The following is a 57671-nucleotide window of genomic DNA, read 5'->3' as shown; positions in this document are numbered from 1 at the left end:
CTAGTCGCTAGAAGTCGTCCAGACTCGCGGGTTCACCGCCAAAGGCGCTCCACCAACGCTCGAGGATTGGGGGGGGAGGGCAGTCTACGCGCCAGGTGCTGCCCGCGTGTACCACGCTGACCCCCAGCGCATGCAACCCAATACGCTCAAACTCGAACACATTGCCACGCGGTAACGTCACCGCAGCTGCCCCACCATACAAGCCATCTCCAAGCAACGGCGCGCCGGCGTGGGCGCAGTGCACGCGGATCTGATGAGTGCGCCCGGTCTCCAGGCGAAAGCCGAGCCACACAGGTCGTAGCTCCAAGCGCTCGCGCCCGCGCCTCACCTGGAGCGCCGCGGCCGCCTCTGGCAGGCACTGCAACGTGCGATAGTGAGTCACCGCTGGCTTTGCGTCGCGCCCGCCAACGCGGCGCTTGCCGCGCTGGCTTCGCGCATCGGACACCGCACCAATGGCGCCGCGCCAGGTGCCGCTTTCAGGCTCCACGCCGTCGCCAACGATGCCAACGTAGCGGCGCTCGATGGCGCCCGAAGCCATCAGCTCCGCAGCCCGTTTCCGCGCTGTCTCAGTCGTGAGCAGCATCACGCCACTGACTTGAGCATCCAAACGGCTCAGCGCATGCAGGCGCTGCCCAAGCGATCCTTCCAGGCGCTCCAGGACCGAGTCGTTGCTACGTTGATCCGGCTCCGACGCGAGGCCGCTCGGCTTGTACACCGCCAAGAGCCCCCAGCGCTCATCCAGCACGCGCGGCGCCTCGTCCGTGTTCTGCGCGGGCGCACCAAGCTCCAGACGTTGCCCTGGGGTAATAGTGCTCGTAAGCTCCGTTCCCTCAGCCAAGCGGCGTCCTTCAAGAAACACCCGCCCCTCGAGCAGTGCTACCCGGAGCGCGTCGCCGTTGCTGCCCTCGCCTCCGTCAAGCTCCCCAGCCGCTTGCAGCAGCTCTTTCAGTGCGACTTCCAGCTGCACGGCACGCGTCGCCGTGAGTCCGCGGCGCGCCATCAAGCCTCGAGGCGCTCGACGACCCCGCGGGCTCCGTCCACCCGCAAGAGCTCGCCGTCACTGAGCGTCGCAAACGCGTCGCGCACACCGACCACGCAGGGCACATCCAGCTCGCGCGCCGCGAGGGTCAAATGACTGAGCGGTCCACCGATCTCGACGACCAACGCACCCGCCTGGAGCAGATCCGGAACCAACCCCAAGTCGGCAGCGCGCGCGACCAGGATCTCTCCACGCTCGAGCGGGGCTTGAGAAGACAACAGGGAGTGCACTAGCCGCGCCTTGCCCGTCGCAACACCCGCGCCTCCAGGCAAGCCGCGCAGCACCGTACGGGATGCGGGGGGCACGGCCTGGAGCGGGGGACCGCCTACGAAGAGCCTGGGAGGATCTGGCCGTGCCAGCTGGGCAGCGTGCTCAGCCTGACGGAGCGCTGCAACCGGCCCCAGGTCTGCCCGCACGCTGGCCAGCGCCGCCCTCAGCTCGGGATACGTGAGATAGAAAGCTCCATCCGTCGGGAAACGGGGGTCCAAGCGCATCAGGCGGCGCCCCGCATCCTGCACTACGATGCGCAACATGCTCGCGGTGCGCGCCAGCCACACGCGCGCGCGCTCGCGCAGCTTGGCGAAGCGTCGGTAACGAGCGATCAGGCTACGCGCAGCGACGCGCTCGACGTAGGGCAAGCGGTCTTCGACTCGGTCGAGCTCCGCGTCCGCTCGCGCGCGCACCGCCTGCACGCGCTGGTCCACGCTGCGCGCTTGGTCTGGTGGCGGCAACTTGAGGAGCAACTGCACCAGCGCGTCCGACTGTTCCCGCCAGCGGGGAGCAGCAAGCTCCGCCTCGAAGCGACCTCGGTCGCCCAGCTCCGCCAGGAGCTCCTTGAGGCTCGCCGCAAGCGCCGGATCGGTTCCGTCGGGATCCAGCGTATCTTCCCCGGAGCGCAAGCCCTCTCGCGCGCGCAGCACCGCGCTGGCCGGGCCAAGTGTATCTAACCCCCCAACCCCCGAGGTGAGCGCCTGAGCAATCGCCTCTGCTTGCGCCGGCCAGCTACGAGCGAGCACCGTCTTCAAGGCGACGTACGCGATGAGCGTCGCAGAAGCGCAGCTCAAGAGCAGCTCGCTGGTGCGCCGAAAGAACTCGTGGGTCTCCGCGAGGGTCGTCTTCAGCGCGTCGTCGGGCAAGATCGCGAGATCCATCTCAACCAACCAGCGGCGCTGCTGCTCCGCCTGCTCCTCGAAGCGGGTGACGCTCTCCGCCAAGCGGCGCTGCTCGCTCACCAGCTTGGCGAGCACGATCGGTACACGCACGAAGCTCGGTGAACTGCCAGTGTCCGGCGCCAGCACCTCACGCTCTGCGCTCCCCATGATCTCGAGCAGGCTGGGTGTGTGGAGCGCCGGAAGCTGCGTGGCGACCTCGAAGAACACGGAGACGTTGAAGTAGACGCGCCCGTCGATGCGCGTCACCAACCGCTGACCCTTTGGCACCTTCAGGCCCGACTCGCGAAAGGCGTGAGCGAAGCCATCTTGAATCGTGGAGAACGCCACCGACCAGGTGAGTGGTGTCGCCACCCCTGGCAACACTTCGCCCAAGCTCGCGAGGGACCACACGGTGCCTGGTTCGCCACCATCGATCTGGGCGAGCCGGGTAGCCTCCCCTGCGTCCCAGACCAGCGGCCCCTGATCCGTCAGCAAGAAGCCGACGCTCTTCGCCTCGGCATCTCGCGCCACCAGCGTAGCGAGCTCGGCAAGCTGACTCACTGCTTCTTGCGGGAGCTCAGAGTCGCCGTCCCCCGCTGGCGCAGAACGCACCAATACGTTTCCGTATGGATCAAATCGCAGCACCCGTGCCGGGCGCACACCGTCGATAGGCGGCGGCTTCCAACCTGGCCAGTAGCGGACCACGCGAGTATCTGCGTGGGGTACGCCGTCTCCGGGGTCGCCTCCGCTGATCGCTACGCGGCCGCTATCCCGCGTCAGCATCGAGCCAGTGACGCTGGCGTCAGGCAACACTTGGATCACCACCGGCATCCCGAGGTCGCGCACCTTCTGTGAACGCAGGAAGGTCAGCGCAGCCTCGAAGCCGCACATCGCCCACACCCTCCGGATGGCGTCCGCAAGCGCCGTCGGCGAAGCGATGCCAATGCGTGTGTCGAGTAGACCCGCGTGGGCGGCAACCACTCGCGACACCGTTGGACTGCTACTCACGCTGATCCGCTGCGCAGCGTGCTGCCCGAAAGCTTCCCAGAACTCAGCCAGATCTGCGGCAACCTGCAAGGGCATGGGCGCCCTGAGCAAGCGACGGCTCGCGCGTGCCGCACGCTCGAGACCGCGGGGTCGATCGATCAGCCGCAAGAGTGACGCGGGGTCGTGTCCTGAAGGGAGCTCCGCCTCAACGACTTGATGGAAGACATCCGCGGGCAGCACCCACGTCGGCACCAACCCGACGCGACGTTGCTGACAGCGGAGGAGCTCCTCGACGCGCGACCCAACGTCTTCGCGCTTCGCCCCGGTCAGCTCACCAAGCGCGGTCAGCCGCGTCGGACGACGGCTGCGAGAGAGTGAGAGCGCGCGCGCCATGGCTCCCGAGATAGCAGGGAGTCGGCGCGCCCGGAACCTCCGCTGACACTGACATCATCTCGCGCTCCAGGAGCGCGAAGTAAAACCACAAACTCAGCCCGCAGAACCAGGCGATACGCCCGTCGCCCGTCGTACCAACTCAACCAAGACCGGATCGGTTTCCAGCTCTTGACGCAGACTCTGACGGACGAAGTCCAGCTGATCCGCGGGCAGCTTACCCTCGAGGTGGCTCACGGCTTCTTGCACGCGGGTGTCGAGGTACTGATCGATGCTGATCTCACCAGCCTCGAGACGACCAAGAGCTTCGCTCGCTTGGGTGCTGCCCACCTTCGAGGATGCCGCCGAACCGTCGACCTCAAATTCCTTGCCGCCGACGCCCTTCGGGCCTTTCGGCCCGCCAGGTCCCCCGACTCCGCCGGGCGGTAGCCCTCCCCCTCCGATTCCATCGATGCCCATGCTTCGCCCCTTAACGGATGTTCCCGATCGCGTTCTTCACCGTGTCGTGGCGCGCCTTGAGCACGTTGGACATGGCTGAGTAGGCCCGAGACTCGGCGGAGATGCGAGCCTGCAGACCCAAGTAGTACAAGTTTTGTTCGGCCTGGTGGTCAAGCGCGCTCTCGATTTGGGTGTGCTCGTCCTGCGTGACACTCCCACCAGCCGTACCGCTGGAGCCTTCAGCCGAGTTCGCCGCGCCAGCGCTGGGCTGCGCGGGAGTTGCTCGAACGGCGGCTGCTAGGATTGGCCCGCCAGGGAGCTGGCGTAGCGTCCCTTCTGCTCCACTAACGACGGCGCCGGCGCTAGCCTGCATCACCGCTTTGAAGGGACGCGCGGGCGGCGGAGTGGTGCGCGCCGCGGTTTGAGAAGGGGTCACGTTGGGGCGGGGCCCCGAATCGATGCGAGTGGTCATGAGCTTTTTTCGGCCTCCTGTTCAGGCTTGGCTCGGGTTTCGACCGGCTTCCCTCTAAGTTGCGGAAAAGATCGAAAACGGATCACTTTCCCCGCTCCGCCCTGGCTAAGTCTCGGTGGTTCCCAGCAAAACTCGCCAGGTCCCGGGCGGCGAACGGGCGCGTATGCGGGAACCCAAAAAACGGCTGAGCGAGGGCCGTGGCCGCAACCAGGCCCCGCGCAAAGAGTCACGGACCCTACGACCGCACGGTCACGTTCGAGCATCGGGGAAACACGCACGCCGCCCATAAGTTCCTCCCGGAAAGTGACTGACGCGACGTCGGCCTGCCTTGGGGCAACGCGCGTGGAGTCGCAAGAACACCGCTGGTCACCCAGTGCCAGTAGTAGTCATACCAACACCATCGGAAGTGGCTGCTGTGGCGGCGAAGGCGAGATCTGCTGCGGCAACGGTCCCACGTGCTTCGATAGCCTGAGCTGCGTAGACGGTACGTGCCAATAGGCTAGTGCAGCCCTCGTAGCGGAAGCACTCTCGGACGAAGGTACGGATCGAGCTCAGGCTGGAGACAGGGACTGTTTCCGCAGGGCTACATTGCCAATGGCACAACGCACTCGACGGCGAACACGCCGGCTAGAAAGCTGGCGGTTCCGCGCCGAGCGCCAGCAGGTCGTGGAGTTCGTCGGCGTCGTCGAGGATGCCTGGATCGTCGACGTCCAAGGACTCGAGGTGCGCCGCAAAGAATGGACGCGGGTCACTGCCTCTAGGCAGGCGCAAAAACTCAGCGAAGAGCCGCCGGTCAAGCACGTAGGGATGCCCGCCACGGCCAGCGTGGGTTGGTCGCAGCACGCCCGCTCCGCTCTCTCGCCAGTGAGCGATCAACTGGGCAACGGTCTCGCCCGTGACGCGGGGGTGGTCCACCAGCGACACCACGACCGCATCCGCTTCAGCCACCTCGGGAAGCATGAGCGCCGACGCGAGGGAGCTGGACATGCCGAGGTGGGGCGCTGGATTCTCACACAGCCGTGCGCCAGCTGGCATTGCCTCACGGATACTGGCTTCCAGCATCCCGCCGACCACCACGTAGACCGCAGCGCACCCCCCGTTGCGCAGCGCCGCACAGGCGCGTTGCAGGAGCGTTTCGCCGTCCAGCACCGCGAGCGCCTTGGGGAAGCCCGTACGCCGCGAAGCGCCCGCTGCGAGCACGAGACCCAACACGGGTCTTTCAGTCATGGCACTTTCCAAATGGTGCGCGCGAATTCGCCCCACTTGTGACTCGGAATCGATGGCGCCATAGCAGAGCGGTGGTGTAGCGTGGGCGTTCACGAGAGACCACTGCTGACTCAACAGCATCCTGATAGGCCAACGAGACCTGCGTGAGTTCCACTCCCTCGAATCCCCCGTTCCTGCATGTCGACGCGAAATTGCGCCGTCGCTCCTTCCTAGCCGGCGCAGGCGCGCTGCTGTTCGCCATCGCGCTCGAGGACGACGCGCTAGCAGGCGGCAAGTTGCCGGAAGGAAACAAGGACGCCCTGCTGTTCATTGGCGTTCAGCCGAACGGTAGCGTCGTACTGACGTGTCACCGCTCGGAGATGGGTCAACAAACCTGGACTGCGATGGCGCAGATCCTCGCGAACGAGCTCGACGCGGATTGGCAGCGAGTCCAGATCGTCCAGGCCGAAGGGCACCCGAAGTACGGCAACCAAAACACCGACGGCTCGCGCTCGGTGCGCCTCAACTTCGACCGGCTGCGCCTGGCTGGAGCGACGATGCGCACGATGCTGGAGCAGGCGGCCGCACAGCGCTGGAAGGTACCGGTCGGCGGCTGTACGGCGGAGCTTGGCTTCGTCGTGCATCGAGCCACCAAACGTAAGCTCGACTTCGGCGAACTGGTGGCGGCAGCGAACAAGCTTCCTCCGCCCGCTGCGAGTCAGGTCAAGCTGCGCGAGCGCAAAGCGTGGCGCTACCTCAGCAAAGACACCAAGTCCTTGACGATGCCGAGCATCGTCAAGGGTGAAGGCACGTTCGGGCAAGACGTGCAGCGTCCCGGCATGCTCTACGCGGTGATTGCGCGGCCCCCACAGGTGCTGGGGCGTCCGAAGCGAGTCGACGACGCGGCAACGCTAAAGACCGCTGGGGTGAAGCAGCTGGTGGAGCTCCCAAACCTCGAGGCCCCGGTCGGCTTCAAGCCGCTAGGCGGCATCGCGGTGATCGCGAAGGACACCTGGAGCGCGATCCGGGGCCGCGAAGCGCTCAAAGTCGAGTGGGAGGCGGGCCCCAACGCAAGCTACGATTCCAAGGCTTTCGAGGAATCACTGCTCCAAGCCGTGCGGAAACCAGGAAAGCTGGGGCGCAAGCGTGGGGACGTCGCCAAGGCGCTGAGCACGGCAGCGAAGCGCCTGGAGGCAGAGTACTACGTGCCTCACCTAGCCCACTCGGCGATGGAACCACCGGCTGCGGTGGCTGAGTGGGACGGTGACCGAGTCACTTGCTGGGGCTGCGGGCAGACTCCACAAAAGGCGCGGCAGACCGTCGCTCAAGTGTGTGGCGTGCCGGTAGAAAACGTGACCATTCACGTGACCTGGCTGGGCGGCGGTTTTGGCCGTAAGTCGAAGCCCGACTTCTTCGCCGAAGCAGCCTGGCTCGCCCGCAAGGTCAAGGCTCCGGTCAAGGTGGTGTGGACTCGGGAAGACGACTTGCAGCACGCCTATTACCACACGGTTAGTGCGCAGCGCTTGGAGGCCGGGCTCGATGCCTCAGGGAAATGCGTTGCGCTGCTGCATCGCACCGCATTCCCTCCCATCACCTCGACTTTCGTCGCGGGCGCCAAAGACGCGGACCCTGGCGACTTACGCCTGGGCGCTAGCGACACGCCGTTCGACGTACCCAACATCCAGCTCGAGAGCGGCCAGGCGGAGGCCCATATCCGCATCGGCTGGCTGCGCTCCGTGGCGAACATCTATCACGCATTCGCCGTGCAGAGCTTCGCGGCGGAGCTGGCTCATGCTGCTGGGCGAGATCCAAAAGACTACCTGCTCGAATTGATCGGCCCGCCGCGTACCATCGACCCCAATCAAGAGGGCGCGAAGTACGACAACTACGGCAGCCCACTCAAAGACTACCCCATCGATACCGCACGCCTCGCCAGCGTGACGCAAGAGGTCGCCAAGCTCGCCAAGTGGGGCCGCAAGCTGCCACCAGGTCACGGCTTGGGGATCGCCGCCCATCGCTCGTTCGTCAGCTACGTCGCGACGGTGGTCGAAGTCGCCGTCGACGATCAGGGGCGTCTGACCATGCCTGGTGTTTGGTCGGTCATGGACGCCGGAACGGTCGTCAACCCGAATCACTGCGAGTCGCAGCTCGAAGGTGGGACGCTCTTCGGGCTCTCCAACGCGTTGTTCGGCGAAATCACCGCCAAGAGCGGTGCCATCGTGCAAGCAAACTTCCCCAACTGGCGCGTGATGCGCATGAACGAAGCACCTCGTCACATGGAAGTGAAACTGATCGAATCGAGCGCGCCTCCTGGGGGCGTCGGTGAGCCGGCGACTCCGCCGGCGGCCCCGGCCTTGGCCAACGCGATCTTCGCGGCGACCGGCGTTCGCATCCGCCGCCTGCCGATCTTTGGCACCGATCGCGTCGATCGCTTGAACGTCGGGAAGCAGCACTGATGGCGATTCGATTGAAGGTCAATGGGAAGGTCCACGAGCTGGACGTCGCACCCGACACGCCGCTGCTTTGGGTGCTGCGCGACCACCTGGGACTAACGGGCACGAAGTTTGGCTGCGGCGTCGCGCAGTGTGGAGCGTGCACCGTGTACGTGGATGGCTCGCCGCGCCGGGCGTGTGTGGCGCCCGTTAGTTCCGTCGGGAATAAGCCAGTGACGACCATCGAAGGCCTCGAGGGGCCAGAGGCCGACGCCGTACGTGAGGCTTGGTTGTCGCTGCAGGTTCCTCAGTGCGGCTACTGCCAGTCAGGACAAATCATGAGCGCGGTGGCTTTGCTGAAGAAGCGGCCGGCACCAACTGACACTGACATCGACCATGCGATGACCGGCAACATCTGCCGCTGCGCGACCTATATGCGGATCCGCAGGGCAATCCAGGACGCCGCGGGAACCTTGAAGAAATGACGGCGCACAAGCGGATTGGTCCGCACAAGCTCAAGAGCCGACACCGTGCTTTCAGCGCGCTCCATCTTGCAGCGGTACTCAGCACCGCGTCAGTTGCCGCCGTGGCTGTTCAGGGCTGCGGTGAGCCTCCGCCGGTCAAGGAGGCACCTGCTTCCCCTCCCCCCCTACCCTCGGAGAAGGGACTGAAGGGCGTCGGTGAGTTTGCGCAGATTCAAGACCAGAGTCAGCGCTCGCTCGCGCTCTTCCAGGAGCTGGGCAAGGTGATCCTGAGCCCGCGCTGCGTGAACTGTCATTCGGCCAGCGATCGCCCCTTGCAGTCAGAGCAAGGCATCCCCCATCAACCCGCCGTCGTGCGCGGCGACGAAGGCTTCGGCGCGCCTGGGCTGCCCTGCTCGGCTTGCCATGGGGAAACAAACTTCCGCAACATGCCAGGGGCACCCAAGTGGAGCATGCCGCCACTCGAGATGGCCTGGCAAGATCGCACCCTCGGGCAGATCTGTGAGCAGCTGAAGGATCCAGCGAGGAACGGCGGAAAGTCCCACGCGGAACTGATCGAGCACATCAAGCACGACCCGCTGGTCGGCTACGGCTGGAAGCCGCCGGAGCAGCTCACGCCCGCCGCAGGCAGCCAGGCCCTGATGGGAGAGCTGTTCCAGGCCTGGGTCGAGAGCGGCTCGGTGTGTCCGCCCGCCAGCCCGAAGCCCTAATCCGCACGGAACCATGCGAGACCAGCTGGTAACGCTAGCTGGTCGCGAACTCGGGCGCACCGATAGCACGCGCGACCGAGACGTAAGCGCTGTCAACGCAATCCGGAGCCGCTGGCTGGCATACCAAACGGCCACAGCCTTGACAGTTGTGCTCGCTCGCTTGACGACACCCTGCGCGAGCGGTAGCAACAGAGGCTACCGTCTCACGGCGGAAACAACTGAACAGGACCGCGTCACTCCGACGCGAACAAGCCAACAAACACCAAACAATCAAACGCCGAATCCGAACGGTTCTGCGGCCCAAGCTTTGCAAACGCCAGCTCATGATGGCGCTGCTTGGTCGCTGTCCGGGAGGAGCCGGGTCCGGGTGCTGGTCGACGCTCAACGTTTGCCAGCTAGGGGAGAAGGCTCAGCTGAGCCAGGGGCACCTCGCCCCCATTCCGACACCCCGGGGGCGCTGCTCACGCGGCGCTCGACCTCGGTAGGAAGGAGAGGAAATGTCCAGCGAAGCCGCCTCAGCCGAGGCCTCAGATGCGCCAGCGCATCCACAAAGCCGTTTGTTGCCCCTCGCCCTGACTGCTCTGGGCGTCGTGTACGGCGACATCGGCACCAGCCCACTCTACGCCCTCCGAGAATGTTTCCACGGGGAACACGCCGTCGCGCCAACTCCTGACAACATCTTGGGGGTGCTTTCGCTGATTTTCTGGTCGCTGACCGTCGTGATCAGCATCAAGTATCTCGGCTATGTCATGCGCGCTGACAACCGTGGAGAAGGCGGCATTCTCGCGCTGATGGCGCTGGCCACTTCAACCGGCAAGCTCAAGCGTTACACCCGCGCAACGGTGCTGTTGCTCGGCCTCTTCGGCGCGGCTTTGCTGTACGGCGACGGCATGATCACGCCGGCGATCTCGGTGCTGAGTGCGGTGGAAGGCCTCGGCTCCTCGCCGAGCATGCAGCACCTGGTGATCCCGATCACGATTGGCATCCTCATCGCGCTGTTCGCCATGCAGAGCCGCGGGACGGCGGGCGTTGGTGCGATCTTTGGTCCGGTGACCCTGCTGTGGTTCATCGTGCTGGCGGTCTTGGGGGTGAGGGAGCTCATCACGAACCCGCGGGTGTTGTTTGCGCTCTACCCAGGCTACGCTCTCAAGTTCCTCTTTCACGAGTCCGGTCACGGCTTCCTGACCCTCGGCGCTGTTTTCCTCGTGGTAACGGGCGGCGAAGCGCTCTACGCGGATATGGGGCACTTCGGCGCCAAGCCGATTCGCTTGGTGTGGTTCAGCGTGGTGCTGCCTGCGTTGCTTCTCAACTACTTCGGTCAAGGCGCGCTGCTCCTGCGTCGTCCCGAGCTGGCCCACGATGTCTTTTACGCGATGGCGCCGAGCTGGGCGCTGTACCCGCTGATTGGACTCGCGACGTGCGCTACCGTGATCGCAAGCCAGGCGGTGATCAGCGGTGCCTTCTCACTGACTCGCCAAGCGAGCATGTTGGGTTTCTGGCCCCGTGTTCGCATTCTGCACACGTCAGCGAAAGAGATCGGACAGATCTACGTGCCCAGCATCAACTGGGTGCTGATGCTGGCAACCATCGGCTTGGTGCTGGGCTTCGGCAGTTCGTCGAAGCTGGCCGCGGCGTACGGCATTGCCGTGACCACGACGATGGTCATCACCACCTTGCTCGCCTACCTGGTGGCTCGCCATCGCTTTGGCTGGAGTCGCCTGGCTGCGGGCTCGTTGACCGTGCTCTTCCTGGTATTGGATATCGCCTTCTTCGGCTCCAACCTGGTGAAGGTGGCCCAAGGCGGTTGGTTCCCCTTGGCGGTGGCCGCGATGATCTTCATCGGCATGTCCACGTGGAAAACTGGACGACGCATGCTTGGCGAGCAGATGCAGGAGCAGATCATCCCGCTGGAAGACTTCTTCGAGATCATGCGAGTGGAGCTACCGACCCGCGTTCCGGGGACAGCGGTGTACTTGACCAGCTCGCCCGAAGGCACGCCGCCGCCGCTGATGTTCAACCTGGAGCACAACCGCGTGGTGCACGAGCAGGTGCTACTGCTCACCGTGCGCATCCACGAAGAGGCGCGCGTGAGTGAAGACGAGCGAGTCGAGGTCAGCGATTTGGGCAACGGCTTCACCCGCCTCGTCGCGCACTATGGCTTCATGGAAGAGCCTGACATCGTCGCGCTGATTGCCCGCGAAGACACGCCAACACCGCCGCTCCAGTACACGACGTTCTTCATGGGCCGAGAGACGCTCCTCGCCGAGCACCGCAAGGGCATGGCCAAGTGGCGAAAGCGCCTGTTCGCGTTCATGGCGCGCAACGCCCTGCGCGCGACGGCCTTCTTCAACGTTCCTCCGGATCGCGTGATGGAGCTTGGCGTGCAGCTGCGGTTGTAGCGGAGTGATTGTAGGCGCCCGGGCTAGGTGTCAGAATTCAAGGGCCTGAATGTCAGCGTTCGAGTTCAAGAATTCCCTAGCCCGCGCGGCGGAGCGCCTGGCGCGCGAACCAGATGGTGCCGCGCGCCCCCGCCGCGATCGCGGTGCCTCCCGCTTGCCTGAGGCAGTCGAACACAAGATCGCCGAACTGTTGCTGGTTCGCGAGAAGCCGTCACTCTCCGAAGTGCATCGGGAACTCTCCCGATTCTGCCAGCGGCGAGGAGTGACGGTACCTTCGCGCGCGACGCTCTACAACGCGGTCGAGCGCATCGAGCTGCCCCTGGTAAGTACCGCCAACCTACCGATGAGCGTGCGCGAGGCGCTCTACAACCTAGGCGAGGCACAAGCCGTTCCCGCAGCACAACTGGTGTTCTACGCACTCAACTATGGGGCGCCAGAAGCGCTGAGCTACGCAGCGGGCGCACCTTGGCTGTGGCTGCTCCGCGCTTCGCGTCTTACCGGCTGGAGGCCAAAGAGCTTCGCGCTCTTGCGCGCGGTGCTCAGCTACCGGGGGATCTCATGACCACTCGCCGTTCTCCCAGAGACGTCATCCCCAAGACCGTGGCCGACGCGCTACCACCTGGGCGCTACTGGTTCGTGATCGGCGAACAGGCGGTGCGTTGCTTCGCCCCGTACCGACCGAGCAACGATGTCGACTTCGGAGTTGTTACCGCAAGGAACCTCACACAGCTCCTGAACCACCTAAAAAAGCACGGCAAAGCGCAGGTCCTCGAACGAGACGAAGGTACCGTTCACTTACGCTTCAACGGAGTTGACGTATCGATCTTCGTGCTTCGAGATCTCGAGCCGTACGTCGCAGACAACGCTCTCGACGTCACCGGTGTGCTCGCGACGAAGACCCACGCCTTGCTCGATCGTGGACTCCGTCGCGACTTCTTCGATCTATACGTGATGCTTCAACTGCACTCCATGGGTCTGGCGGACTGCCTTAGAGCCCTGCGTGATGTATACCGCACGGAAGTGAATGACGGCTTGGTGCTGCGCGCGCTATGCTACTTCGAGGACGCGGAGCGAGGTCCTGTGTTGCCTGGCGAAGGAAAGGACGACTGGACTCATGTGAAGGAGTTCTTTCAGCGCGCCGTCGCCGCGCTGATCGTGCCTCCCATCAAGCCCCTGGCGATCCAAGCACGAGTCGTCGACTCGAGCCCCGCGAAGCCACGGAGAAAGCGCGGCTGATGGCGAATCTCGCGCGGCTGGAGATGAACCTGAGCCGTGAGCGGTAGGAACGAACACCGAGAAAGCGCAGAATCGACGTTCACCGCCTTGCGCGACCCATGATTCAGCCCCACCTTGCGCGGGTTGTTTATCCTGCGCTGGGCCCTCACCTTGGTCGCGCTGCTCGCTTCGGGAGCGGCGAGCGCCGCCGTGCCCGAGACACAGCCCGCGCGTCTGCAGGGTGGAAACGCTCAGAGCGGCGACCCCCAGAGCTCCTCGCCGAAGGGCAGCGTGAAGGGGAAGGGCGGCGTCAAGGGAACGCCGGCCTGTCGTCGCGCAGATGCCTCGTGTGATGGCATCGACGAAGACGAGCTGTTAGCGGATTCATCGGCAGCGGCCTCCAATGGCTTCAGCACAAGCGGCTGGCTCAGCCAGCTGCTGGTGAGCCAGCTGTGGACGCTCGAGCTTTTTGGGCTGACGCCCGAGCGACCCATCACCGCGGCGCCCCCAACGCCCTGCAGTCAGCGTCCGCTCGAGGTCGCTGTCCGGCCCACTCCGCGGGAAACGTCCCGCGCGTTGCAACCCCGCGCCCCACCGCTCGCGTAGCTCGACTGGTCCATTGAGTGTCCAGGGTGCGATTCATCGCGCCTCGATTGCCTACGTAGCTCCTCGCTTGTGTGAGGAGGGAGGTCTCCGGGCCCCCAATTGGTCGACGCCACACCCAGGCGAGCGACTTCAGCGAATACATCAGCGCGCGCTGCTTGCGCGCTACTGCCCAAGAAAGCGCCGCAGGTTGCGGCGCTCCCAGCTCACTTTCGTCGCCTTCGAGCGACTCCTTCGAGGTTCATATGTTTCCCGTTACTTTTGTCGCCGTCGCTATCTTGTTCCAGCTCTTCGTGACCTTCCGTGTGTTCCGCACGGATCTATACGAGTCGGAGCAGAAGCGCGGACAAGCGTTCCTGATTTGGCTGGTGCCGGTGATTGGCGCGGCCATCGCATTCTGGGTACTGCACGACGCAGAGCAGGTCTGAGCGTCTCAACCCGTCTCTTCGACTGGGCTCTGGATGACCCAGTCGAGGGCTTGCGCCTCGCTGTCGGCGATCAACATGTCGTGACGCCCAGCGAGGCGCAGCACCATGCGCACCAACGCGCCCGTACTCGGCCGCAGCCCAAACACCGCGGCGCGACTCACGTGGTGACGCACGCGTCCGAGGAACTTGGCGTATTCGAGGTGCACGCTGAGCGGCGCGCCCGAGAACTGACGCAGGTCAGTGACGACGCGCGCGGGAGCATGCTCGCGGATGAGCAGCGTGTACTGGAGCATGAAGTCCCCGACCTGCTGGGCCGTGGGGAACATCTTCCCTTCCAGACGCAGCACTTCCACGCCCCGCACGGTCGTCATGGTGACGCGAGCGACCGGGTGCTCCAACAGTACAACGCCTCTTTCCATCACCGATAAGCTTGCCACGGAAGTCCGAGCATCGAATCACCCGTTTGGGTGAGTCCTGAAGCGCTTGACGTCAACGCCTCCGAGCTCGGGCGAGGTGTCCTAATTTGATACGGACGCGCGCTTACTCGTGCGCCGCTCTCCAGTACTCGCTCCAGCGCATGCTCACTCGCCAGCGCCTGCTCACTCCTGGAGCACCCACTCGAGGGCTTCATCAGGGCCGCTCATGACGCGTAGGTCAGTGCGTCGGGAGACCCGGAGGATGACGCGAATGATGGCTTCCGCCCTTGGCTGCATCCCGAACATCGCGGCCCGCCGCACGTGCCTGCGAAAATGGCGGATGGCGTTGGCGTACTCCCAGCGCGCACTCAGCGGAGCATCCACGAACTGGCGTAAATCGCTAACGACTCGCGCGGGCGCGTAGCGCTGGAGGACCTGTACATAGCGCTCCGCAAAGTCCAACAGCTCTTCGCGATCCGGGTACGCGCGGTACTCCAGCCACAGCACGGACATCGCGCCGTAGGTGCGCTCGTGCACCAACGCCACTCGGTGGTCCAAGAGCAGCTTGGTCTCCCCCATCCAGCGAAAGTGTAGCTGCTTCAGGCGCGGGCGGGGAAGAGCGGGAGCCGGTAGGCTACTCCAGGCCGAACCACTCGCTCGGCTGCAAGGGGTCCGCGCCGTCACGCACCTCGAAGTAGAGCATCGAACCTCGGCCGTCGTCGCCCACCGTGCCCAGGCGATCCCCGGAACTCACGTCGTCTCCGACCTTGACGGCAAAGCTATCTAACCCCGCGGAAACGGTGTAGTAGCCTCCTCCGTGCTCCAGGATGACCGTGCGTCCGTAGTCCGGGTACTCATCGGCAAACGCCACTCGGCCCTTGTACACCGCACGTACCGGCGCGCCCTTTGGCGCTGTCATCTCGAGGCCAGGACCGCCACCCCCGCGACTCGCCTTGCGCACATTCGCGCGACCAGGCAGCGGGAACGGCAGACGACCCTTGAGGGCACCAAACGCCGCCGCCTCAGGGCTAGGTCCGGCGCCAGGTGAGCCGGGATCGGCTCCGTAGATCGCCGTGTTGTCCCAAGAGCCGACGCTGTTGGAGAAGGCGCGCTCGAAGGCGGTTGCGCGGTCTTGCTGCGCGAGGAGCGCTGCCCGCTGCTGGGAGGTGATGCGGGCTTGAGCTTCGAGGGGCCCCTTGCGAGCTCGCAGATCAGCCAGACGCTTGCTCAGCTTGGAGCGCTGCTTCGTGAGTGCCTTTTCGGCGCTCACATCACGCTCCAAAGCGCGGCGCAGCCGCTCGAGGCGGGACGCATGATTCACCAGCTCATCAAAGCCACCGCCGACGGGGAGCAAGCCAGCGCGGGACTTGCGCACGTAAGCGCGGCCGCGCGCGATGGTACGGCGCCGCGCGTTCTCCGCCTCCGCTGCGAGGTCATTCAGCGCCTTCTCGGTCGCCTTTTCCTCGCGGTTTAGTTGAGCGAGCAGCGCCTCGAAGTCCGGTTGCCCAGCTGGAGCTGCAGCCCGCTGACCCGGGTTTGCATAAGCATAGCCGGGGGGCGGTGGCGCGTAGCCTGCCGCAGGCGCCGCAGGCACATCAATGGGATCGCCCAGCGTGCCGACGGGATCCGGCGTTGAAGGCGCGGCCAAGGCCACGGCTCCAACCGACAAGAACAACAGGCTGAAGGCGATTCGAACTCTCACGTCACACGACCAGGAGCTTGCGCAGACTGCCCCATGCCGCCACCGCACCCAGCGCCGAGCCGAGCGACACCATGGCCAACATGAACGTCCACGGTAGGAACACGGGCTGCATACCCACGAGTGTCGTAAGCTCGCCGCTCAAGTTCTGTCTGACGATTCCGTAAAGAACCGCGAGTATGATCAGCGCCAGGAAGGCGCCTATCCCGCCTTGGGCGGCTCCTTCCACGACGAAGGGTCGGCGCACGTAACTGTCGGTCGCGCCCACCAGCTTCAAGACTTCCACTTCGATGCGGCGCCGCTGTAGCGCCAGGCGGATTGTCGAAGCCACGACGCTAACCACCGCTCCAAGCACCACGAAGGCCAAGACGAGGCTCGCGGTGACACCGCCGCTCAGCACCGAAGCCAGGCGGTGAGTCCAGTCTTGATAGGTCTCCACGCTCTCGACTTGAGGCAGCGCTTGCACACGGTTCGCCAGCGACTCGAGCTTGCCGCCTTCAGTGCCTTCATCGACCATCACCTCGAGAGAGGCGGGGAAGGCGGCGGACGGTAGATCCGAGAGCACCTTGTCGCCGCGGCCGATGACCTCGCGACGCGCCTCGTCGCTAGAGACGTAGCGCACATCCGTGACTCCAGGAGCGGCGCGCACGGCGTCTTCGATCGCGCGCACCTGGGACGGAGTCGTTTCCACCCGGAAGTAAACGCTGGCTCGCCCAGCGCGCGCCCAGCGGTCCCGCAGTCCGTCCACGTTGACCACGACGAGCAGCGCCGAAGCCAGCGTGACGAACGCCACCGCAACCGAGAAGATGCTGAGCAGGTGCAGCCGCCAGTCGTTCTTACCGCCCCGCCATGCTCGCTGTAGCGACGTCATAGTCCTCGCATCTCCTCAGGCCACGGATAGCTGAAAGTCGTCGTCCAAATCGCCTTCGAGCCCGTTCGGAGCGTCGATGGCTTTGCCGTCCTGCAGCACCACGACGCGCCGGGGACGAATGTCGAGCAACGAGCGGTCGTGGGTGGCAAACAGCACCGTCACGCCAGTCGAGTGGATGTCCTCGAACAGACCCAGGATGTCCACCGCCAGCTGCGGGTCCAGGTTGCCGGTCGGTTCATCCGCCAGGACCAGCGCCGGCTCACCGACGATCGCGCGCGCCACGGCAACGCGCTGCTGCTCTCCGCCGCTCAAGGTCGCCGCGAGGTCGCTCCCTCTCCCCCCCAAACCCACTCGCTCGAGCGCTTCGCCGATACGTGTGCGAATGAGGCGCTCCGGAAGGCCGAGCACCTCGAGGGGCATGGCGACGTTCTCGGAGACACTCCAGTTGTTGACCAACTTGAAGTCTTGGAAGACCACGCCGATGTTTCGACGTAGGAACGGAATCGACTCGGGTCGCAGCCTACCGACTTCGCGCCCCATGAACAGGATGCGGCCGGAGTCCACTGTCTCCGCCGCGTACAGCAGCCGGAGCAGCGTGCTCTTGCCGGCACCCGAGGGCCCGGTGAAGAAGACGAACTCACCGCGCTCGATGGCGAGGTTCATGCCGCGGAGCACTGGAGCGTCCGAGCGATAGGCTTTGTGTACGTTTTCGAAGCTTAGAATCGGTCGATTCGCCGCTTCGGGGTCGAAACGATTGCCCGCGCGAAGCATCTGTCCGAAGGCAGACCCAGAATCCATAGTGCTCGGGGTACCAAGCTCGGCGAAGCCCTAACAACTTTTGGGCTCTCTTTAGCTGGCCGGACCGTGACCTGCTGCCACGGGCGATTGTGGGATTCGTCAGCGTGATTGCGAGCTAAACAGGACCATGCGCATCGCCTTCTTCGGCTTGCCGCTCGCCGCTTGGTTGCTCCACCAGGATGGGCATGAGCTCGCGCCGCTGGTTCTGAGCCCGTTGCCAGCTCCTGGAAGACGGCGGATCAAGCAGCTCTTCGGTGCGCAGGTGATCGACGCACTGGAGACTCAGCGCGAGCAGCTGGCGCCCCGGATCGAAGAGGCGCTGCCCGGTGCGGACGTGCTGCTGAGCTGGTTCTGGACACGCCGCTTACCGAAGTCGTGGCTCGAAGCCTGCCCGCTGGGTGCGTTCGGCGTGCATCCGTCGCTGTTGCCGCGCCACCGTGGCCCCGACCCGTTCTTTTGGGCCATTGATTGCGGCGACGCTCGAACCGGCGTCACGCTGCATCACCTCGCAGCCGAATACGACACCGGCGATGTCGTTTGGCGCGAGGATCTTGGGGGGGAGGTGCTGCGAACAGGCAACGCATGGCGACTCGCCAAGGCGCTGGACAGACCGAGCTTGAAGTTGTTGCGGCGAGCCGCCAACACCCTGTCAAACGGCGACCCACTGCCGCGCACGGTGCAAGACGAAACACAGGCAACGTGGGCCCCAGCCCCAACTGACGACTTACTGAAGTGCCCGTGGAGAGAGACGACGGAGCGCGTTCTCAGGCGCATCCGCGCGCTCAGCCCTGAGCCTGGAGTCGCGTTGGAGCTGAATGGCGTGCGTTTCGATCTGCTGGTCGCGAGCGCCGATTCCACCGTGTCCTGCGCGCTGCTGCCTGGTGAAGCCCAGCTCAGTGACGCGGCGGTGCGCATCCGCACAGGGGATGGTGGCATCGTGCTCGAGCGTGCCCGCGACGAATCCGGGACTGAAGTCGACCGAGGTCAGCTCGCTGAACTCGTAAGCGCTCGAAGTCAGGTGATAGACTCGAGCCGAATCCTTGGAGGGAACGAATGAGCGACCCCGTTAGTGGAGCACGCAGCGCCCGGGAGAATCTGGCGCAGGGCTTGGCCGCACTTCAGGCACCTGGTGTTCCGCCCCACTTGATGAACGTAGCCGAACCCATCGCGAAAGCGATGAGCGCGCTGCATCAGATCGAAGCTTCGGGCGGCGCCGCCGCTCCCCAACATGCGCCCGTTGCGCTGGAGGCCGTGCGCGGTGCGCTCGCTCAGCTGCAAGGCGCTGATGGCGTGCACCCCGCAGTCACCCAGGCGATGGAAGCGGTTGCGAGTTCCCTGGGTCTCGTCCACTCGTTGAACCAAGCGCCACCACAGGCTGCATTCCAGGCGGCTCCCGCTGCGGCGGCTCCGGCTCCCCAAGGCCTTGGCAGCACCGTAGCGATCGATGGGCCAAGCACGCAGCCGTCTCAAGGAGTCGGCAGCACCGTGCCGATCGGTTCCAACACGCAAGCCACTGGCAGCACACTCGAGCTGCCCCCGATAGATGGTGCTCCCCCGGGGATCCCACGCCCAACGCCTCAAGCTGCGCCTCAGGCCTATGCGCAGCCTCAGGCCGCGCCACAACAGCAGGCCTACGCGCAGCCAGCACCACAGGCGCAGCCGCAGTACCAGCAGCCCGCGCCGCAGTATCAGCAGCCACCGCAACAGCAGGCGCCGCAGTATCAGCAGCCACCTCAACAGCAGGCGCCGCAGTATCAACAGCCACCGCAGCAAGCGCCGCAGTATCAGCAGCCACCGCAGCAAGCGCCGCAGTACCAGCAGCCGCCACAGCAAGCGCCGCAGTACCAGCAGCCGCCCCAGCAAGCGCCGCAGTATCAGCAGCCGCCGCAGCAGCAACAGCCACAAGCCGCGCCTGCTGCCTACGCGCAACCCCAGCAAGCGGCACCTCCCGCGCAGCCAGCGCCTCAGGCTCGTCCGCCCGCTGCGGGTCCACCGGCCTTCGGTGACGTGCTGCGCCTGGAAGCAGCGCTTGGCGCAAACAGTCAGACCAACTTCTACAAGGGTCTGAGCGGCAACGACGTGATCGACGACGGCGGGATCTTCATCGCCACCTATCAAATCCCGGACATGGGTCAGCCGCTGATGCTCAAGGTATCCATGCCCGGTGGTTACGAGTTCGAAGCCAAGGCCATCGTGCGCTGGACTCGTGAGGCGCCCAACTCAGGCGCCGACGCACCGCCCGGGTTTGGCGCGGCCTTCACCGAGATCACTCCAGAGGGCCGGCAGCTCGTGTATCGCTACGTCCGCAACCGTGAGCCGTTGTTCCACGACGACTTCTAACAGCAGACGCGACTCGCGTTGCATCAGGGGTTGGGTTAGGCCACGGGGCTAATGCGGGTCCTTTTGTCTCTTGCCTGCGCCGTCCTGGCGTTGTGCGTCGCGCTGCCGGCGCGTGCAGGGGATCCGTACCTGCGCTGGCGCACCATCGAGACACCGCACTTTCGCGTGCACTATCCCGTTGGGCTCGACGAAGTCGCTCAGCGCACCGCCAGCCTGGGTGAGTCGATTCACAGCCGCCTCAGCCCGCAGCTCGGTTGGCAGCCAAAAGAGGTCACGCACATCGTGCTGACCGACGACACGGACGCCTCCAACGGCTCCGCGTCGGTGCGGCCGTACAACACGATCCGTCTGTTCGTTTCCGCGCCGGACGATATGAGCGTGCTCGGCGACTACGACGATTGGATGCTCATGCTGCTCACCCATGAGCACACGCACATCCTGCATATCGACAACCGCTCGGGCGTTCCCGAGCTGCTGAACGGGATCTTCGGCAAGACCTACACGCCCAACCAGGTTCAGCCCCGCTGGATCCTCGAAGGCTTGGCAGTCGCGCTCGAGAGCCAGCACACCGGCGCAGGGCGGCGGCGGTCGAGCCTCTTCAACATGATGCTGCGCGCCGACGTGCTGGAGGACAACTTCGCCCGCATCGATCAAATCAGCAGCATCCCCAGGCGCTGGCCTGGAGGCAACCTCTGGTACCTGTACGGTGGCTACTTCATCGGCTGGATTCTCGACACCTACGGCACCGAGACCTATGCCACCGTGTCCGCCGACTACGGCGCAAACATTATTCCCTGGGGAATCAATCGTTCAATCAAGAAAGCCACCGGCAAGACCTACGTCGAGCTCTACAAGGGCTGGCACAGCCATCTGGAGCGCGAGTATCAGGCGGTCGTTGCCGAGGTGAAGCGCCGGGGCCGCCGGGAGGGCGTTCGGCTGACCCACCACGGTCGCACGGTGACCTACCCGCGCGAGGCCCCCAGATGTTTCCGCGAGGCATCTGATGCCCAAGGCACGGAGCTGATATACTTCGCAGACGACGGCGACCAACCCGGGGGCATCTATCGGCTGCGCCTCGACGCGAAGAACAAGCCCGTCGGTGAACCAAAGCTGGTCGCGCGCTCCGGCTCTCCGAACGGCATCAGCTTCGACGGCGACTGCGCGATGGTGTTCGACGACGCGGGGCGCTCCCGGCGAGACTACATCTACAACGACCTATTCGCGCAGCCCGCGGGCACCACGAGCCCACGCGGCCTCTCACCCTCGCGGCAACGCTGGACAGTCGGGCGGCGCGCCCGGGGCCCCGATGTCAGCCCCGATGGCCGCCGCGTCGTCTACGTGACGAACCACAAGGGCACCACCACGCTGCGCATCGCGGACGTCAAAGCCGGCTTCCCCACGGAACAAGACTCAAAGCTCGAAAACCAGCGCGCCCTGGTGAGAAACCGCAAGTACGAGCAAGCCTTCACCCCGCGCTTTTCTCCCGACGGCAAACGCGTGGCGTACAGCGTCTGGACCAAGGGCGGCTACCGTGACATCGCCATCGTCGACCTCGACACGCGGCGGGTGACGCGGCTGATGCGCGATCGCGCGCAAGATCAGCAGCCGGTGTGGTCCGCCGATGGAAAGCGGCTGTTCTTCGTCTCCGACCGCACCGGGGTGGCGAACGTTTACGCCTACGAAGTCGCGAGCAAGCGCCTGAGGATGGTCACCAACGTGGTGATGGGCGCCTACATGCCGCAGCCATCGGCCGACGGGAAATCACTGTATTACGTCGGCTACACCCATGAAGGGTTCGACCTCTTCGTGATGCGACTCGACGAATCGCGTTTCCTCGAGGCACCTGCCTACGTAGACGGCCGACCGGATCCGCCGCCTGAGCCGCTGCGTAGTCGCTACCCAGTCACGAACTACCAGCCACTCGACTCGATCGGCCCTCGATCTTACCTGGCAGAGTACGGCCCGGGCAGCTTCGGCCAATCGCTCACCGTCAGCACCTCGGGAAGCGACGCGGTAGGGCTGCATGCCTTCAACCTGTTCATCACGGTGGACACCGAACAGGGTGAGCCTTCCGTATCTGCAGCCTACGCCTATCGCGGCCTGGAGCCGACTTTGAGCGTCTCAGCGTATCGTCGCGCAGTGCCCCGGGGAGGATTTCGGTACGGGGGTGAGGACATCACCGTCACCGAACACATCACCGGCCTCACCTCAGGCCTGACCTACTCGCTGAACGACGTCTATCAGGCACAGAGCATCTCGTTGAACTACACCGCGGCGACCTTCGAACAGGACCTACGAGCCGACTTCGAAGGCGACCCGTTTGGTCCCGTGAATCGCAAGCCGTACAGCGGCTTCCTTGGCCTCGTGCGCCTCGGCTTCTCGTACTCGAACGCGGACAGCACTGCGAACGCGATCAGCACCGAGCGAGGTTGGGGGCTGTCAGCTGCGCTTGACGTCGGCTCACCAGAGACAGGCAGCGAGAGCACACTAACCGCGGTCACCTGGCGTGGCGTGGGCTACGTCCCGGTCCCGGTGCTGCCGCATCACGTGTTGGCAGTGTCAGCCAGCGGTGGCACCTCCGACGGTACCTACCCGCGACGCGGCCTGTTCTCAACCGGCGGGTACACCGACACCGGGCCACTTGACGCCTACACGAGCGGCATCTTGCAATCGACGTTCTTGCTCCGCGGATACGAACCAGGCGCATTCAGAGGTCGCCAGTTTCACCTGTTGAAGGCGGAGTATCGTTTCCCCATCGCCTACCCAGAGTTCGGCATCAGCACGCTGCCGGGCTTCCTGCGCACCCTGAGCGGCGCGCTCTTCGCTGATTATGGTGGTGCATTCGACACCATCAACGTCGACGAACCCTTCGATGAGATGCACCTCGGCGTCGGTGGAGAGCTGTGGATCGATCTGGTCCTCGGCTACTACGTGCGCGCCAACCTCAAGCTGGGCTACGCGAACGGTCTCGACGACGAGAACAAGATTGAAGGCGGGCAGTTCTATTTCGTCGCCCAGAGCCCGTTCTAGTCCTGTCTCCATGGTTCACTGCAAACTACTGAGGCGGCGACGCTATGTTGATTCGCCTCACGAGATCTTCGCTCCTGAGCCACGGGCGCGTAGCGTCACGTCGGGTTCGGCGGCTGTAGCCGACACCTTGGGCCGCGTCCCAGAAGCACCACGCAACGCTCGCTTCGCCGCGAGCGAAGCTGCGACCGGCGCAAGGCGACGCACGTGGTGGTGGACGAGCTCGCAGAGCGCGGCACCGCTCGCGGCGCCGACGCTCACGGACAAGTCTGTTCGCAGCAAGCTGCCGGTGGGGTCGCTGTCTAGCCACATCGACGACCCAGCAAAGTCGACCATCGCACGCTGAAGCGTTGGTCCCACATCGAAGGTCACCTCAACAACGCCAACACGGATCAGGCTGAGCTGTAGCGAGACGCCTCCCTCGGTGAAGCAGATCACATCGCTCGGGTGATCACCGAACAGGCGGTGAAGCGCCGAACACATCAGGGCAAGGTCGGTTTGGCAATCTTCTGAGATCATTCCGCACTCTCCACCCCCATCTGTTTTCGTTCATGCGCAAGTCACCGATGGCGACGCGCATCGGAGACCATAAGAACTAGCACGACATGTGCCGAGGCGAACCGGGTGAAAGATGGTCACTTCGCCACATCGACAACCCCGCCACGGTGTCCGTCGCCCTCACCGTTACGTGCGCGCGGAGCAGCGTCGAGACTCGGAATCGACCCCTTGCATCATATCCGCGTGGCTAAAGACTGGCACCGGATGCCGCCAACGCGCCCTCCGATACATTTCGTCTCAAGTTCCTGTCTAAACTCGCTCCTACTCGGCAGCCTTGCCTCGCGGTATCGCTTCTAACTCGAATGTGGGCTGATGAAGGCGCGCTGGGGTCGCGCCCCCACGGCCGTCAGTGCTTACGGCGCGAGCTTTGTGACGAACGCCTCGTTGTTTCCATTCGTTTGGTCGTGCCCGACCGTCAAGAGGTTGCCCTGCAGGTCGAGCCAGACGCCGTTCGTGTATTCCTCAGCTGCAGTGGCATACGTGTCCATCGACCAAAGCGGCTTCCCTGTCGCATCAAGTAACCGCGCGAACGCTTCCAGGTTGCCGCTAGACCCGATCCGCGTGCCACCGATCGCGAGTCTGCTTTGCGGGCCGATCGCCGCGGTCAGCACCTGGTTGAAGGCCGCTCCACCGACCTGGTGGGTCCACCTCAAGTTCCCGTCCTTGTCGTAGGCCGCGACGAAGCCGTCGGCTCCGGAGTGCTGACAGACATCGGACACCCAACCACCAACGTACGCGTTGCCCGCGAGGTCGACACTCAGTGACCAGGCAGCATCATCCCCGGTACCACCCCACTGCCGGGTCCAGACCACCGCTCCGGTGACCGCGTCGAGCTTGCGCAAGAAGCCATCCCAGCCGCCAGCGTTGGGCCCTCCCAGATCGCCGGTGGTGTACCCCGCGACATACACAGCACCAAGCTGGTCGGTGCCAACACCCATGCCCTGCTCGATCCCTGGGGTGCCGAACTGCACCGTCCAGGCCTCTGAGCCGTTCGAGAATAATTTCCGCACGTAAACATCCGCATCACCAGCGGAGGTTCCGGCCAGGTCTCCGAGAGTGCGCCCCGTCATGACGACGTTGTCCAAAATGTCCGTCGCCACCGCGTGCACGTACTCGTCCTTGTCAGTGCCGAACTGATGCGTCCACACCAACTCTGGACCCGTAGTGCCATCTTTGAACTTGCGTAGGAACCCGTCGAAGGCGCCTTGATTCGCGCCTTCCAGACCGCCGGATGTCGTCCCCCCAACGATGATGTTGGACTGGATGTCCATCCGCACCGTGCTGGCGTAGTCCGAGGCGAAGGTACCAAACTGCTCGGTCCACAAGACGTTCCCAGAGGAGTCGCGCTTCTGGACGAACGCATCGTCACCCGGTGGATCGGCGGTTCCGAGGGCGCCCGACGTGTAGCCCACGATAAAGACATCATCGGAAACATTGGTCGTGACGTCCGCAGCGCGGTCATTCACTGACGTACCAAAGGTGTGCGTCCACAAGCTGCTCGTCGTGCCGACGCTGACTACTTCGCAGCCGCCGTCCACCGCACCCCCGACGCCTCCAACCCCCCCGACGTTCGCGTCGGTTCCCGCGTCAGCCACACCACCGCTGCCGCTGCTGCCTGCACTGCCGCTGCTGCCTGCACTGCCGCTGCTGCCTGCACTGCCGCTGCTGCCTGCACTGCCGCTCGACCCGGAGCTTCCCCCGGCACCGCTTCCACCGCTCGACCCTCCGCCAACACTTGCGGCCCCTGAGCTTCCGCCGGCGCCGCCTCCGCCGGTTGCCCCGCTGCTCCCGTTGGAGCCGCCGTTGTTGCCTTGGCGATCATTCGTCCCGTCATCGGAACCACACGCAGCAATCCACAAGAGTCCCAATCCCAGCCCCAAGGTCCATCGCATAACCGCACGGTAGCAGATGCGACCCGCCGCGCGTAGCGATCCCACGAGGGTTTCACTCAGACAGCTCAAGCGTGGAAGCACGTGGAAACGCAACGCCACGGACACCAGCTTTCTATTCCGCGCGGATTGAATTGCGCGAAGAACGGCAAGCGCTTCCAGTCCCGCCAGCCGACGAGGCCTGCGTTTCGAGTCCGCCGCCGAAGTCAGGGGCGACGGGGCTAGCGCGCTGACACCCGCAGAATCTCCTGGTGTGGCCGACCGACTAGCCCTCGCGACGCGATCGGGATACGCCAGGACCGGCTCTTGCGTTGGGTGGAACGAACACTTCAGACACCTCAGGCAAGGGCCGCGGCACCGAGGAGGGAAAGATGACTGCAAAGTTCGTTTGGTACGATCTCAACACCAAGGACGTCGAGAAGGCGAAAGACTTCTACACGAAGCTATTTGGCTGGAACATTGTCTCATGGAAACCCGATGGTGCGCCGTCGGACATGCCCGAGTACCAGATGCTCTGCATCGGTGAGCAGGCCTTTGGCGGAATGAATGCCCTCCCTCAAGAGGTCCCAGCGCCTGCGCATTGGATGGGACACGTCACCGTGGACGACGTCGACGCTGCCATGGAACGCGCAAAGAAGCTCGGCGCGCAGTTCCCGATGGGCGCCATGGACATCCCCACCGTGGGTCGCATGGCAGCGATGATGGACACCGAGAACTGCACCGTCTCGTTGTTCAAGCCCCAGGGCGATGTGCCTGAAGTGCCAGCCATGAGCACACCAGGCATGGTCGGTTGGAACGAACTCTTGGTCACCGATACGGCGAAGGCGCAGACGTTCTACTCCGAGGTCGTTGGCTGGAAGTGGCGCAAGGGACCGATGACGGAGATGGAGTACTTCCTGTTCGGCACAGGGGAAGAGGGCGGTGACAACGGCGGCATGATGAAGCGCCCCGACGGGATGCCTGTTTCCTCCTGGTTCCTCTATTTCACGACCGCAGACATCGAGAAGAGCGTCGCCACCATCAAGGAGCTCGGCGGTGCGGTGTTCCAAGGTCCCTTTGAGGTACCAACGGTAGGCAAGCTCGCCGTGTGTATGTCCACCGATGGTTCGATGTTTGGGCTCGCTGAGTGGGCCATGAGCTGAAGGAGAAGTGATGAAATCAAAGTTCGTAACGATTGGTCTGCTGGCGATCTCGCTCGCGGCTTGCTCCAAGGAAGAGGCGCCAGCGGCCGGAGGGAGCGCTTCCGCCGTCCCCGCTGCCGCGTCGGCAGCGGCGCCAAGTGCCGCACCCAAAGTCGAAGAGGCGCCAACCGGTCCCGTTACCTACAAGTGGGCTGAGGCTCCCGCCCCGGGAGATATCCCCGACGAGGCGCTGAATGGTGACGCCAACGGGCGCCGCTGGGAGGCCCAGAGCGTGGTGATCGAGCCAGGCTACAAGCAAGGATGGGAGATCAGCTTCTACGAAAAGAAGCTCGAAAACCCGACGAGCTTCGTGTCCGGCTCGCAGTTCATCAAGGTGAATCTCCCCGAGGAACCAAAGAAGGGTGCCAAGCTCAAGAAGGAGATGAAGTACGGGGATGGCTTCTTCCAAATCAAGAACCCCGACCGCGATGGCCTCACCAGCTGGAACGCAACCAACGCGTACTACATCGAATTCACGGAGTGGGACGCGAAGCCCTACGACGAGAAGGGTTCGATGACCCAGGTGGCAGGCACGGCTTCAGGCAAGGTGTACGTGGCCTACAAGGGCGCCGGCAGCTTCAAGAACTCGGGGCTGTGGGGCACCTTCAAGGACGCCGTCGTGCGCTACCGCGGCAAGCCGCACTGGCTGAAGGACAAGGAAAAGAAGTAGCGGTCAGCCCCGGCTGACGCACAAATCGAATCTGGCCGCCGGAGCGATGCTTCGGCGGCCAGTGTCGTTTCGATGCAAAGACTCGTCGCCTAGTATTACCGCAGGGAACTGCGTCGCTAGCGAATCACCTTGGTCGGGAAGTGCACGTCCCCGTGAGGCTTGGTGTCGACGTCCTCCACTGGCTCACCGAACAAGCCAAAGTCTCCCGCGATGCGCTTCTCGCGCACCAAGCGCCACGCGCCTTCCCGATCCTGCCACTGCTGGCCGACACGAGTCGTGCGTAGCTGCCCCTCATCCATGCGAGTCCACGCCACGTCGACCTGCACAACCGCGTTGCTGTCGTCTTTCAGGCTGAGCCCGCTGAGCTCGACATCAACCACGCGGATGTCGCTACCCCACTGCAAGCGGCGCTTCAGAAAGTGATCGCGCGCCCCAGTCGCTGCGTGCTCCGCTGCCAAGTCCATGCGACCAAAGCGCGTCGCGAGGTTCATCTCGCGTGCTGCTTCGGTTAGACGGGCCGTACGCGAAGGCGGCTGCATGCAGGCTGCCTGCGCGCTGAGCGCGCCCAGGAGCATCAGGCCGGCGAAGGACTTCAGGCCCACGCTGCAAAGAGACTGGAGGTTCACGCTCGTCCGGTATCAGGACGGCGCACCCCGGGCCAACAAACCGGAGTGCAGGCTAAGGGAGTCGGGAGCACGAGACGCGCAAGACGCGTCGAAGCCGCCAAGGGCATCAGCCGATGGCGGCGAACTCCGTTTCGACTAGCTCGCGGAAGCTCAGCCCTTGCGAGCTGCGCGGGTCTCCTCCGCGCGGCGCTTCAGGCGCTCCTTCTTCTTACGCTGCGCCTTCTTGCGACACATCTTCTGCGACTTGCGGCTGTCGAACTTACCCATCGTTATTCTCTCGAACTGCTGCGCGCTCGAAGCGCGAAAGGACTGACGCCAGGGCGCCATGACTAGTCCCGCGGGGGATCCGCGGGGAGGGGTTGCTACCGCAAAATGCGCGAGCCCGCCAGTGTCTGGTGCAGGTTGGTTGTCGGGTTTTGCAGTGGGACTGAACAGATGCTCCCGGCGTGGCCTGCAACGCCCTCGAGAAACGCGAGCTTTTGGCGCGGGCAAACCAGACTGAGCGACCTCGGTCAGCGCGGCTGCCCGCTAGCGCGCCTCCCCCCCAAAAAACAGGCAAATCCGGAAGCCGCAACACTCGTCGCTGACCAGTACCTCACGGAAACGGCTGGCGCATCTGCCCAGGCCACAAAACACGAAAGCCGCCTGAAGGCGGCTTTGAGTGCGTCGAAGAGGGAGGCTATCAGCCGCTCGAGGCGTCTTCCAACGCGGACTCTGGATCCCGTACTTCCAGGCGATAACGGCTGTTCACCGTCTCGATGTAGAAGACATCCTTGGGAGCCAACCGGAGCACTCGCTTGACGGGAGTGGTCACGTACTCGTGCATCCCATCGGAGAACTCGATCACCACCACAGACCCCTTGCGCGGTGCTCGTACCAGGCGGCCAGTTACGGCGCGCGAGCCACGACCGAGCTTTCTCAAGACGACCTGCACGGTACCTACTCTAGCAACCCCAACAGCTGAGTCCACTCCATCCTCACGTGCGCTTGATGTTGATCGCTGAGCTGAGATCGACGCGACCGTGAGGCGGATCCGGGTCGAAACGTTCGCCTGTTTCGCACTGCGTTTTCGCAATGTCCCGGAGGCCGTGTAGGCGTCCTTCGCAGCCCTGCTCCCACCCTCGGCGGAGCGCCCTACAGTGGGGGCCATGAATGTAGGTCCCCGAGCACCCGCCTGAGGCGGAGAGGCTATTCACCACGAACGGCCAAGCGCGGCGCGGCTTGAGAGCGAGTCGATGGGAGGACTACTTTTTTCCGCGCTGCTCGAAGTACGCCCGCAACACTTCACGCGCCAACATCGGGCCTTTGATGCGCCAAATCGGCGTATTTACGACCAACACGCTAACAGCGACCTCGGGCTTTTCCGCGGGAGCGAATCCCACGAACCACGTGTAGTGCCGGTTTGCCTTGTGGGCGGTGAGCGTGCCGGTCTTGCCCGCAACGTGGATGTTGGGGATGAAGGCGTGGCCGCGCTTGTCGTGGAACTGCTTGTAGGCAGACCCGTTGTGGACGGTCTGCAACATCATGCGCGTCAACTCCTTCGCAGTCTCCGGCTTGATGGTGCGGCGCATCACCTCGGGCTTGCCGTCCCACTCCCACTCTACTTCGCGATCCTTGGTGATGGAGCGCACGATACGCGGGCGCACGGCGACGCCAGCGTTCGCGACGGTCTGCGCAATCGAAACGCCTTGGAGCGGCGACATCTTGCTGTGCCAGAACCCAGCTGAAGTTCGCGCGAACTCAAGAGGTTCGGCGGGTATGTCAACGGTTGGTTTCTGAGTCGGGACGTCGAAGGGGATGGGTGCGTTGAATCCGTAGGAGCCAGCCATCGCCTCGAGCTCCTCGGGGGTGAGGTGCTTTTGCGCGAGACGCGCGAACACCACGTTGAGCGAGCGTCCCATGGCTGCCGCCAAGGTTGCGCACCACTTATCGCGCGCTGGATCCTCCTCCAGCTCGTCGGCAGAGATTCGGCTGCGACCGCCGTGGTAGCACTGCTCGGTCTTCGCAGTCAGGTGCGCGTTTTCAACCAGCGCGGAGGCAGTGATGACCTTGAACACACTGGCAACGGGTGCCTCGACTTGCACGTTGAGGTCGAGCTTCGGCCCCTCGTTGACGTAGCTCGCGTAGACCAGGAGCTCGCCACTCTTCACATCCATCAGCACGGCCCCCGCCTCGGGTACGCGGTACTTCTTCATCACTGACAACGCCGCACGCTGCAGCGCTGGATCCAGGGTGAGTTCAGCCGTGCGACCGTCTGGTAGCGGCGACGTGACGCGCCGGGGCTGGAGTCGCAGCCGCAGCAAGTCGAGACCTTTGAGGTTCGGGCCCTTGGCGTCCCCACGGCTGCTGCTGCCGCTGGAGCTAGTCGCCTTGCTGAGCGCGTCTTCGAGCTTGATGTTGCCGCGGACGACAGGAACCAGCGCCAGGATGATCCCGGTTGCGGTGCCCACGCCGATCCACTTGCTCCACGCTGCCATGCCCCACGCCTAGCGAGGCAGCGCTCAACCGGCCAAGAAACCCGCAGCGGCCGGGGTGCTGACAAAAAGAACGAGAGGGGGCCGTGGGACCACAACACTCTTTCCCCGAGGTTTCCCTCGAAGCCCTCGCCGGACGTACCGACGACTGGCTCATGTCGCATCTAGCGATGCGAAATAGGTGAGGTGCGCCACCAAACGGTGGCGCACCTCTTGTTGCGCAGGATCGTCTTCAATCGGAAGGGGACTCTCATAACCCCTCACTCGAGGCCCCTCTCCTGTAGATGACTTGCATCAGCTACAGGCACAACGTCAGACGATCGGCTGTCCCCCGAATTCCCCTCTCAGCTCTAAGACTAGCATCTCGATGGTGGCGCTTGTCAACGCTACCCAAGTTAGCCGATCACATTTTTGTATCAGGTCCACACCGCTCGTGTGTGCTCACCTCAGGTGTGCGCTCGGAACGCGCCAACTTAGTTCCGCGCGGGAGCGGGAGTACACAGCTAGAGTGCAGCTAGATCGCAGCCACATAGAGGAAATGACTAGCGACAAATAGCGTTGGAGCTGGCACTCGGTACCGCGCGCGACGCTGGGTAGCGGGCGTTAGCGGGCAGTTCTGGTGGAAGCGCCGTGCTGCTCGAAGCGCTCGCTGGTGGAAGCGCTGTGCTGGTGGAAGCGCTGTGCTGGTGGAAGCGCTGTGCTGGTCGAAGCGCTGTGCTGATGGAAGCGCGTTAGTGGTTCATCGCTCCTAGTTCTCTTACCCCGGGTGACTTTCTTCCCGGAAAGATCGCGAAACTCGGTCTGCGCTCCGCCACGCACCTCGAGGAAGCAGACTCATCGATTCTGTTCGGTTGCGATCGCCCTCGTGAGGTACGCAGTTTTTATTCGGCCGCGCGGCACGGGTGTCGTGCAGCTGCGTTTTCGAAGCAGGACCGCTCGGCGGCCCCCGTTGTCGAAAGGAAATCGTCGGAGGACGAGCGCAGCCGTGATCTCTTGAGTGATCGGCGTGCGTTTGCGAGGGATCCCGATACCTGCCGCTCGTGGAGTCCGATGGTTGGCATGAGACTCGCTTGACGCACCCGATTCACGTGAGCGCTCGGGTCGGGGCTGCTTGGTCGCGCCACAGAGGAACCGGGCAAATGCGCGAGCTTTCCTAGTTTGGCGAGCCTCCGCGGGGGACATTTACCGCTCAGATCATGCGCGGGGGCAGACGTGGGCCGCGTCGGCATTATGCGTCGCTAGCGGCTCAGGATATCCTCGTCGAGCCCAGGGGCGCCTCTTGGTCTCTTGGCGCGCACTGGCCATACCCCGCCGATCTCAAACCTCAGCAGAGCCTCGAAAAGTTGCCACCAGCTCCACCGAACGAACATCCGGCCTCTGAGACCGATCCTTCTCAAACTTCTGAGGGCACCACCCACGAGTCCACCTCGAGCGCTGCTGCCTCTCCGATTCACCCTGCCCCGGCTTCATCCGAACCATCCATGGAAACGACTTCAATCACCGATTCGCAGACAAACCAACAGACGGACATGGCCGAGCAAGCTGCGCCGGAGCGCAGCGTCACGGAAGGACTCGAGGTCGACGACCTTCAGGTGTTGCACGGGCTCACGGGCCCAGGCTCTGCCTTGCTACGCGACGTCGCCAAACACAGCGGCGCGGATGTCGGCTTGCGCGGAAACGTCATCTTGATCTCCGGCCCGGAGAGTCGTGTGCTCGCGGCGCATCGCTTCCTCACGGAAGCGGTTGAGCTAGTCAAGAACGGCGTCGAGCTGGGCCCAGGTGACGTAGCACGCTCACTCCGCGCTCTGCACGACCACCCGGAAGGGTCACTGGTGGACCTCTTGGACGCGACGATCAAGGTCGCGCCAAAGCGTAGACCGGTGGTGCCCAAGACGCCGGCACAACGTCACTACGTCTCAAGCATCCGCGAACACGATCTGACGTTCGGCATTGGGCCTGCTGGCACGGGCAAGACCTACCTCGCCATGGCGATGGGCGTGAACGCGCTGATCAATCGCAGGGTGAAGCGCATCATCCTGACTCGTCCCGCCGTCGAAGCCGGAGAGAAGCTTGGCTTCCTTCCAGGTGACCTCGCGGAAAAGGTCAATCCGTACCTGCGGCCGCTCTATGATGCACTGCACGACATGATGGAGTTCGAGAAGGTGGAGGCCTTGCGCGAACGAGGACAGATCGAGGTGGCTCCTCTCGCCTTCATGCGCGGTCGCACGCTGAACAACTCGTTCATCATCTTGGACGAAGCGCAGAACGCCACCAGCGAGCAGATGCGCATGTTCCTCACACGCCTCGGCTACTCGTCGAAGGCAGTCGTCACCGGTGACATCACCCAGACGGACCTCCCCTCCGGCGCCAAGAGCGGCTTGAGGGAAGCCTCCGAGCTGTTCAGCGATGTGGAGGGCATCGCGTTCTGCCGCTTCTCAGACGGCGACGTGGTGCGCCACCCACTGGTGCAGCGCATCGTCCTTGCCTACGAGGCTCTCGATCGCAAGCGCGAGGCGGAGAAGACACACAAGAGCGATCGCAGGCGTGGTTCACTGTCAGCGACCAAGGGCAGTGAGGAACCAGAGCACGAGTAGCAGGGGTTTGGGGTGAGGGGGACAGACGACGTTTCCGTAGGAAAACACGCTGAGCTGCGCCAGCTCAGCGCTCGGGCGGAGGGCGCCATGCAGCAAATGGATGGCGTCTTCCAGCGGCTGTCGCTGGATGGGCGGTTCTCCGCGCTGGCGTTGACTCGACCTCACCCTCTACTTTTGTGTGCCAAGCGCGACGGCGCGACCGTTCTCTTCGCTCATCACTCCGTATGGACCAACGGGCGCGATTTGGTGTCGCCCTGGATCGGGCCTTTGAGCGAGTTTGCCGCGCGCCTTGTGCTCCTGGGCGATAGCACCGCGCTCGCCTCCCTCGGAGACCAGGCCCTGGAGCAAGCGCTCAATCACGGGCTCGCGGCGCTCATGCCCATCACGGCGAGCGCTGCTGAGCTCCAGGTCTGTCTGCATCAGGCGTTCGAGATGATGCAGGCCAAGCAGCGCAGCGAGAGCCGCGGCAAGTGGCTGACTCGCTATCGTTACGAGCTGGGTGAGCTGATCGAAATCGCACGGGCTCTCACCACGGAGCGGGAGCTATCGAAGCTGCTCGGGCTGATCCTGGAGAAGAGCCGCTTCGTCACTGGAGCGGACGCGGGCTCCATCTACGTCGTCGAAGGGGACGCCCCGGAGCTGGAGCGGCGCACGCTGCGCTTCAAGTTGAGCCAGAACGACTCCATCGCGTTCGACTCCAGCGAGTTCTCGATGCCCATCAACACCCGCAGCATGGCGGGTTATGTCGCGCTGACGCGGCAGACCGTGAGCATCGAAGATGTCTACGATCTCCCTGCGGATTCACCCTTCGGTTTTGACCGCTCCTTCGATCAGAAGGTGGGCTACCGCACGCGCAGCATCCTCTCCACGCCACTAGCGACGAGTCAGGGCGAAGTGCTTGGTGTGCTCCAGCTGATCAACAAGAAGCGTCAACCAGAGCACAAGCTGCTGAGCCCCGAGGACTTCGAGCAACACGTCGTTGCCTTTGACGAACGCAGCGAGCAGCTACTGCAAACCCTCGCCGCGCAAGCTGGGATCGCCCTCGAGAACGCCATCTTGTACGAGGAGATCCGCTCGATCTTCGAAGGCTTCGTGAGAGCCAGCGTGGATGCGATTGAAGCTCGAGATCCGACGACTAGCGGTCACTCCCGCAGAGTCGCCGAGATGACCGTAGGCCTCGCACACGCAGTCGAGCGAACCGGCAGCGGCCCCTACAAGGAAGTGGGTTGGAAGGTCGGAGACATCCGCGAGATCGAGTACGCCGCCCTGCTACATGATTTCGGCAAGATCGGCGTCAGGGAACACGTGCTGGTCAAAGCCAAAAAGCTGTACCCTCACGAACTCGAACTCTTGCTCAGGCGCTTCGACTTCGTCCTGAAGAGCACAGAGGCCGAGCTCTTGCAGCGCAAGATAGAGCTGCTCGAGCGTGGCGCGTCGAAGGAAGAACTGTCCGCCCTCGATCAAGTGCTCGCGAATCGCCGCGCGGAACTAGCGGCGGCGAGGGAGGTGATTCTCCATGCCAACGAACCCACTGTGCTCGCTGAAGGCGACTTCGAGCGCATCGAGCAGCTCGCTCGTGAGACGTTTCGCGAGCTCAGCGGCGAAGCGGTGCCGCTGCTCAGCGCTGAAGAGGTGCGCTCCCTCAGCGTGCGCCGTGGCTCCCTCACCCCCGAAGAATTCGACGAAATTCGCTCTCACGTTTCCCACACCTACAGCTTCCTTTCGAAAATTCCGTGGGGCAAAACCTTCGCGCGGGTCGCACTGATAGCCGGATCGCATCACGAACGGCTGAACGGCACCGGCTATCCCAATCGCTTGCGGGGAGAGGAGATCCCACTGCAATCGAAGATGATGAGCATCAGCGACATCTTCGATGCACTCACCGCCAGTGACCGGCCCTACAAGCGAGCAGTCCCGGTAGAAAAGGCGCTTGATATCCTCGGTTTCGAGGTCAAAAACGGCCACATCGACGAGGAGCTGGTGCGCATCTTCACCGAGGCCCGTGTCTGGGATTCGATCATGAGCGGCGCGCTGTACTGACGTTCATTCCCTCCGGGATACGCGAGAGTCACCGTCCCACCGCCCGGATGGTGAGAACGACAAGCGGGAGAGCGTGCTTCGTGGGCACGGCGCCGTGAATGCGCCGCAACAAGGCCCGCCGGAGCCTCGTGTCACCTGCCCTACGCGGAATGCGCTCTTTTCAGCCAAAGCCGCGGCGAACACCACTGCGTCGCCCGTTGCGCGCCGGCTTGGCCTCGAAGTTGCTGAATCGACGGCATGACGACCAAACGACTCAGCGCGTGTTGCGGTGGACTGCTCCTGATGCTGCTCAGCGGCTCGGCTCTCGCGGAGCCGGGCGCACCCAAAGACGAAGCCAGTGCAGAGCCTCCGGCGGACCAAGACGTCCGACTTCTACTCGGCGGCGGCATGACCCGGGGTGCGCACACCGACGGCTTCTCCGGTGGCCTGGAGCTCAATGTGGACTTCGATGCGTTGCAGGCGGTTGCGCTGGGTCAAGCCAGCACTGAACTCTTCGGGGGTGGCGACAACCAGCGCATCGCGGTCGGCGTTGGACCGCGATTTCGGCTCGGTCGGTTCAACCTCAGTGTCGCGCCCATCGTGGGCTATGCGCGCTACACGCTCCGTGAAGGCTGCTTGATCTTCTGCGACACCGATCGCCCCACAGAGCATGGCGCCTCGAGCTTCGCCGGGGGTCACGCTGGCCTCAGCTACTCGATTCCCATCGGTAGCGGCGGCCTCTTGCTTGGACTCTCCGGTGACGCCACTCACGACCTGGCCGCAGTCGCTTCGGAAGCTCCGGGCTGGCAATACACCTGGCTGCTGAACGCTGGCGCCTATTTCAACCTGTAGGGAAAAGCGCCTTCATGTAGTCGCCGACACCACTGTCGAAAGTCAACACCTCACCAGGTACGTGCCGCGCTGTCAGCCTGTTTGAAGGCGATGGGCGCGCTTGCTCCAGGGTCCGCAACGCGCCCGTCGCCAAGTTTGACACGAAGAACCATTCGGCGAACGCGGCACGCGAGTGGCGCGCAGGGAGGTTAGACATGCGGAAACTTATCTTGGGAGTGGCGGCTTTGAGCCTCGCGCTGGGCGCAGGCTGTGGCAGCGACGATGACCCGGTAGTCACTGGGGACGATGGTGGCAGCGGTGGTTCCGCGGGGAGTAGCGGTAGCGGCGGCTCTGGTGGCAGCGCAACCGCAGGCAGCGGTGGCACGAGCGGAGGCAGCGGCGGAACCGCGGGTGGCGCGGGTGGCAGTGCTGGAACGAGCGGGGGAACCGGCGGAACCACGGCGGGCGCTGGCGGCACAGCGGGAGGCACCGGAGGGACAAGCGGCGGAACCGGCGGAACCGCGACGGCGGGCACTGGAGGCACCGGAACCGCTGGCAGCGCAGGCGCTGCAACTGGCGGAGCAGCCGGCAGCGGCACGGGTGGAACAAGCGGCGGAACCGGCGGCGGAGGAGGCCTCGTCGGCACCGACTGCAGTCGCAGCGCCCTCGGCGACCTGATCCAGTGCACCGAGAGCTCGGCTCACAAGTACTACTGGACCTGCAACACGAACCACAAAACGCTCACCGGCTGCGTCACCGCAAGCGACGGTTCGAGCATGGCAACGGGCTCCGGCACCATGAACTGGTGCTGCGACGCGGACAAGTAGCCCGACACATCCGCGGGGAGTGGGGTAAGAATGGCTCGTGATCCACGAGACCGCCGACTTCGCGCATCACGATGAGTGGGAGGAGCTGCTCTCGAGCGCGTCCGTTGAAGAGTTCGTGAAACGCGCGAGCGGCGCGAGCTCCTCCCACGCTCCGCCACCAGCGGAAGATCTGGTCGCCCAATTCGGTGGCGACCTCCTGCCCTGGCTGATCTCGCTCGCCGAGCAACGAGACGACTACTGGCCTTGGCACGAGTGCCTGGTCCTGCTCCCCCGCCCCGAAGTATTCGAGGCGCTCTGGGAAGTGATTGACCCGAGCGGCGACACGCTCGGACCACTGGATGCTCTGTGTCTCGACTGGATCTGGGCTCGGCCCCAGCTCGGAGTTCCGCTCTTGGGGGAGCAAGTTCGCCGAAAGCTGCCTCGCGCGGAGCTGATGCTGAAGAGCCTCGCGCAATGCCACGGCGTGCTGATCTTCAGGCTATTGGCGGCGGCGCTTGGTGATAGCGAGGCGCGACGGATACTAGAGCAAATCGGCGCGGACACCGGATTAAATCCGTGGGGAATCATACATACCCTGGACGCTGGTGCCAGAAACCCCGAAACGTGGCCCTCTCAGGGCGCTGCCCTGACGCATAGTCTGAGGCTCTTCGCGGCTCGGACTCGCAACGACTGGGGCGTGCTCTTCGAGAGCCTCGAACTTCACGCCAACGGCTTCTTCAAGCACTACTTCGTCCACGGAAGCAAGTGTCTCACCGGGGCGTACGCTTCCTTCGAACCCTACCTGTGTGAACTGAAGCAATCGCCGTCAGGCGTCGACATCATCGGCAGCCATAGCACCCTGAGCTTGTCTCTGGAGCAACTGAGCGGCCTGGGAGTGGCGACGGACGTCGACTACGGGGTGCCCCCTCAACCCGTGTACACCACCCTCGTCGCCGAGCTTCTACGCGTGTCTCCGGAGAACGCGTGGATCCCTGCGGACCGCGCACTGGCGCGCCTGGAGCTTGGAGACGCGCCGACGCTTACGCTCGTTTCCTCGGGGTTTCACCACGTGCCAGGGGCGCACGCTGCGGAAGACTTCGAAGGAGCGACGCTGCCAAGCCACTCGGAGGTATTTCGCTCCCTCGCTCGCGCCTTGAGCGAGGAAGATCCAACTCTATTCAAACACGGGGCAGGAGCGCGATCGTGAGCAAACCCCAACTCGCACTCGATGCCTTGCACGCGCAGGCGACGCGTCCCAGCGATGTCTCTGGGCGACTGACCTTTCTCGCGCTCCCTTCTCTGGTCGAGCAGCGCACCGAGTACGTGCTCGGGGTATTTGCGGCTCTCGGCGTGACGCTGCGGGACGCGGAGAGCCAGGCGCTCGCACGCAGTATCGCCCACCAAACCGAGCAAGGATTCGCGCGCTACGCCTCCGCGCGGCTGGTCATCAACTACAAGCAGCTGGATGCTGGTCGGTTCACCTTCAACGTGAGCTGCGAGCGCATCACACTGGCTGAGCGGTACTCCGAATGGGTCTCGCGCGGAGAGCCGCTGTTCGGCTCTCACCCCGACGCGATGGTGGAGGCCGTGGCTCGGCAGCTTGGAGAACAGAACGCACTGCGGGTGCTGGACGTTGGCGCTGGCAACGGTCGAAATACGCTCGCACTTGCTCGCTATGGGCACTTGGTGGACGCGCTCGAGGGGACTCCGGAGTTCGTCGAGCAGATCGACTTCTGGGCGCGCCGCCAACAGCTGCGAGTGCGCGCGATATTGACGGACTTTCTCGAAGAAGAGCTTGCCTGCCCGGAGTCCAACTACGACTTGATCGTAGCGTCCCAAGTGACCTCCCACTTCCGAGATGTCGACGACCTCGTCATGCTCTTCCAGCGCTCAGGAGAACTCTTGGCTCCTGGAGGAGCGTTGGTGATGACCATCTTCATCGCGGACGAGGTGACGGCGGCTGGCGAGTTCGCTCGCGAGGCGGGACAGGCCCACTGGTCCTCCTTCTTCAGCCTAAGCGAGTGCGATCGCGCAGCCAGCGACGCAGGGCTGACGCGTGCACAGGACGAACAGGTGGTCGCGTACGAGCGCGCGCATCTCCCCAGGGAAGCATGGCCACCGACGCACTGGTTCGTGAAATGGGCCGAAGGACGCGACTTGTTCCCGACGCCACCGGCGCCGATCGAACTCCGCTGGCACATCTACCGCAAGGCGTAGCAGCTACTTCTTCGACTTCTGCGCCTTGTCGAGCTTCTTGAGCAGGCCGGAGGCCGCCTTGGCCAGCGGTCCCGACTTGTGTTCCTCGAGAGTGGCGCGGCCACGCTCAGGATTGGCGAGAAACCAGTCTGCAGCCAGGGCCTTCACCTTCGAGGATGCGGCCATCTCAAGCATTAGCTGAGGGATCAACGGCGAACCAATGCGCGCGAAGTCTTGCACCAGCTTCGTCTGATGGGCAGGCAGCTTCACGTTTTTCCAGTTCGACAGATAGTACTCTAGCGCGGGCTCCCCCACGACGTATGCCACACGAGCAGATGCACTGGTGAACTTGTGTGGCTTGCTCTCGCGGAGCACTTTCAGCACGAAGTCCGGGTCGTCCTCCACCGCTGCTGCGACACTTGGATCAATCGCACCCTCGGACATCGCCGACTCGACGGCGACACGCGGCTCAACGACTGTTCGAACCAGATCTGCCCCGCTGGAGCCTTCGATGGTCCCCGCCCTGCCTGCTTCCGCAAGGATATTGCTGAGCTCGGCTTTCACCTTGGCAGCCACGTCAGGCGGCACCCGCTTGAGGATCGGGACTAGACCGTACAGCAGCTGGAATCGAAAGGAGTCGAAGCCGTTCAGTTGGCTCGGCTGCATGGCTCTCAGCGCTTCCAGCAGAATGTCCAATGCTGCGCTCGCGCCAATGTAGGCTTCTGCGAGCAGCATCGAGTTGGGGAACACCCCGAGGTAGCAGCGCCCCGCTGCGCGCTCGAGTACCGCCGTGCGGACCTCTTCGGCCGTCAGCGGTTCCGCGTTAGCCATCGCCGCCATGGCGTCCGCGTGCCAGGTCCCATTGTGCAGGTTCGAATTGAGGCACCAGGCCGCGCGCTGCGTCCTTGCAGCGACGCGCTCTGCGTAGCTCCCGTCAGGCAGTTGACGAACGGAAGCGGCCTCGACGGTCGCCAACGCCTCGGGCTCTAGCTCGTCGACAGCATCGCCCGAAGTGAGCAGCCAAAGCGCAGGGAAGCCAGCCGCAAACAGCACATCGTCTTCTTCAGTCGCACCAAAGCCCTGGCGCACTTGACCGGCGATCTTCGGAGCGTGTTCCAGCGCGCCCGAATGGTGGGCTCGAGTGGGGACAAGGATTGAACGTATCTGCATCGCGGCGGATGGTAGTCTATGCCCGTGAATGCGGTCCACCCGTGGGCCTTGGCCGAGCTCACCGCAGCCGCGAGAGACGCGGAGTCTCTCCGCCCCGACGCTGCGTTCAGGGATGAGTTCGCCTCGCTCTTCGTCACCGCAGAGAGCAAGGTGCGCCTGGCCCGGCTCGGGGGAGACGCGCTGGTGAAAACGCTGGGTGCGCGGACGCGATGGTTCGACGCCTGCCTGGAGCCTTGGCTTGGCGCGGGTTCCGCTGTGGTCAGCTTGGGTGCAGGGTTCGATACGCGCTGGGCTCGGCACGAGGCATGCGCTTTGTGGGTGGAGGTTGATCTCCCCGAAGTACTCGCACGAAAGCAGGCGATCCTGGGGCGGCGACTTCCTCCCGACCTCAAACTCTGCCCCGGGCTCGCGACGCCGGAAACGGTGACGCGGCTATCGACCTTGAGCAGCGCCCATCCCACGTGCTGGTTGCTGGAAGGCGTCATCACCCATTTGCCTCCCTGTCACGCTCGCCGCTTGTTGCGCTGCCTCGGCTCCAAGCTGCGACCCGATGACTTACTGCTCTTTGACATACCGAGCGCGGGGACAGTGCGGGACGTTTCCCGCAATCCCCTGAGCTCGGAGGCGGCGCGACTCGGCTGGGTGCTGCAGACCGGAACGGACCACCCGCGGTGCCTGGCGGGGCAAATGGCGAGGAGCGAGCCCCGCGCGATCAGCGAATTTCTCGGCGAGCCCTGGGGATCACCAGCTGAGGTGCCAGTCCCGGGATGGCTAGTGAGTGCTCGGCAGCGGGAGTTCGTTTAGCATGGGCAAATGGCGCGAACAGCTCCCGTTCCCAACATCCCAGCTCCTCCCGGAATGAATCCTGGCGCCTTCGTCGCCGGCGGTGGTGGTGACGGGGGTGGAGCGGGAGGCAAGGGCGGCAAGAACGGGAACGGCAAGGAAGGCGCTGGAACCGGTGACGGCGACGATGACGCGAGTGGAGATGGCAATGACGGAGGGTGTGCCGAAGGCGACCCCGTTTGCCCAATCACAGGGCGCATGTTCGTCGACGTCTTCGACTTCGGCTTCGGGGCACCGGATGTGTTGCGCTGGCTACGCAACTACAGCTCGCGCACATCAAATTGCTGCACGGATATTGGTCATGGTTGGTCACATCCATACACCTGGCGAGTAGTCGAACGCCGCCGCGCGTATCATGTCTTCGACGACCGCGGCCGCGAGCAGATCTTTCGCAAGCGCAATGGGTCGAGTGCACCTCTGATGAACGGACTGGGGTGGGTCTTGACGCCCGGCCAAGGGGTCAGACTGCGCAAAGACGGCACCGAGTACGTGTTCAGCGAGCCCCGTGAGGGCGTGAGTTGGCTCATCAGGGTGATCGACCGCAACGGCAACCAAACCGTCTTGCATCGCAACCCGAAGGGACACCTCACCGGCTTGACCGACAGCGCTGGACGCAACTACCGAGCGACCACCCTCGCCTCAGGCCTGGTGACAAAGATCGAGGTAGAGACGGCTCCTGGGGGCACTCAGTGGATGCGCGTGGTCGACTACACGTATGACCAAAACGACGACCTGGTGTGCGTGACAGATGCCGAGGGCTATCAAGACCGATACGTCTATTCAAACCACTTGATGGTTCAGCACATCACCCCCACGGGCTTGACCTACTTCTATCGCTACGACGGCAAGGATCACGAGGCCTTCGTGCTCGAGTCCTGGGGCGAATATCCCGGCCGCCGAGATCCCGCACTAGCAGACAACTTCCCGCTGCCGGGGTGCAAGGGGATCCACTATCGAAAGTTCACTTACTCCAAAGAGGAGCGCTACTCCGAGGTCGAAAACTCACTAGGCGGGCTGACCCGGTACTTTGGAGACGCCGCTGGGCGAGTGATCCGCATCGTTTCTCCGAGCGGCGCCGTGGAGGATCGTGAATTCCACCCAGAAACTGGGGAGATGATCCGGCATTCGGACCCTAGCGGGCTGGTGAGGACGGCCGAGGTCGACGGCACACGCAAGCCAACGTACCAGCAGGTTGAAGGCGTGCCCGGCGTGGCGCGCTTCTACGAACCTGATGGCACCGAGGTGACCTACAACGAACTCTCTCAACAGGTCGTTAGGCGACGCTACGACTCGAGGGGCAACCTCACATTCGTCAAGAACCCTGACGGAACCTGGGAAGAATGGGGATACGACCAGCGCGGCTTGCCAAGCTATCAGGTCAAGCCGAACGGCGCTCGTACGTCTTTCGAGCACGATGCGATGGGAAGGCTGGTACTCACCACACACCCGAACGGAGACACCGAGCGCCGGGAGTATGACTACCTGAGCCGGCCTACCGCCCACGTCGGCGCTAGCGGCGAACGCACGGAATGGCGCTACGACCGCCGCAGCGAGATCATCCACAAGAAGCATCCAGACGGCAGCGAAATCCACGTGGAATATGACGCCATCCGTCGACCCACGATGCTGAACGAGGCTGGACGCGTTACGCGCTACGAGTACGGTGGAATGGCGTGGCTGACGCGCGTCGTTCGACCGAGCGGCGCCGCCTTCGTGATGAAGTACGACACCGAAGGTCTCCAACGAGAGGTACACAACCCCGACGGCCAGACGTTCAGCATGACCTATGACGCTGCGGGATTCCTGGTGGGCTGGAAGACATTCGAAGGTGTCGCATACACCCAGGGGCACGATGTCGGAGGAAACATAACCTGGTTCGAATCTCCACTATTCCGCACGGAAGTTGCCCGTAACGCGATCGCCAACGTCGAGTCGCTCAGCACTCCCGACGACGACGTGGCCTTCAGTTACACTCACCGCGGGGTCGCGCTGATCGACAACGGCGTGGTTCCGCTGGTACTCGAACACGACGCGATTGGCCGCATCGTGAAGGAAAAGCAGGGCTCCAACTCCGTCGAGCTAGCCTGGATCGGCGGCAGCCTGGCCGCGATCACGTCAACGGTTGGGCTACCCATCCAATACGACCGGCTGCCTTCGGGGCGGCCCGCGCGCATCCAAGTTGGCAACACTGACGTGTGGCCCTCCATGCCTCACAACGATTGCTTCTTGGACACCTGGGGCAACGACTTGATCGTGCGGCGCGAGTACTCAGCCGCAGGTGCGCTGACGTTTCTGGGTGTCGCGCGATCGAGCGGCATCGGACGCGACCGCGCCGCTACTGGGCAGGACGCGAAGACGGTGTTCTGGGCCGTGTATCGCTATGACCAACGCAAGAACCTTATCGGCGAGGAGTGGCACGACGGGCGGCGAGTTGCCTATGAACTCGATGCCAACGACCAAGTGGTCAAGGTCCTTCGCTACGACAGCGCCGGGCAACTCGTAGAACAGGAAGACTACGGGTACACCCGGAGCGGAAACGTCCGCGTAAAGGGCGCCACCTACGATGCGGCCGGGCGCGTCATTCAGTTCCGCGGAGAAACATTCGAGTATGACGCCGCGGGTCGGCTGATACGCAGGATCTCCGACGCAGGGACGCGGGAATACGAGTGGAACGGCCTCGATCACCTGATCGCCGTGCGGGGTAAGCGCGACACCGTTGAGATGGACTACGACGCCCGGGGGCGCCGCATGCGGCGTCGCTTGATTCGAAACGGCGAGTTGGTCTCCGACACGTCCTACGTATGGAGCAACGAGACGCTGCTCCATGAAAGGGACGAAATCAGCGGTGAGTGCCGGACGTACGTCAAGTGCAACGAAGACTGGGAGGTGCTCGGTCACACTTCAGGCTCTGGAGACGCCGTCGCCTACCTGCTCCACCCGAACCGAGGCGTGTTCGGTGCGGTCGACATGCAGGGGAAGCTGGTGTGGCTCGGCTCGCCCCGCTTGTTCGGAGAGTTCGACCCGGAGATCTCTCAGGCATTTATTTCCTCGCGGATGTTGAATCAACAGTTCGACGAGGACGTGGGGCTCACCTACAACCGCCACCGTTGGTATCACGCTCCAACCGGACAGTTCGTAACGACGGACCCCCTGTTCCTCAACGGCTCAACGAACCCAAGAGAGTACGCGCTGAATCCGTTGACTCAGGCGGACCCCAGCGGGCTCAGCTCATATGCCCCGACCAGCAACCCGTTGCCGCCAGACTCGCCCCAAGCAGCGCCCGCTCAGATCACGAACACCCAGGCCAGCGCTGCGTACCTCGCGGGACCCGGAGCGTGGGCGACCGCAGGTGCGCCGGGTGGCCCCCCTGGATACGCCGACTGCCCAATCAATGGTGCGGACGGTCGCGCCGCCTTGGACCGCCGAAGCTTCGGCTCCGCACAAGGTGTCGTCGACGCCGCGGGCACGGCGTATGGTTGTCACTCCTGCGGCGCCAAGAAGTCTGGCTATCCTGACAACGCGGACGGCACTCAGCACTGGACCTGCGACCACCAGCCGGCGGTGTGTACCTACTCCGACACGGGCACCAAGGGGCGGCGACCGGGTGGTACGGTGGCGACCGCAACCTCCAACACGCCAGGAGCGGTCCGCCTGTACCCTCACTGCAAGAAATGCAGCAACTCCCAGCGCAACGCGCTGAGCCAACAAACCAGAATGCCCGGTGGGCAAGCCGCCATCTCAGCAGTCGCGCTTGCACAGATGCAGCACAACTTGACCAACCCATCACCTGCACCGCCCATGATCTAATTCCGCACGGCTTTTATTTCACGCCGACGGAGTAACAGTAGAGCGAGGAAGGCGAACCACGCCCGTGGGGTGGCACCACGGGGAACAAACCCGCAGCCTTGGCTCGTTGGGGGGTGAGGAGCGGAGTTTGGGCGATGGGCGTCGCCCGTGGCCGCGGCGTCAAGGTCTCCAACTGCCTGTGCGTCGGGGCCAGCGTCGCCGTCTATCGGTTCCGGCTCGAGTTCGGAGAACACCAGCTCGAAGCGCGCGTCACTGCGGGCGGTGGTCACTCCCACGACCATCACCACGCCGGGCCTCAGCGGAGCTTGCCCCGTCAGTTCGTGAGCAGCGTCTAGGTCGAGAGCCGTTCCGTCGTCTCCGAATGGGACGTACCAGACACGATTGCGAGCGACGTCGGTGTCGATACTGACCTGGAAGCGGGGGAGCGTGACGGCAAAGTAGTGACTGCTCAGACTGATCGTCGCGCCAGCGATACTCACCGGCAAGGGCACCTCCGTGAGCGCGACCTCTGGATAGCTCGATGCATTGGCGTAGCCGGCGCTGGATGCACGAGCTCCAGTCGCTGCGTTCCAAAGCGCGAAGCGCTGAAACGCGTCCGCAAGGTTGCTCTCAGCACCAGCAAGCAGAGCAGCGTCGATCGCAGCAGTCGACGGCGGCCCTTGCGCCTGGAGCCGCTCGAAGGACTCGCGCATCACCTCTGCCGAGTACGCTTCCTCGAGGAATAACGCAAATAGCGCCGTCGAGTAGCTGAAGCTCGACGCCGCCCCGCCGGCGGCAGAGTCTAACGAGCGCTGCGGTTGCTGAAAGAAGACAGGAAAGAAGCGCTCCATGTCTTCCAGCTCGGGGTACAGCGTATTCGTGGCCCACTGCGCTCCCGCCTCTGAAAACCAGGGTTCGATGCGCGCATCGTAGCTCGCCTGGATCAGGTGAAAGTACTCGTGAGGGACGACGGTGCGTAAGGCCGTCGTGCGATCGGGATACGCATAGCCCGCGAAGTCGTTCTCAACGATCAGAAAGCCGGAGCAGGACTCAGCGCTTGCCTCACCACACCACTCATCCACTTTGGTTCCGTCAGCGCTGCCCCCAAAGTTCATCAGGTAGATGTCGATGGCTACGTCGTGAGCCGCGCAGGGCACTAGCTGATCCGACACGACAGGGTTGTAGCCGAGGTCCTTGAAGTGAGCGTGCGCGCTCTCGGCGACATTCAGGGTCTCGACGACATAGGCAGGAGCAGCGTCACTAGCGTCCGGGGGCGCGTGCTCGCCGGCTAGAGCATACCAAACGCGGAAATGGCTCGACAGAACGGAAGCCAAGCTCTGACCGACGTTGAACGGGCTGTCCGGGTGACTCGGACGCAGGCTGTCGCAGTCCTGCGCGGCAGCAGAGCGGGGCAGCCAACAGCTTGCGAGGATCCCCGCGGCAATGAATCCGAGTGAGCCTCTGTTGAAAGTCACTTTCATAACCGTGCAACAGCCCGAGCCAAAGGTGCGCCCGCCAGGGAGTCCACGAAACCTGGCCAATCGGTTGCATCTGAGGATTCTCCTGACTCAGATGCCTCTCCTGGCGGGCGCATCGAGACCATCGCGGTTCCCCTCCAAAATGAAAATGATTTTCAACAAAGAGACGAAAATGATTTTCATTTTCATTAAGGGGTGCATACTTGGGCTCGAGAGTCGGCTCTGACTCTCGGTTCCCCCAACTTCGAGCCGGTGCGCCCACGCCCAGCAACCTCATGTGGGCGCACCGGCGGGGATCTCTCCATCTCGCGCCAACCCATGTCCCGCCTCCCCTGCTCCACACGGAAACTCATCGGATGCTGCGCGCTGCTGGCGTTCGGCTGCACCGACATCTCCGTGGACAAGGCGACGGAGAACGGCGGCCGAGGCGGCTCCGCGGCGAGCTCGGGCGGTGGGAGCGCGGCAGCTAGCAGCACGGGAGGCGTCGGTAGCGCGCCTCTGGAGTGGCCCGGAACGCTAGCAAGCGTCGATGTCCCTAGCGATTCGGCGTTCGTGAACCTCTCGAGCGCGGAGGTGAGCGTTGGCGATGCAGCACCGGCTGAGTGGGACCTGCATTTCAACGGCGTCGACCTGTTCACGAACTCAGGCGCCTCCGGAGAAGGCCTCGGAGGTGCGTTCGGTCCCCTCGCCTGGGAAGTCTACTTCGCCCAGGAGTACCCCGAGGTACCCTTCATCTTCACCGACGAGCCATCGGGCGCGGTCGGCGACTGGTACGCCTACGACGGGACCACCCACGCGCTGTACAGCCGCTTCCACACCTACGGCATTCGTTCTGGAGGCGACCTCTTCAAGCTCCAGGTTCTCTCGTATTACGGCGAAGTCCAGGGCGCACCTGTTTCCGCGGTGTACAGCGTGCGCTACGCCAAGGTGGAGCCACAGCACAATCACGCGGTGCAAGTCATCGAGTCACTCGATGGAACCGCAGGCTGGCCCAATGTCAGCGATGCGCAGCCAAGCGGTTGCTTGCGTCTGAGCGACGGCGCCGTGCTGGGGCTCACGCCAGCTGAAGCTCGGCAGCGCGGGGACTGGGACCTGTGCTTTCGCAGGGACAACATCAGCGTCAACGGTGACGCCGGTGGTCCAGGCGGTGTGACCGGAGTCGACCTAGATGCTGACGACGACGCCGAGGTCGAAGACGTCAAGCTGCGCACCAGCAGCAGCGCTCTAGCCGCGTTCGAAGCGGTGAACTGGACCACGCTCAACGACCCCACGCTGAAGTATCACGGCGATCGCATCGTCTCGGCCTTCACCGATGCCTGGATCGATACAAGTCAACCGCCCAAGCCCATCGAGGCGACCTGGCTCGTCATCGATCACGCCGGCGCCCCCTTCCTCTTGGCGTTCAGCCAAGACGAAGCTGCCCAGCCCAGGCACCTGACACTCCACTCGTTTGCACTCTCCGACTAACCCCGGTCGGACCAGCGAAGCAACCAGCATGTGACGCAACCAAGCGTCACCCAGATTGATATCGCGCGGAAACGCGCATGGAGACCCTGATGTTTCGTCCGAAAGTACTCTCATTGATAGGCCTGTGCGCCACGCTGACCCTGGTCGGCTGCGGCGATGACTCTGATGACAACGGCGGCAGCGATGCGACTGGCGGCAGCGGTGCGACTGGCGGCAGCGGCGCATCCGGTGGCAGCAGCGCCTCGGGTGGCAGCAGCGCATCCGGCGGCAGCGCTGGCACGAACGCCAGTGGAGGCAGCGCGGGTAGCACCGGCGGAACCGCAGGCACCGGTGGAAGCACTGGAGGTACAGGCGGAACCGCGGGCAGCAGCGGTGGTACGGGCGGAGCGACCGGAGGCACCGGCGGAAGCAACTTCGAGTGCACGTCTGGGCGTAACGAACTGCTCGGGCCCATCGACGCGGTTAGCACGGGCGACATCACGGTCCTCGAAACCGCGAACGGAGTCAGCACGGTCTACATCGACGCCAGTGCCGGGGGCTACCAGAACCAAGCCACGAACCCCGCCATCTACCTCGACCTCGCCAACCTGAGTCGCGTAGACATCACGGATCTCGCAGCCTTCACGAGCGCAGACTGGGACCTGGCGCTCAAGCGTGACTTGATTCGCAGTAACGGCGGAGACAGCGGCGTCGGTGCGGCTGAAATCGCCGCGCTCAGCAAGCCCTTCGACGACGTCACGAGTGCGGACGCAACGGGTGCGAGCTTCGAAGAAGACGACTACCTCGACAACCTCTGCATCCCGCAGACAGATCCCACGGGCAAGCCGGTGACACCGTTCAGCGGTTGGTACGAATACGACATGCAAAACATGACCCTCGCCCCTGCAGCGATCACCTACTTGATCCGTGCGGCAAACGGGAGTGACCTCTACAAGCTCGAGATCCTCGACTACTACTCCACTCCAGATGGCCAGACCGGAGCAACCAGTGCGCGCTACCGCGTACGGATCGGAGGACTGTGATGCGCCTGCGAACCAATCTAGTAAGCGGGCTCGCGCTGGGCGCATGCCTCCTCACGCTGGTTGCTTGTGGCGGTGCGGCTCCAACGGCTGCCTCACCGGAGCAAAACGCTCAAGCAGCGGACCTCCCCCCCAAACCCGATCCCGGAGGATACGAGGCCAGGGACGAAGGTCCCCAAGTGGACCGCGACCAAGCGGCCATCCTGGCGATGGCCGGCACCTTCAAGGTGCACTTCTCCTTCAAGGAGACGACCACGCTGCGCCCAGGCTACAAGGCGAAGGACGAGTACACCTCGGACGCGCTGGAGCTCGTGGAGGTGGTCGAGAACGAGCCTGGCAAGGTCGTGCTGCAGCACATCCTGATCACCGGCGACGACGGCAGCGCCATGATCATCAAGCACTGGCGCCAGGACTGGCGCTATGAGGACACCCATGTCTTGAGTTTCCGCGGGAAATCAACCTGGGAGAACCAGGATATGCCGACCGACCACGCGAAGGGCACCTGGACCCAAGCGGTGTTTCAGGTTGACGACAGCCCGCGTTATGAGAGCCACGGGCGCTGGGTCCATCGTGGCAAGACCGCCTTCTGGGAGAGCGAAGAGACGTGGCGCCCGCTGCCCCGACGCGAGTACACCAAGCGCAGCGACTACCACGTGATCGTCGGGCGCAATCGTCACGAGCTGACGCCCAATGGCTGGGTACACTTCCAGGACAACTACAAGCTCGACCTGGATGACCAGAGCGGCAATCCGATCTTGGTACGGGAAGTCGGTGAGAACACCTACACTCGCACTTCAGAGGCAAACTTCGCGAAGGGGCGCGCCTTCTGGCAGAAGAACCAGGGCTTCTTCGCTGATGTGCGCCACGCCTGGGACGACATCCTTTCCTCACAGAAAGTCATTCACCTGGACACTTCGCCAGACGGCCAGCCGCTGTTCATGACGCTGTCGAAACTCGCGAACGAGGGGGAGGCTCCCTACTCACCGGGCAGTCAGCTACCACAGATCAAACAGCTGCTCGAGAAGAGCGTCGTCGATGCGCCCCCTGCCGCTACCGCGGACCGCAGCGCGAGTCGCTAGCTGCGCGTTTCTCGCCCTTGGCATTTTCTCCGCGGAATCACGTGCTCAGTCGGACGTCGTTGTCACCGGCACGCGCTCCGCGGAGAGCAGCCAGCGCAGCATCGTCCCCACCCGCACGGTCACCCGTGAAGACGCCGAGCGGCGCGGCGCGAACACCGTCGCCGACGCCCTGAGCCAAGAGCTCGGCGTGCAGGTCAACCCGAGCGCCTACGACTACCTCGGCAACCCAAGCGGCATTCAGATCCAGGGCTTCGACGGCGAACGGGTCCTGATCCTGATCGATGGCGAACGCATGATCGGTGACACCGGCGGTGTGATCGATCTGGAGAGCCTGCCCCTCACCGACGTCGAGCGCATCGAGTTCGTGAGCGGTCCAACGAGCTCGCTCTACGGGACTGGTGCAATTGGAGGTGTCGTCAACATCATCACCGGGCCCCCGCGCGCGGAGGGCTTCAGCAGTCGCTTGAAGCTCGAAGGGCGCAGCTTCGGTGGACACAGCGAGCAAGGCACCGCGGCGCTCCGAGACGCCGACCGCTGGCTGATGCTGGATGGTTCGTACGCCTTCAGCCCGCTGCTCGAGCGTGATGACGGCGCGAGCGGGTTGCCGGAGTCAAAGCGCGCGCTGGTCCGCATTCGCTTGGGAGCATCACCAAGCCCAGGTTGGGCCACTCGCCTCAAGGCGCGGGTGATCCGCGATGAGCTTGCCGGTCTCAGCCTGATCGACCGTCCGGGGCTCGGCATTTTCTCCGTGGATACTCCAGAGGTGACCTACCGCTACCTCCTGGGCACGGAGCAGCGACTGCGCGTCAGCCGAGACTCGGAGCTGCGCCTCAGCTTGTCTGCGCAGTGGTTCGACAACGAGTCGAGGAAGCTCTTTCGCGGCTCCCCGGTGGAAGAGACACGACAGCGCGCGCACCGCTTGCAAAGCTTCGAGGCGATCTCGACGACTCGTGAAGAGCGTCGCACCTGGAGCTTCGGGTTTCGCGCCGAGACCGAAGCCTTCAACCAAGAGCTGAGCAAGACCGGAGTAGCCGGGAACGGCGAGTTGACCCACGAGGCGAGCGACGAGGTGCCCCAGCAGTCCTTCGGCAGCTTGGCCATCTACTCCCAGCTCGACTGGCGTCTTGGCGGTGGCTTTGCGCTCTTGCCAGGCGTACGCGGTGAGTGGCACTCACGCTATGGCTTCGTCGCAGCTCCTCGCCTCGCGGCCAGCTACAAGGCGAGCAGCCAATGGATATTCCGCGCGGCATTTGGCAGAGGCTTCCGGGTGCCATCAGCCAAGGAGTACGGCTTCGCCTTCGACCACTCGTCCCTCGGCTACGTCGTGGAGGGCAACCCTGATCTGCAGCCCGAAGCTTCCTGGGGGGTGAGCAGCGAGGCTCAGTATCGCCCTACCAAAAGCGTGAGGTTCCGCGCAGGCGGCTACGCCAACTGGGTCGAAGACCTGATCGACACGGACTTCGTCGGGCGCGACAGCGCCGCACAGGTCGATCGCTATAGCTACATCAACGTCGGACGCGCGCGCACCTGGGGCTATGAAGCCGATCTTGAGTTTCGCGTTTCCTCACGGCTCACCTCGCGCGTAGGCTACGCCTACCTCGACACCTACGACGTGGAGCGTCAGCGACCGCTAGTGGGTCGGCCACCCCATACCATCAAGAGCAGCCTCGACTACCAAATCACCCAGAACCTCGAGCTCAACCTGCATCACCGTCTGGTGAGCGAGAGCTACATCGACGACGGGCTGACGAGCCCCGCCTTCGTGAGTGTGGGGGTGAGGTGCGCCTACCAAGCCACGCGACAGCTAAAACTCCACCTCGGAGTCGAGAACGCGCTCAACGTCGAACGTGAAACGGCGCGCCCCGGAGACCAACGCCCCCAGCGGGGCGCAGCAGCGTACGCGGGCCTCGTGTGGGCTACGCCGGAGTGAGTTCGCGCTGTCGACAGCGCTGCAAGGCCAACGCCTCGAGTTCCCGTGCCAGGCGCTCAGCCAGTGCTTCGAGCGCCGGACGCTCACGCTTCAGCAGACCCCAGACAAGGCTTGCTAGCTCCCGTGTAGTCGCGCTCGAGCGCACCAGCTGGAAGCGTTCCACGATTTCCGCAGGACAATAGGCGTCCAAAGTCGCTACGCCGGAGCCCAAACAAACGTCGAGCTGCTGCGCGACACACAGCCACAAGACGCGATCTGCAAGCGCCCACTGGGCGAGACACAGCAGCCGCTGCGACGGCCACAACTCCTGACGCTGGAGCGCAGCCCAGACGGTTGGAGGAACGCAACCCGCCAGTTGCTCCTCGCTCAAGGCCAGCGCGAGCACCACCCGCAGCGCCTCGCCACGAGGCGCCGTAGTGAACTCCGGAGTGGCAGGGGGCGCGGGAGGGCACCGCAGCCGCGGAAGGTATCGCGCTGGATGGCGGGCGTTCATGCTTCAACACAGGTTCCGCAGCGTTTCCGCGCGGCTAATTTGAGACTCTCGAGCGCGGAGCTGGGCGAGGGCGTATCCCAGGGTGCCAACCAGCTCGTTGAGAGCTTCTTCGTTGAGGCGCACGGTGATCGCGCCAAGGTGCAGGTGCAGCGTGCCGCACTCGCAAGCGTCGAGTGCAGCCAGCTCTCCTTGGGCGAGACGCGAGTGATGACACCGGGCGAGAGGAACCTGAGCGACTGGCTTGAGCTGTTTCATGCCCCTGTTCTAGCGCCTTTTGGCTTTATTGAAAATGATTTTCATTTTCAATAGCTCTGAGCGAGTCTTCATGAGGAAGAAGCTGGTCTACCTCACCCAGGTGAACGGCTGCTTGCACAACGTGCAGCTCAAGGCCTGATCGAGCGCGGAAATCGGGGCGCAGCTCAACGCGCCCACAGCGCAGCTAGCTCGAGCTCGATGGCATCAAACGGTTCCGCGCGGATTTTCTCATCTTCTGCGTAGCTGGCCACCGCGCGGTAGGTCTCGCCGTCCAGCCGGAAGATCTCCAGCAGCTGCGATTTCGGGTCGACCAACCAAACGTGCCCGACTCCTTCGTGGGCGTAGATCGGAAGCTTACGGCGCCGATCCAGCACCGCGGTGCTTGGAGACAACACCTCGCAAACCCAGTCCGGTCGCAGGCTGACGCAGGGTGCGTCGGGTAGCTCCGGAAGCGTGGTGCGGCGCCATCCAGCGAGGTCTGGCACCAAGACGTTGCCGCTGAGATGGAGCTCCGGCTTGTTCAGGTTGAGCCAGCCTCCGGGTCCTCCACGTCCGCGGCAAAAGGCGCGACCCAGCTCTGCACCAAGCACAGTGGCTGCGCGCGCATGGAGACTCCCGCCGAACGGCGAAGCGATCAGTTCGCCATCGATGATCTCCCCCACCAGGTGCTCAGGCAAAGCCTCTAGGTCGGCGTAGGTCGCCATGCGAGGAGCCGGGTTGACCATCGCAGGCAATACTAGCAGAGGCCTCGGGGCTCCGCAGCCCTTGGGCCGCAAGGCTGTTTTTCTGCGCATCCCAACTCACGTCGCGCGCCGCGATGGCTGGACAAAGAGCTAGGGCGCACTGCCCAAGCCAAAGAGACGAAACTGAGGCGTATCCGCGTGGATTTCACCAAAGAGTGTACCTGACGCCGTCAAACCCGGGTCGTAGGCACACACGCCGCTCAACAGGGAGCTCTCCGTGTGTTCCTTCACCACCGCGAGCGGTCCAGTCAGCGAACCTCCTGACACGCCATAGAGCAAACAGCCCTTGTACGACTCACCAGCAACCGGGGAGATCAGGAGCCGCGGCTCGCCCTGCGCATCGATGTATGCGTCCGCCGCGTTGAACCCTGTCAGCGCCGGGTTCAACGCCTTCGCGTCCGTGGGGGTAAGCGGCGTCCCCAGGTAGCTCAGGTTGCTCCCGCTCAGCTGCAAGCTGATGATGCGCAGTCCGCCGGTGGAAGCGCAGCCAAGCCATATCCTCAGGGATCCATCGAGCGCAACCGCTGCGGGCTCGGTCACCGCGATACAATCGGCAACCTCTGCGGACACGTCGCTCAAGCGGTGAAGCGGCGCTCCGGCAATGCCCGCATTGTAGGCCTGAGTGCTGCTTGACGCGAAGTAACCCCCTGCGGCGAGGAACACCTGCTCTGGAGCTTGGGAGAGCGCCTCCGCGCTCGCCGCAGCGCGCATGGCGAGCCACCCGTATTCGAAGCGCCGATCACCCGTGTTCGGATCGGCGTCGTTCACGTGAAGGTAGCGGTGCCAGAAGAGCTTCCAGCGCTCAGATGTTGGGGCGCTCGAGTCAAACACCAGGGCCGAAACCTCGTGGCTCCAGTGACTAGGGAAGCCTTCGAGCCCTGGCGGTCGATCCGGAGCCGACACATCCTCAGCCGCGTTAATCCGCGCGGCACCGCACCAGGTCGCGCCACCGTCGTCGCTGTGCACCAGCCATGTGGAGACTCTCCCCTCCCCCACCAACCCGTCGACGCTCGAGTAAGACATCCAGACGCGTCCAGTTGCAGGATCCGTGGCGACCGATGGATCGAAGGCTCCGTTTCCATCGTCGGGAAGCCATACGCCAGTGTCGTTCAGCGAGGTACACACCTCTCCCGCGTCCGCATCGGCATCAGGGGTGGCGTCCTGTTGCCCTCCAGCGTCCGCATCCACCCCCGCGTCTGCGACAGCACCAGCAGCCGAGCTGTCATCGTTTCCGCACGAAACGGCCAACGCACCCAGCAACCCGACAAGTCTCCAGCGCATGCTCCATGCTACGCCGAGAACCACCATTCCCACACGCAATCCGCTAGTTCTAGATCCGGGGCAATAACCAAGCTTTGGTTTGAGGGTGAGCAAAGCTGATCAGGCGCCCAAGGGACGCCAGCAAACCCAGCGCAAAGCGCCACGGGGGCCCGCCATACGGTCCCCCCAGCGCCTCCCCAATCATCAGCATCGGCATCAAACCGAATAGTGACCAAGCCAGCACCGCATAGGCCAGAAACACACTCCGCTCCCGGCTACCACTGGTCGCCCACCAAGGGCCAAAGCCCGCAACCAAACAGCAAGCTCCATACGCCGGTTGCGCGAGCCCACCGAGCCCAACACCCAACGCCCCAACCACCATCAGCCCAGCGCTGCTAACCCACAGCCCAATCGGCCGCCTCAAAACCCACTGCGCACCGCGCATGCGTCTTCATACGCACGCTAGTCGCAAAGGTTCGGCCCGAAAGTGCGCAGCATGAGATCGAACGTACCATCCGTCGCATCAAGGTAGACGAGGGCGGAAAGGGTTCCGTTCGACCCCACGTCCGCGTCCGGAAGAACTAGTCGATCCCTGATCACTGGTACCGGAGTCCCCGCGGTACAATCGGCGGCAAAGGGCACGAACGAGATCCCCCCCACTCCAGCCGGCGGCAGTGTCCCTACAACCAGATAGTGGTCCGCTCCCACGCCCACGGCACCCGCAAGTTTGATGCTCGCCGCCGTTTCCGTTGAGGCGTCCGAGGGGCCACACACATATTGTCCCGAAGCATCCAAGATCGCCGCCCCGATCCTCTGGGTGCTCGGTAACGCGATATGCGCGTAGCTCGCGAGAAAGCCCGATTGGGTGGGCTGAACGTAGAAGCGCTCGTAAGCCTCGTTTGGGACGTTGGTGAGTGGACTGGACGCTGGATATTGGTCGCCAACGTTGAAGAGGGCGTCCATATACCCAAGTGTCAGGTGAGCCGTCGCGCCCTCCACAACTGAGTACGCCACTGCATAGCGACCTCCCCCAAACCCGGCGCCAGGCTGCAAGAAGAGCTTTCCTGGACTGGAGAGACCGGCGCGTGGATTCAACACCCCACCCGGATTGACGATCATGATCTTCAATTCGACGTCACTGCCGTTGGGAGCCGAAAAGAACGCTCCAACCCCGAACGCGCTGGCCGCCAGGGATATCGAGGAGCCGTTACTGGCGTCGCCCACACGAACGCGACTGCCAATGAGAGTGCCGTCCCGCGCCACGCGTTGCACATATGCGGCAGGCGCTCCGTCGGTCTGGTCGATCCACCCAGCGGCGTAGTGATCACCCTCTACAATCAGATCGAAGAGCGGATTCGACTGGAATGTAGTGCCACCACTTCCAGGTGCTGCCGACAAGGGGACGACCGCGGATAAGGGTTGACCGTTGAAATCATAAACTCGAAAGAAGAGCCGATAGTCGCCGCCAACCTGGTCACCCCACATCACCCCGAGGTCGTTGGTCCCTACGGCGACGAACCGCCCTCCCAAACGTTCCGTCAGGGTCTCGAGCTTGAACTGCGCGCCACCGATCGGCAGACCCTCCTCCAGGTCCCCCTTTCCGTCGCAGTCGTTGTCAAGGCCATCGCAGATCTCCGGAGCGCCAGAGTACACGTTCTCGTTGCTGTCATCGCAGTCGTCGCCCGTTGCCTCTTGGCAACGTGAGTCACCGTGCTGATCGCCATCGGTGTCCTTCGCCGTCAGTTGACACTTCGGGCCGCTGCTGGTCTCGAAGCACTTGCCCGCGCAGTAGGTCGAATCGATACCTGAGCAATCAACCCCGCTGCCGTTCTGACAGAAGTTGCCGTCGCAGGTCTCGACGCCGTTGCAGGCCTTGCCGTCGTCGCACTCGGCGTTCTTCGTGCACGGCGTTCCGCCACCTGCACCTCCGACTTGCGACCCGCCAACACCCGATGAGCCACCATTCCCCGCGGAACCGCTGGATCCTCCGCCAGCCCCGCTTGCCCCAGCCGTACCGGCAACACCGCCGGTTCCCAGAGACGGTCTAAAGTCGTCTAGACCGATGAGTTGGCCGCAGCTCAAAACTCCTGACGCCGCCAGGCAAGCGACCCCAACCACACCCAAGCGTCTCATGTCCACCGTTCCTCAGTCGCACATGTTGGGCCCGAACAGCCGGAGCTTCAGTCTCTTCTCGCCGTCAGTCGCGTCTGCATAGACGAGAGCGCGAAGGGTCGGATCTGAATCCACATCTGTTTGGAGCTGTATCAAACTGTCCGTTAGAATCGGGACAGTGATGGGCGCCGTGCAGTCCGACTTCACGGTCGAGACGTATATGTCTCCCTTCACGGCGGTCGTGGAGTACTCTGCGAAAAAAACCAGCGCGCGGTTGGCCATGGACGCCGTTCCAGCGATTCGGTTGGCGATCGTCCCAGAGAGCCGCAAAGAAGTCGGACCGCAGGCGTAGTGGTCGTTGCTGTCCAGAAAGGTCACGCCGAGTTCACTCTTAGGTGGACTGGGGGCTTCCACATTGAACGAGAGAAGGTATCCAGCGTCCAGTTTGGTCACACCAAGCTTTCGATAGAACTGACTCGGCGAGTTTGGCAACGAAAACGGCGCGGGGATGTCCACCAACTTGAGGAACTGCGAATCGAGTCGTGCGAGATGCAGACTTGCGGTTGGATCCGCGAACTCGGCGAAAGCCAACATTCTGTTCGGCCCGCTCCCCGCAACCACTGGAAAATATTGGGTGGCATTCGATGGAGGTGGGTCGAACGAGTAGTTGAGAACCCTTCCCGAGGATTCGATGAACGACTCACCGAGTGCCAACTCCGGCTTAAGGTAGAATACCCCTGTGCCGAACGGCGTGGATCCCAGCGCAACGGTACCTTGGGTGGTCGTAGGGGTCCCTGCAAGGAAGTTGTCTCCCATCATCGAACCATCAACGGCAATAAGCTGGGCCCATACCTCGGCGGTTCCGCTTCTTGAGTCTATCCACGCGGCAACATAGTGATCTGAAGCCCAGATGAGATCGAACTCTGGGTTGTTCTGAACCGTTGACCCCGTCTGCTCGGGGACGGTGATCTGTGTAGCTTCGCCGAGCGGGGTTCCGTCTCGTGTAAACGTCTTGGCCCACAGCCTGTTCGTGCCTCCCACTGGTTCGTCCCCCCACATCACAGCGACGCCTTGGGCCCCAACGGCAAC

The 57671-nt window shown here is 63.8% G+C and carries 50 protein-coding genes (2 of these 50 only partly in view); 26 read left to right on the top strand and 24 right to left on the bottom strand.

The window, feature by feature from the left end; all coding sequences use genetic code 11:
- Positions 1-4, top strand: partial view of a hypothetical protein gene (locus tag H6718_22070; protein MCB9588110.1) — the final stretch only. The gene continues 1037 nt to the left of window position 1, outside the view; 4 of the gene's 1041 nt are visible here — the last part of the coding sequence; its start codon lies beyond the left edge, outside the window; its stop codon occupies positions 2-4.
- A gap of 3 nt (positions 5-7) precedes the next feature.
- On the opposite strand, the gene H6718_22065 is transcribed toward H6718_22070, so the two are convergent.
- The 5 genes from H6718_22065 to H6718_22045 form a co-directional block, all read right to left on the bottom strand.
- A complete protein-coding gene (locus H6718_22065) occupies positions 8-1000 on the bottom strand; it encodes an RNA pseudouridine synthase (protein MCB9588109.1) in 993 nt (330 codons plus the stop codon).
- Entirely contained in the window at positions 1000-3570 is a 2571-nt protein-coding gene (locus H6718_22060) for a hypothetical protein (protein ID MCB9588108.1), read from the bottom strand. Before H6718_22060 ends, H6718_22065 begins: the two co-directional genes overlap by 1 nt.
- A 93-nt stretch (positions 3571-3663) precedes the next feature.
- Positions 3664-4026, bottom strand: coding sequence for a hypothetical protein (locus H6718_22055; GenBank protein MCB9588107.1), 363 nt, complete (start codon positions 4024-4026; stop codon positions 3664-3666).
- A 10-nt stretch (positions 4027-4036) separates the two neighbouring features.
- Positions 4037-4477, bottom strand: coding sequence for a hypothetical protein (locus H6718_22050; GenBank protein ID MCB9588106.1), 441 nt, complete (start codon positions 4475-4477; stop codon positions 4037-4039).
- A gap of 627 nt (positions 4478-5104) precedes the next feature.
- Positions 5105-5704: a nucleotidyltransferase family protein gene (locus H6718_22045; GenBank protein MCB9588105.1), complete on the bottom strand. Its 600-nt coding sequence runs from the start codon at positions 5702-5704 to the stop codon at positions 5105-5107.
- A gap of 143 nt (positions 5705-5847) precedes the next feature.
- Between H6718_22045 and H6718_22040 the strand changes: the two genes are divergently transcribed.
- The 8 genes from H6718_22040 to H6718_22005 all read left to right on the top strand — a co-directional run bounded on the left by H6718_22040 (position 5848) and on the right by H6718_22005 (position 13952).
- On the top strand, positions 5848-8139 hold the full coding sequence (locus H6718_22040) for a xanthine dehydrogenase family protein molybdopterin-binding subunit (GenBank protein MCB9588104.1): 2292 nt from the start codon (positions 5848-5850) through the stop codon (positions 8137-8139).
- Entirely contained in the window at positions 8139-8600 is a 462-nt protein-coding gene (locus H6718_22035) for a (2Fe-2S)-binding protein (protein ID MCB9588103.1), read from the top strand. The genes H6718_22040 and H6718_22035 overlap by 1 nt, the downstream gene beginning before the upstream one ends.
- Positions 8597-9307, top strand: coding sequence for an Isoquinoline 1-oxidoreductase subunit (locus H6718_22030; protein ID MCB9588102.1), 711 nt, complete (start codon positions 8597-8599; stop codon positions 9305-9307). Before H6718_22035 ends, H6718_22030 begins: the two co-directional genes overlap by 4 nt.
- 497 nt (positions 9308-9804) lie before the next feature.
- Complete coding sequence (locus H6718_22025) at positions 9805-11706, top strand: potassium transporter Kup (GenBank protein ID MCB9588101.1); 1902 nt, start codon at positions 9805-9807, stop codon at positions 11704-11706.
- A gap of 49 nt (positions 11707-11755) precedes the next feature.
- Positions 11756-12268 (top strand): hypothetical protein, encoded by a 513-nt coding sequence (locus H6718_22020; GenBank protein ID MCB9588100.1) that lies wholly within the window; start codon positions 11756-11758, stop codon positions 12266-12268.
- Complete coding sequence (locus H6718_22015) at positions 12265-12942, top strand: nucleotidyl transferase AbiEii/AbiGii toxin family protein (protein MCB9588099.1); 678 nt, start codon at positions 12265-12267, stop codon at positions 12940-12942. The genes H6718_22020 and H6718_22015 overlap by 4 nt, the downstream gene beginning before the upstream one ends.
- 114 nt (positions 12943-13056) lie before the next feature.
- Complete coding sequence (locus tag H6718_22010) at positions 13057-13527, top strand: hypothetical protein (GenBank protein MCB9588098.1); 471 nt, start codon at positions 13057-13059, stop codon at positions 13525-13527.
- Between the two features lie 71 nt (positions 13528-13598).
- Positions 13599-13952 carry a hypothetical protein gene (locus tag H6718_22005; GenBank protein ID MCB9588097.1) on the top strand — a complete coding sequence of 118 codons (354 nt, stop codon included), beginning with the start codon at positions 13599-13601 and terminating at the stop codon, positions 13950-13952.
- A 5-nt stretch (positions 13953-13957) separates the two neighbouring features.
- On the opposite strand, the gene H6718_22000 is transcribed toward H6718_22005, so the two are convergent.
- The 5 genes from H6718_22000 to ftsE all read right to left on the bottom strand — a co-directional run bounded on the left by H6718_22000 (position 13958) and on the right by ftsE (position 17709).
- The gene (locus tag H6718_22000; protein MCB9588096.1) at positions 13958-14371 is read right to left on the bottom strand and encodes an STAS/SEC14 domain-containing protein; all 414 of its coding nucleotides are present in this window, start codon (positions 14369-14371) and stop codon (positions 13958-13960) included.
- A gap of 180 nt (positions 14372-14551) precedes the next feature.
- Positions 14552-14947, bottom strand: a complete 396-nt coding sequence (locus H6718_21995) for an STAS/SEC14 domain-containing protein (protein ID MCB9588095.1) — start codon at positions 14945-14947, stop codon at positions 14552-14554.
- A 55-nt stretch (positions 14948-15002) separates the two neighbouring features.
- Positions 15003-16070 (bottom strand): peptidoglycan DD-metalloendopeptidase family protein, encoded by a 1068-nt coding sequence (locus tag H6718_21990; GenBank protein MCB9588094.1) that lies wholly within the window; start codon positions 16068-16070, stop codon positions 15003-15005.
- Between the two features lies 1 nt (position 16071).
- Complete coding sequence (locus H6718_21985) at positions 16072-16938, bottom strand: ABC transporter permease (GenBank protein MCB9588093.1); 867 nt, start codon at positions 16936-16938, stop codon at positions 16072-16074.
- A gap of 15 nt (positions 16939-16953) precedes the next feature.
- On the bottom strand, positions 16954-17709 hold the full coding sequence (gene ftsE, locus H6718_21980; protein ID MCB9588092.1) for a cell division ATP-binding protein FtsE: 756 nt from the start codon (positions 17707-17709) through the stop codon (positions 16954-16956).
- 154 nt (positions 17710-17863) lie between these two features.
- Between ftsE and H6718_21975 the strand changes: the two genes are divergently transcribed.
- From H6718_21975 to H6718_21965, 3 genes are read left to right on the top strand one after another with little or no spacing between them, the layout of a single operon-like run.
- Positions 17864-18793 (top strand): hypothetical protein, encoded by a 930-nt coding sequence (locus tag H6718_21975; GenBank protein ID MCB9588091.1) that lies wholly within the window; start codon positions 17864-17866, stop codon positions 18791-18793.
- On the top strand, positions 18790-20076 hold the full coding sequence (locus H6718_21970; protein MCB9588090.1) for a PilZ domain-containing protein: 1287 nt from the start codon (positions 18790-18792) through the stop codon (positions 20074-20076). The genes H6718_21975 and H6718_21970 overlap by 4 nt, the downstream gene beginning before the upstream one ends.
- 51 nt (positions 20077-20127) lie before the next feature.
- Positions 20128-23106, top strand: coding sequence for a PD40 domain-containing protein (locus H6718_21965; protein ID MCB9588089.1), 2979 nt, complete (start codon positions 20128-20130; stop codon positions 23104-23106).
- 57 nt (positions 23107-23163) lie between these two features.
- Here H6718_21965 and H6718_21960 read toward each other — a convergent pair whose 3' ends face one another.
- Together H6718_21960 and H6718_21955 are read right to left on the bottom strand one after the other, a co-directional pair.
- Entirely contained in the window at positions 23164-23622 is a 459-nt protein-coding gene (locus H6718_21960) for a hypothetical protein (protein MCB9588088.1), read from the bottom strand.
- A gap of 392 nt (positions 23623-24014) precedes the next feature.
- Complete coding sequence (locus H6718_21955; GenBank protein MCB9588087.1) at positions 24015-25553, bottom strand: SBBP repeat-containing protein; 1539 nt, start codon at positions 25551-25553, stop codon at positions 24015-24017.
- 368 nt (positions 25554-25921) lie between these two features.
- Between H6718_21955 and H6718_21950 the strand changes: the two genes are divergently transcribed.
- Entirely contained in the window at positions 25922-26692 is a 771-nt protein-coding gene (locus H6718_21950) for a VOC family protein (GenBank protein ID MCB9588086.1), read from the top strand.
- Positions 26693-26702: 10 nt separating this feature from the next.
- Positions 26703-27401 (top strand): hypothetical protein, encoded by a 699-nt coding sequence (locus H6718_21945; protein ID MCB9588085.1) that lies wholly within the window; start codon positions 26703-26705, stop codon positions 27399-27401.
- 116 nt (positions 27402-27517) lie between these two features.
- On the opposite strand, the gene H6718_21940 is transcribed toward H6718_21945, so the two are convergent.
- The 3 genes from H6718_21940 to H6718_21930 form a co-directional block, all read right to left on the bottom strand.
- The gene (locus H6718_21940) at positions 27518-28027 is read right to left on the bottom strand and encodes a hypothetical protein (GenBank protein ID MCB9588084.1); all 510 of its coding nucleotides are present in this window, start codon (positions 28025-28027) and stop codon (positions 27518-27520) included.
- A 682-nt stretch (positions 28028-28709) separates the two neighbouring features.
- Positions 28710-28961 (bottom strand): hypothetical protein, encoded by a 252-nt coding sequence (locus H6718_21935; protein MCB9588083.1) that lies wholly within the window; start codon positions 28959-28961, stop codon positions 28710-28712.
- A 310-nt stretch (positions 28962-29271) separates the two neighbouring features.
- Positions 29272-30504 (bottom strand): penicillin-binding protein, encoded by a 1233-nt coding sequence (locus tag H6718_21930; protein ID MCB9588082.1) that lies wholly within the window; start codon positions 30502-30504, stop codon positions 29272-29274.
- Positions 30505-32030: 1526 nt separating this feature from the next.
- On the opposite strand from H6718_21930, the gene H6718_21925 reads away from it, so the two are divergent.
- The 6 genes from H6718_21925 to H6718_21900 all read left to right on the top strand — a co-directional run bounded on the left by H6718_21925 (position 32031) and on the right by H6718_21900 (position 38968).
- A complete protein-coding gene (locus H6718_21925) occupies positions 32031-33095 on the top strand; it encodes a PhoH family protein (GenBank protein MCB9588081.1) in 1065 nt (354 codons plus the stop codon).
- An 87-nt stretch (positions 33096-33182) separates the two neighbouring features.
- The gene (locus H6718_21920) at positions 33183-35135 is read left to right on the top strand and encodes a GAF domain-containing protein (GenBank protein ID MCB9588080.1); all 1953 of its coding nucleotides are present in this window, start codon (positions 33183-33185) and stop codon (positions 35133-35135) included.
- A gap of 237 nt (positions 35136-35372) precedes the next feature.
- Positions 35373-35966, top strand: a complete 594-nt coding sequence (locus tag H6718_21915) for a hypothetical protein (protein MCB9588079.1) — start codon at positions 35373-35375, stop codon at positions 35964-35966.
- A 194-nt stretch (positions 35967-36160) separates the two neighbouring features.
- Positions 36161-36772: a hypothetical protein gene (locus tag H6718_21910; protein MCB9588078.1), complete on the top strand. Its 612-nt coding sequence runs from the start codon at positions 36161-36163 to the stop codon at positions 36770-36772.
- Positions 36773-36809: 37 nt separating this feature from the next.
- A complete protein-coding gene (locus tag H6718_21905; protein MCB9588077.1) occupies positions 36810-37958 on the top strand; it encodes a hypothetical protein in 1149 nt (382 codons plus the stop codon).
- A complete protein-coding gene (locus H6718_21900) occupies positions 37955-38968 on the top strand; it encodes a class I SAM-dependent methyltransferase (GenBank protein MCB9588076.1) in 1014 nt (337 codons plus the stop codon). Before H6718_21905 ends, H6718_21900 begins: the two co-directional genes overlap by 4 nt.
- A 3-nt stretch (positions 38969-38971) precedes the next feature.
- On the opposite strand, the gene H6718_21895 is transcribed toward H6718_21900, so the two are convergent.
- Positions 38972-40117, bottom strand: coding sequence for a hypothetical protein (locus H6718_21895; GenBank protein ID MCB9588075.1), 1146 nt, complete (start codon positions 40115-40117; stop codon positions 38972-38974).
- Positions 40118-40141: 24 nt separating this feature from the next.
- Here H6718_21895 and H6718_21890 point away from each other — a divergent pair, with 24 nt between their 5' ends.
- Positions 40142-40921: a class I SAM-dependent methyltransferase gene (locus H6718_21890; GenBank protein ID MCB9588074.1), complete on the top strand. Its 780-nt coding sequence runs from the start codon at positions 40142-40144 to the stop codon at positions 40919-40921.
- Positions 40922-40930: 9 nt separating this feature from the next.
- Entirely contained in the window at positions 40931-44767 is a 3837-nt protein-coding gene (locus H6718_21885; protein ID MCB9588073.1) for an RHS repeat protein, read from the top strand.
- Here H6718_21885 and H6718_21880 read toward each other — a convergent pair.
- Positions 44764-46221: a hypothetical protein gene (locus H6718_21880; GenBank protein MCB9588072.1), complete on the bottom strand. Its 1458-nt coding sequence runs from the start codon at positions 46219-46221 to the stop codon at positions 44764-44766. The genes H6718_21885 and H6718_21880 overlap by 4 nt on opposite strands.
- Positions 46222-46542: 321 nt before the next feature.
- On the opposite strand from H6718_21880, the gene H6718_21875 reads away from it, so the two are divergent.
- The 4 genes from H6718_21875 to H6718_21860 all read left to right on the top strand — a co-directional run bounded on the left by H6718_21875 (position 46543) and on the right by H6718_21860 (position 51719).
- Positions 46543-47691, top strand: a complete 1149-nt coding sequence (locus H6718_21875) for an HmuY family protein (GenBank protein MCB9588071.1) — start codon at positions 46543-46545, stop codon at positions 47689-47691.
- 89 nt (positions 47692-47780) lie between these two features.
- Positions 47781-48713, top strand: a complete 933-nt coding sequence (locus H6718_21870) for a hypothetical protein (protein MCB9588070.1) — start codon at positions 47781-47783, stop codon at positions 48711-48713.
- The gene (locus H6718_21865; protein ID MCB9588069.1) at positions 48713-49789 is read left to right on the top strand and encodes a hypothetical protein; all 1077 of its coding nucleotides are present in this window, start codon (positions 48713-48715) and stop codon (positions 49787-49789) included. The genes H6718_21870 and H6718_21865 overlap by 1 nt, the downstream gene beginning before the upstream one ends.
- A complete protein-coding gene (locus H6718_21860) occupies positions 49746-51719 on the top strand; it encodes a TonB-dependent receptor (protein ID MCB9588068.1) in 1974 nt (657 codons plus the stop codon). The genes H6718_21865 and H6718_21860 overlap by 44 nt, the downstream gene beginning before the upstream one ends.
- Here H6718_21860 and H6718_21855 read toward each other — a convergent pair.
- The 7 genes from H6718_21855 to H6718_21825 all read right to left on the bottom strand — a co-directional run.
- Positions 51706-52107, bottom strand: coding sequence for a hypothetical protein (locus tag H6718_21855; protein ID MCB9588067.1), 402 nt, complete (start codon positions 52105-52107; stop codon positions 51706-51708). The genes H6718_21860 and H6718_21855 overlap by 14 nt on opposite strands.
- Before the next feature lie 108 nt (positions 52108-52215).
- Complete coding sequence (locus tag H6718_21850) at positions 52216-52467, bottom strand: hypothetical protein (protein ID MCB9588066.1); 252 nt, start codon at positions 52465-52467, stop codon at positions 52216-52218.
- 164 nt (positions 52468-52631) lie between these two features.
- The gene (locus H6718_21845; protein MCB9588065.1) at positions 52632-53192 is read right to left on the bottom strand and encodes a Uma2 family endonuclease; all 561 of its coding nucleotides are present in this window, start codon (positions 53190-53192) and stop codon (positions 52632-52634) included.
- Positions 53193-53300: 108 nt separating this feature from the next.
- A complete protein-coding gene (locus H6718_21840; protein MCB9588064.1) occupies positions 53301-54491 on the bottom strand; it encodes an exo-alpha-sialidase in 1191 nt (396 codons plus the stop codon).
- A gap of 49 nt (positions 54492-54540) precedes the next feature.
- Positions 54541-54915 (bottom strand): hypothetical protein, encoded by a 375-nt coding sequence (locus H6718_21835; protein MCB9588063.1) that lies wholly within the window; start codon positions 54913-54915, stop codon positions 54541-54543.
- A gap of 17 nt (positions 54916-54932) precedes the next feature.
- A complete protein-coding gene (locus H6718_21830) occupies positions 54933-56603 on the bottom strand; it encodes a putative metal-binding motif-containing protein (GenBank protein ID MCB9588062.1) in 1671 nt (556 codons plus the stop codon).
- A 12-nt stretch (positions 56604-56615) separates the two neighbouring features.
- Positions 56616-57671: the 3' portion of a putative metal-binding motif-containing protein gene (locus H6718_21825; GenBank protein MCB9588061.1), read on the bottom strand. The gene runs 639 nt beyond the window's last position; only the last 1056 of its 1695 coding nucleotides appear in the window; the start codon falls outside the window, past its right edge — the gene reads right to left on this strand; its stop codon occupies positions 56616-56618.

It is taken from the genome of Polyangiaceae bacterium (assembly GCA_020633205.1).
GTDB lineage: Bacteria > Myxococcota_A > Polyangia > Polyangiales > Polyangiaceae > JAHBVY01.
This window is presented reverse-complemented; position numbering and strand designations above follow the sequence as displayed.

What these genes read in the sequence shown, in the direction of transcription:
- H6718_21930 (MCB9588082.1), bottom strand. Translation starts at nt 30,504, where the DNA reads ATGGCAGCGTGGAGCAAGTGGATCGGCGTGGGCACCGCAACCGGGATC.
- H6718_21840 (MCB9588064.1), bottom strand. Translation starts at nt 54,491, where the DNA reads ATGCGCTGGAGACTTGTCGGGTTGCTGGGTGCGTTGGCCGTTTCGTGC.
- H6718_22065 (MCB9588109.1), bottom strand. Translation starts at nt 1,000, where the DNA reads ATGGCGCGCCGCGGACTCACGGCGACGCGTGCCGTGCAGCTGGAAGTC.
- H6718_21835 (MCB9588063.1), bottom strand. Translation starts at nt 54,915, where the DNA reads ATGCGCGGTGCGCAGTGGGTTTTGAGGCGGCCGATTGGGCTGTGGGTT.
- H6718_21885 (MCB9588073.1), top strand. Translation starts at nt 40,931, where the DNA reads ATGGCGCGAACAGCTCCCGTTCCCAACATCCCAGCTCCTCCCGGAATG.
- H6718_21915 (MCB9588079.1), top strand. Translation starts at nt 35,373, where the DNA reads ATGACGACCAAACGACTCAGCGCGTGTTGCGGTGGACTGCTCCTGATG.
- H6718_22030 (MCB9588102.1), top strand. Translation starts at nt 8,597, where the DNA reads ATGACGGCGCACAAGCGGATTGGTCCGCACAAGCTCAAGAGCCGACAC.
- H6718_21920 (MCB9588080.1), top strand. Translation starts at nt 33,183, where the DNA reads ATGCAGCAAATGGATGGCGTCTTCCAGCGGCTGTCGCTGGATGGGCGG.
- ftsE (MCB9588092.1), bottom strand. Translation starts at nt 17,709, where the DNA reads ATGCTTCGCGCGGGCAATCGTTTCGACCCCGAAGCGGCGAATCGACCG.
- H6718_22000 (MCB9588096.1), bottom strand. Translation starts at nt 14,371, where the DNA reads ATGGAAAGAGGCGTTGTACTGTTGGAGCACCCGGTCGCTCGCGTCACC.
- H6718_21910 (MCB9588078.1), top strand. Translation starts at nt 36,161, where the DNA reads ATGCGGAAACTTATCTTGGGAGTGGCGGCTTTGAGCCTCGCGCTGGGC.
- H6718_21975 (MCB9588091.1), top strand. Translation starts at nt 17,864, where the DNA reads ATGCGCATCGCCTTCTTCGGCTTGCCGCTCGCCGCTTGGTTGCTCCAC.
- H6718_22035 (MCB9588103.1), top strand. Translation starts at nt 8,139, where the DNA reads ATGGCGATTCGATTGAAGGTCAATGGGAAGGTCCACGAGCTGGACGTC.
- H6718_21985 (MCB9588093.1), bottom strand. Translation starts at nt 16,938, where the DNA reads ATGACGTCGCTACAGCGAGCATGGCGGGGCGGTAAGAACGACTGGCGG.
- H6718_21850 (MCB9588066.1), bottom strand. Translation starts at nt 52,467, where the DNA reads ATGAAACAGCTCAAGCCAGTCGCTCAGGTTCCTCTCGCCCGGTGTCAT.
- H6718_21960 (MCB9588088.1), bottom strand. Translation starts at nt 23,622, where the DNA reads ATGATCTCAGAAGATTGCCAAACCGACCTTGCCCTGATGTGTTCGGCG.
- H6718_21875 (MCB9588071.1), top strand. Translation starts at nt 46,543, where the DNA reads ATGTCCCGCCTCCCCTGCTCCACACGGAAACTCATCGGATGCTGCGCG.
- H6718_21955 (MCB9588087.1), bottom strand. Translation starts at nt 25,553, where the DNA reads ATGCGATGGACCTTGGGGCTGGGATTGGGACTCTTGTGGATTGCTGCG.
- H6718_21970 (MCB9588090.1), top strand. Translation starts at nt 18,790, where the DNA reads ATGAGCGACCCCGTTAGTGGAGCACGCAGCGCCCGGGAGAATCTGGCG.
- H6718_21895 (MCB9588075.1), bottom strand. Translation starts at nt 40,117, where the DNA reads ATGCAGATACGTTCAATCCTTGTCCCCACTCGAGCCCACCATTCGGGC.
- H6718_21870 (MCB9588070.1), top strand. Translation starts at nt 47,781, where the DNA reads ATGTTTCGTCCGAAAGTACTCTCATTGATAGGCCTGTGCGCCACGCTG.
- H6718_21925 (MCB9588081.1), top strand. Translation starts at nt 32,031, where the DNA reads ATGGCCGAGCAAGCTGCGCCGGAGCGCAGCGTCACGGAAGGACTCGAG.
- H6718_21965 (MCB9588089.1), top strand. Translation starts at nt 20,128, where the DNA reads ATGCGGGTCCTTTTGTCTCTTGCCTGCGCCGTCCTGGCGTTGTGCGTC.
- H6718_22055 (MCB9588107.1), bottom strand. Translation starts at nt 4,026, where the DNA reads ATGGGCATCGATGGAATCGGAGGGGGAGGGCTACCGCCCGGCGGAGTC.
- H6718_21860 (MCB9588068.1), top strand. Translation starts at nt 49,746, where the DNA reads ATGCGCCCCCTGCCGCTACCGCGGACCGCAGCGCGAGTCGCTAGCTGC.
- H6718_21995 (MCB9588095.1), bottom strand. Translation starts at nt 14,947, where the DNA reads ATGGGGGAGACCAAGCTGCTCTTGGACCACCGAGTGGCGTTGGTGCAC.
- H6718_22060 (MCB9588108.1), bottom strand. Translation starts at nt 3,570, where the DNA reads ATGGCGCGCGCGCTCTCACTCTCTCGCAGCCGTCGTCCGACGCGGCTG.
- H6718_22020 (MCB9588100.1), top strand. Translation starts at nt 11,756, where the DNA reads ATGTCAGCGTTCGAGTTCAAGAATTCCCTAGCCCGCGCGGCGGAGCGC.
- H6718_21830 (MCB9588062.1), bottom strand. Translation starts at nt 56,603, where the DNA reads ATGAGACGCTTGGGTGTGGTTGGGGTCGCTTGCCTGGCGGCGTCAGGA.
- H6718_22015 (MCB9588099.1), top strand. Translation starts at nt 12,265, where the DNA reads ATGACCACTCGCCGTTCTCCCAGAGACGTCATCCCCAAGACCGTGGCC.
- H6718_22050 (MCB9588106.1), bottom strand. Translation starts at nt 4,477, where the DNA reads ATGACCACTCGCATCGATTCGGGGCCCCGCCCCAACGTGACCCCTTCT.
- H6718_22025 (MCB9588101.1), top strand. Translation starts at nt 9,805, where the DNA reads ATGTCCAGCGAAGCCGCCTCAGCCGAGGCCTCAGATGCGCCAGCGCAT.
- H6718_22045 (MCB9588105.1), bottom strand. Translation starts at nt 5,704, where the DNA reads ATGACTGAAAGACCCGTGTTGGGTCTCGTGCTCGCAGCGGGCGCTTCG.
- H6718_21865 (MCB9588069.1), top strand. Translation starts at nt 48,713, where the DNA reads ATGCGCCTGCGAACCAATCTAGTAAGCGGGCTCGCGCTGGGCGCATGC.
- H6718_21945 (MCB9588085.1), top strand. Translation starts at nt 26,703, where the DNA reads ATGAAATCAAAGTTCGTAACGATTGGTCTGCTGGCGATCTCGCTCGCG.
- H6718_21845 (MCB9588065.1), bottom strand. Translation starts at nt 53,192, where the DNA reads ATGGTCAACCCGGCTCCTCGCATGGCGACCTACGCCGACCTAGAGGCT.
- H6718_21950 (MCB9588086.1), top strand. Translation starts at nt 25,922, where the DNA reads ATGACTGCAAAGTTCGTTTGGTACGATCTCAACACCAAGGACGTCGAG.